The 57,671-nt window shown below is 35.9% G+C and carries 55 protein-coding genes (1 of these 55 cut by a window edge); 35 read left to right on the top strand and 20 right to left on the bottom strand.

Translation table 11 applies throughout. The features are described from left to right. The 8 genes from J7604_RS18050 to J7604_RS18015 all read left to right on the top strand — a co-directional run. On the top strand, positions 1–897 hold the 3' portion of the coding sequence (locus J7604_RS18050; RefSeq protein WP_293898633.1) for a hypothetical protein. 27 nt of this gene lie to the left of the window's left edge; the window shows 897 of its 924 coding nt (coding positions 28–924); its start codon lies off the left edge, out of view; it ends in the stop codon at positions 895–897. Next, positions 897–1,400, top strand: a complete 504-nt coding sequence (locus J7604_RS18045; protein WP_293898631.1) for a hypothetical protein — start codon at positions 897–899, stop codon at positions 1,398–1,400. The genes J7604_RS18050 and J7604_RS18045 overlap by 1 nt, the downstream gene beginning before the upstream one ends. 6 nt (positions 1,401–1,406) lie before the next feature. Next, the gene (locus tag J7604_RS18040) at positions 1,407–2,231 is read left to right on the top strand and encodes a hypothetical protein (RefSeq protein WP_293898629.1); all 825 of its coding nucleotides are present in this window, start codon (positions 1,407–1,409) and stop codon (positions 2,229–2,231) included. A gap of 1 nt (position 2,232) precedes the next feature. Beyond that, positions 2,233–3,480, top strand: coding sequence for a hypothetical protein (locus tag J7604_RS18035; RefSeq protein WP_293898626.1), 1,248 nt, complete (start codon positions 2,233–2,235; stop codon positions 3,478–3,480). Then, the gene (locus J7604_RS18030; RefSeq protein ID WP_293898623.1) at positions 3,468–3,824 is read left to right on the top strand and encodes a hypothetical protein; all 357 of its coding nucleotides are present in this window, start codon (positions 3,468–3,470) and stop codon (positions 3,822–3,824) included. The genes J7604_RS18035 and J7604_RS18030 overlap by 13 nt, the downstream gene beginning before the upstream one ends. Beyond that, the gene (locus J7604_RS18025) at positions 3,817–4,302 is read left to right on the top strand and encodes a Tfp pilus assembly protein FimT/FimU (RefSeq protein ID WP_293898620.1); all 486 of its coding nucleotides are present in this window, start codon (positions 3,817–3,819) and stop codon (positions 4,300–4,302) included. The genes J7604_RS18030 and J7604_RS18025 overlap by 8 nt, the downstream gene beginning before the upstream one ends. Next, positions 4,299–5,441, top strand: a complete 1,143-nt coding sequence (locus tag J7604_RS18020; RefSeq protein ID WP_293898617.1) for a type II secretion system F family protein — start codon at positions 4,299–4,301, stop codon at positions 5,439–5,441. Before J7604_RS18025 ends, J7604_RS18020 begins: the two co-directional genes overlap by 4 nt. Positions 5,442–5,566: 125 nt before the next feature. Beyond that, a complete protein-coding gene (locus tag J7604_RS18015) occupies positions 5,567–6,259 on the top strand; it encodes a 3D domain-containing protein (RefSeq protein ID WP_293898614.1) in 693 nt (230 codons plus the stop codon). A gap of 57 nt (positions 6,260–6,316) precedes the next feature. Here J7604_RS18015 and J7604_RS18010 read toward each other — a convergent pair whose 3' ends face one another. The 5 genes from J7604_RS18010 to J7604_RS17990 all read right to left on the bottom strand — a co-directional run bounded on the left by J7604_RS18010 (position 6,317) and on the right by J7604_RS17990 (position 9,826). Continuing rightward, the gene (locus J7604_RS18010; protein WP_293898611.1) at positions 6,317–6,772 is read right to left on the bottom strand and encodes a DUF2147 domain-containing protein; all 456 of its coding nucleotides are present in this window, start codon (positions 6,770–6,772) and stop codon (positions 6,317–6,319) included. Positions 6,773–7,267: 495 nt separating this feature from the next. After that, positions 7,268–7,834 (bottom strand): YceI family protein, encoded by a 567-nt coding sequence (locus tag J7604_RS18005; RefSeq protein ID WP_293898608.1) that lies wholly within the window; start codon positions 7,832–7,834, stop codon positions 7,268–7,270. Next, positions 7,828–8,772, bottom strand: a complete 945-nt coding sequence (locus tag J7604_RS18000) for a DUF5777 family beta-barrel protein (RefSeq protein ID WP_293898605.1) — start codon at positions 8,770–8,772, stop codon at positions 7,828–7,830. Before J7604_RS18000 ends, J7604_RS18005 begins: the two co-directional genes overlap by 7 nt. A gap of 18 nt (positions 8,773–8,790) precedes the next feature. Further along, on the bottom strand, positions 8,791–9,168 hold the full coding sequence (locus J7604_RS17995; protein ID WP_293898602.1) for a c-type cytochrome domain-containing protein: 378 nt from the start codon (positions 9,166–9,168) through the stop codon (positions 8,791–8,793). A gap of 307 nt (positions 9,169–9,475) precedes the next feature. After that, positions 9,476–9,826: a cytochrome c gene (locus J7604_RS17990; RefSeq protein ID WP_293898599.1), complete on the bottom strand. Its 351-nt coding sequence runs from the start codon at positions 9,824–9,826 to the stop codon at positions 9,476–9,478. A gap of 298 nt (positions 9,827–10,124) precedes the next feature. On the opposite strand from J7604_RS17990, the gene J7604_RS17985 reads away from it, so the two are divergent. The 10 genes from J7604_RS17985 to J7604_RS17940 all read left to right on the top strand — a co-directional run bounded on the left by J7604_RS17985 (position 10,125) and on the right by J7604_RS17940 (position 18,586). After that, entirely contained in the window at positions 10,125–10,703 is a 579-nt protein-coding gene (locus J7604_RS17985; RefSeq protein ID WP_293898596.1) for a Crp/Fnr family transcriptional regulator, read from the top strand. 74 nt (positions 10,704–10,777) lie between these two features. Beyond that, complete coding sequence (locus tag J7604_RS17980; RefSeq protein ID WP_293898593.1) at positions 10,778–11,302, top strand: DinB family protein; 525 nt, start codon at positions 10,778–10,780, stop codon at positions 11,300–11,302. 88 nt (positions 11,303–11,390) lie between these two features. After that, complete coding sequence (locus J7604_RS17975; protein ID WP_293898589.1) at positions 11,391–12,077, top strand: DUF4288 domain-containing protein; 687 nt, start codon at positions 11,391–11,393, stop codon at positions 12,075–12,077. A gap of 186 nt (positions 12,078–12,263) precedes the next feature. Further along, the gene (locus tag J7604_RS17970; RefSeq protein ID WP_293898586.1) at positions 12,264–13,115 is read left to right on the top strand and encodes a hypothetical protein; all 852 of its coding nucleotides are present in this window, start codon (positions 12,264–12,266) and stop codon (positions 13,113–13,115) included. Positions 13,116–13,205: 90 nt separating this feature from the next. Next, positions 13,206–13,937, top strand: coding sequence for an SIMPL domain-containing protein (locus J7604_RS17965; protein WP_293898583.1), 732 nt, complete (start codon positions 13,206–13,208; stop codon positions 13,935–13,937). An 83-nt stretch (positions 13,938–14,020) separates the two neighbouring features. Further along, on the top strand, positions 14,021–14,899 hold the full coding sequence (locus J7604_RS17960; RefSeq protein ID WP_293898580.1) for an MBL fold metallo-hydrolase: 879 nt from the start codon (positions 14,021–14,023) through the stop codon (positions 14,897–14,899). A 263-nt stretch (positions 14,900–15,162) separates the two neighbouring features. Beyond that, entirely contained in the window at positions 15,163–15,594 is a 432-nt protein-coding gene (locus J7604_RS17955) for an SRPBCC family protein (protein ID WP_293898577.1), read from the top strand. Between the two features lie 160 nt (positions 15,595–15,754). Then, the gene (locus J7604_RS17950; protein ID WP_293898574.1) at positions 15,755–16,648 is read left to right on the top strand and encodes an energy transducer TonB; all 894 of its coding nucleotides are present in this window, start codon (positions 15,755–15,757) and stop codon (positions 16,646–16,648) included. Positions 16,649–16,805: 157 nt separating this feature from the next. Further along, positions 16,806–17,789 carry a GlxA family transcriptional regulator gene (locus tag J7604_RS17945; protein ID WP_293898571.1) on the top strand — a complete coding sequence of 328 codons (984 nt, stop codon included), beginning with the start codon at positions 16,806–16,808 and terminating at the stop codon, positions 17,787–17,789. A gap of 479 nt (positions 17,790–18,268) precedes the next feature. Beyond that, positions 18,269–18,586: a hypothetical protein gene (locus tag J7604_RS17940; protein WP_293898568.1), complete on the top strand. Its 318-nt coding sequence runs from the start codon at positions 18,269–18,271 to the stop codon at positions 18,584–18,586. 100 nt (positions 18,587–18,686) lie between these two features. On the opposite strand, the gene polX is transcribed toward J7604_RS17940, so the two are convergent. The 5 genes from polX to J7604_RS17915 form a co-directional block, all read right to left on the bottom strand. Then, complete coding sequence (polX, locus tag J7604_RS17935) at positions 18,687–20,441, bottom strand: DNA polymerase/3'-5' exonuclease PolX (RefSeq protein ID WP_293898565.1); 1,755 nt, start codon at positions 20,439–20,441, stop codon at positions 18,687–18,689. 131 nt (positions 20,442–20,572) lie between these two features. Further along, positions 20,573–20,908: a thioredoxin gene (trxA, locus tag J7604_RS17930; RefSeq protein ID WP_293898562.1), complete on the bottom strand. Its 336-nt coding sequence runs from the start codon at positions 20,906–20,908 to the stop codon at positions 20,573–20,575. A gap of 66 nt (positions 20,909–20,974) precedes the next feature. Continuing rightward, positions 20,975–21,268, bottom strand: a complete 294-nt coding sequence (locus J7604_RS17925; RefSeq protein ID WP_293898559.1) for a helix-turn-helix transcriptional regulator — start codon at positions 21,266–21,268, stop codon at positions 20,975–20,977. A 57-nt stretch (positions 21,269–21,325) separates the two neighbouring features. Next, positions 21,326–22,030 carry a hypothetical protein gene (locus J7604_RS17920; protein ID WP_293898556.1) on the bottom strand — a complete coding sequence of 235 codons (705 nt, stop codon included), beginning with the start codon at positions 22,028–22,030 and terminating at the stop codon, positions 21,326–21,328. 135 nt (positions 22,031–22,165) lie between these two features. Then, positions 22,166–33,526, bottom strand: coding sequence for a gliding motility-associated C-terminal domain-containing protein (locus J7604_RS17915; RefSeq protein ID WP_293898553.1), 11,361 nt, complete (start codon positions 33,524–33,526; stop codon positions 22,166–22,168). Between the two features lie 262 nt (positions 33,527–33,788). On the opposite strand from J7604_RS17915, the gene J7604_RS17910 reads away from it, so the two are divergent. Further along, positions 33,789–34,817, top strand: a complete 1,029-nt coding sequence (locus J7604_RS17910; RefSeq protein ID WP_293898550.1) for a type IX secretion system membrane protein PorP/SprF — start codon at positions 33,789–33,791, stop codon at positions 34,815–34,817. Here J7604_RS17910 and J7604_RS17905 read toward each other — a convergent pair whose 3' ends face one another. After that, entirely contained in the window at positions 34,818–35,126 is a 309-nt protein-coding gene (locus J7604_RS17905; protein ID WP_293898547.1) for a hypothetical protein, read from the bottom strand. 340 nt (positions 35,127–35,466) lie between these two features. Here J7604_RS17905 and J7604_RS17900 point away from each other — a divergent pair, with 340 nt between their 5' ends. Further along, complete coding sequence (locus J7604_RS17900; RefSeq protein WP_293898543.1) at positions 35,467–37,347, top strand: OmpA family protein; 1,881 nt, start codon at positions 35,467–35,469, stop codon at positions 37,345–37,347. A 35-nt stretch (positions 37,348–37,382) separates the two neighbouring features. On the opposite strand, the gene J7604_RS17895 is transcribed toward J7604_RS17900, so the two are convergent. From J7604_RS17895 to yedA, 6 genes are all read right to left on the bottom strand, one after another. Continuing rightward, a complete protein-coding gene (locus tag J7604_RS17895) occupies positions 37,383–37,940 on the bottom strand; it encodes a YceI family protein (RefSeq protein WP_293898540.1) in 558 nt (185 codons plus the stop codon). Positions 37,941–37,958: 18 nt separating this feature from the next. Continuing rightward, complete coding sequence (locus tag J7604_RS17890) at positions 37,959–38,876, bottom strand: DUF5777 family beta-barrel protein (protein ID WP_293898538.1); 918 nt, start codon at positions 38,874–38,876, stop codon at positions 37,959–37,961. A 145-nt stretch (positions 38,877–39,021) separates the two neighbouring features. After that, positions 39,022–39,222, bottom strand: coding sequence for a hypothetical protein (locus J7604_RS17885; protein WP_293898535.1), 201 nt, complete (start codon positions 39,220–39,222; stop codon positions 39,022–39,024). Positions 39,223–39,488: 266 nt separating this feature from the next. Beyond that, entirely contained in the window at positions 39,489–39,890 is a 402-nt protein-coding gene (locus tag J7604_RS17880) for a hypothetical protein (protein ID WP_293898532.1), read from the bottom strand. 176 nt (positions 39,891–40,066) lie between these two features. Beyond that, entirely contained in the window at positions 40,067–40,366 is a 300-nt protein-coding gene (locus J7604_RS17875; protein WP_293898529.1) for a hypothetical protein, read from the bottom strand. Positions 40,367–40,507: 141 nt separating this feature from the next. Further along, positions 40,508–41,434, bottom strand: coding sequence for a drug/metabolite exporter YedA (gene yedA / locus J7604_RS17870; protein WP_293898526.1), 927 nt, complete (start codon positions 41,432–41,434; stop codon positions 40,508–40,510). A 483-nt stretch (positions 41,435–41,917) separates the two neighbouring features. On the opposite strand from yedA, the gene J7604_RS17865 reads away from it, so the two are divergent. The 7 genes from J7604_RS17865 (at position 41,918) to J7604_RS17835 (ending at position 46,021) form a co-directional block, all read left to right on the top strand. Further along, positions 41,918–42,493, top strand: a complete 576-nt coding sequence (locus J7604_RS17865) for an RNA polymerase sigma factor (RefSeq protein ID WP_293898523.1) — start codon at positions 41,918–41,920, stop codon at positions 42,491–42,493. A 6-nt stretch (positions 42,494–42,499) separates the two neighbouring features. Beyond that, the gene (locus J7604_RS17860; RefSeq protein ID WP_293898520.1) at positions 42,500–42,868 is read left to right on the top strand and encodes a hypothetical protein; all 369 of its coding nucleotides are present in this window, start codon (positions 42,500–42,502) and stop codon (positions 42,866–42,868) included. Then, on the top strand, positions 42,865–43,122 hold the full coding sequence (locus tag J7604_RS17855) for a hypothetical protein (protein WP_293898517.1): 258 nt from the start codon (positions 42,865–42,867) through the stop codon (positions 43,120–43,122). The genes J7604_RS17860 and J7604_RS17855 overlap by 4 nt, the downstream gene beginning before the upstream one ends. 214 nt (positions 43,123–43,336) lie before the next feature. Further along, complete coding sequence (locus J7604_RS17850; RefSeq protein WP_293898514.1) at positions 43,337–43,780, top strand: thioesterase family protein; 444 nt, start codon at positions 43,337–43,339, stop codon at positions 43,778–43,780. Between the two features lie 169 nt (positions 43,781–43,949). After that, positions 43,950–44,423 carry a nucleoside triphosphate pyrophosphohydrolase family protein gene (locus tag J7604_RS17845; protein WP_293898511.1) on the top strand — a complete coding sequence of 158 codons (474 nt, stop codon included), beginning with the start codon at positions 43,950–43,952 and terminating at the stop codon, positions 44,421–44,423. A gap of 213 nt (positions 44,424–44,636) precedes the next feature. Further along, positions 44,637–45,440 carry a metallophosphoesterase gene (locus J7604_RS17840; protein WP_293898508.1) on the top strand — a complete coding sequence of 268 codons (804 nt, stop codon included), beginning with the start codon at positions 44,637–44,639 and terminating at the stop codon, positions 45,438–45,440. Then, positions 45,437–46,021, top strand: a complete 585-nt coding sequence (locus tag J7604_RS17835; protein WP_293898505.1) for a hypothetical protein — start codon at positions 45,437–45,439, stop codon at positions 46,019–46,021. The genes J7604_RS17840 and J7604_RS17835 overlap by 4 nt, the downstream gene beginning before the upstream one ends. A gap of 14 nt (positions 46,022–46,035) precedes the next feature. Here the strand turns inward: J7604_RS17835 and J7604_RS17830 are convergent, their stop codons facing one another. Then, a complete protein-coding gene (locus tag J7604_RS17830) occupies positions 46,036–46,491 on the bottom strand; it encodes an HIT family protein (RefSeq protein ID WP_293898502.1) in 456 nt (151 codons plus the stop codon). A 247-nt stretch (positions 46,492–46,738) separates the two neighbouring features. Between J7604_RS17830 and J7604_RS17825 the strand changes: the two genes are divergently transcribed. From J7604_RS17825 to J7604_RS17815, 3 genes are all read left to right on the top strand, one after another. Further along, on the top strand, positions 46,739–47,137 hold the full coding sequence (locus J7604_RS17825) for a DUF2007 domain-containing protein (protein WP_293898499.1): 399 nt from the start codon (positions 46,739–46,741) through the stop codon (positions 47,135–47,137). A gap of 17 nt (positions 47,138–47,154) precedes the next feature. After that, positions 47,155–48,570, top strand: a complete 1,416-nt coding sequence (locus tag J7604_RS17820) for an L-serine ammonia-lyase (protein WP_293898496.1) — start codon at positions 47,155–47,157, stop codon at positions 48,568–48,570. Between the two features lie 255 nt (positions 48,571–48,825). Continuing rightward, positions 48,826–49,878, top strand: a complete 1,053-nt coding sequence (locus J7604_RS17815) for a nucleoid-associated protein (RefSeq protein ID WP_293898493.1) — start codon at positions 48,826–48,828, stop codon at positions 49,876–49,878. A 22-nt stretch (positions 49,879–49,900) separates the two neighbouring features. Here J7604_RS17815 and J7604_RS17810 read toward each other — a convergent pair whose 3' ends face one another. Then, complete coding sequence (locus tag J7604_RS17810; RefSeq protein WP_293898490.1) at positions 49,901–50,506, bottom strand: DUF1349 domain-containing protein; 606 nt, start codon at positions 50,504–50,506, stop codon at positions 49,901–49,903. A gap of 215 nt (positions 50,507–50,721) precedes the next feature. Here J7604_RS17810 and J7604_RS17805 point away from each other — a divergent pair, with 215 nt between their 5' ends. Then, on the top strand, positions 50,722–51,114 hold the full coding sequence (locus J7604_RS17805; RefSeq protein WP_293898487.1) for a hypothetical protein: 393 nt from the start codon (positions 50,722–50,724) through the stop codon (positions 51,112–51,114). Positions 51,115–51,132: 18 nt separating this feature from the next. Then, positions 51,133–51,666, top strand: coding sequence for a CDP-alcohol phosphatidyltransferase family protein (locus tag J7604_RS17800; protein WP_293898484.1), 534 nt, complete (start codon positions 51,133–51,135; stop codon positions 51,664–51,666). Between the two features lie 78 nt (positions 51,667–51,744). Here J7604_RS17800 and J7604_RS17795 read toward each other — a convergent pair whose 3' ends face one another. Then, a complete protein-coding gene (locus J7604_RS17795) occupies positions 51,745–52,722 on the bottom strand; it encodes a tetratricopeptide repeat protein (RefSeq protein ID WP_293898481.1) in 978 nt (325 codons plus the stop codon). Positions 52,723–53,106: 384 nt separating this feature from the next. Here J7604_RS17795 and J7604_RS17790 point away from each other — a divergent pair, with 384 nt between their 5' ends. The 3 genes from J7604_RS17790 (at position 53,107) to J7604_RS17780 (ending at position 57,656) form a co-directional block, all read left to right on the top strand. Next, positions 53,107–54,555 carry an SDR family oxidoreductase gene (locus J7604_RS17790; protein WP_293898478.1) on the top strand — a complete coding sequence of 483 codons (1,449 nt, stop codon included), beginning with the start codon at positions 53,107–53,109 and terminating at the stop codon, positions 54,553–54,555. A gap of 163 nt (positions 54,556–54,718) precedes the next feature. Further along, entirely contained in the window at positions 54,719–56,374 is a 1,656-nt protein-coding gene (locus J7604_RS17785) for an AMP-binding protein (RefSeq protein WP_293898475.1), read from the top strand. A gap of 184 nt (positions 56,375–56,558) precedes the next feature. Next, positions 56,559–57,656 (top strand): acyl-CoA desaturase, encoded by a 1,098-nt coding sequence (locus J7604_RS17780; protein ID WP_293898472.1) that lies wholly within the window; start codon positions 56,559–56,561, stop codon positions 57,654–57,656. The last annotated feature ends 15 nt before the right edge of the window (positions 57,657–57,671 follow it).

The raw sequence follows: 57,671 nt of genomic DNA, 5'->3' as shown, positions 1-57,671 counted from the left end.
GCCCTGTGTATAATGTCACTTGCGGCTTGTACGGAGATCTTCGAAAAAGATATTGAAGATAAAGAAATAACGATTTATACACCCAGTGGTAAGGACTCATTAAATTATACTCAGACCTTCTGGTGGAGTCAGATTGATTTTGCCACAAGCTATCATTTACAGGTTGTATCTCCAGATTTTTCTGCTCCACAGAAGATGATTCTGGATACAATTGTTAAGACAAATAGATTTCCTTATTATTTGGGTCCAGGTAATTTTGAATGGAAAGTAAGAGCTATGAATGGCGCTTATAAGACAAAATATTTCGGCAATAAATTTAAGATTGATACTACCGAACTGGCTTTACAAATAGTAAATCTAACTTCTCCTGCAAATGGTACTTCCCAAAACTCAAGTTCAATAATCTTCACCTGGAATAAACTTTTAGGTGCAAAAACATATCAAATCCAAATTGATACTAACGGAAGATTTAATAGTCTGGTAAAAAATGAGTTTACCCAAGCTGTAAGCTATCCTATGACTCTTCCTGTTACTAATAAAACATATTATTGGAAAGTAAGAGCCTTAAATGGAAAAGATACAACAGATTGGTCGACAGTTTATAATATTTTTTGGGACAATACTACCCCCCCTAAAATTGTATTATCAGTTCCTTCAAACAATGCTGTAGACAAGGAAACGTCTGGCACATTGCAATGGGCTAGCCTTGGCAGTGGTTATACATATTATGTCACAATAAAAGTAGGTTCTAATGCAAGTGTTGTGTCCTCAACCACCACCAATAGTTATAGCTATTCAGGAGCTTCAGGCCAGAATGTTCAATGGAGTGTATATGCTGTTAACTCAGCTAATACAAAAGGACCAGCTAGCGATACCTGGACATTTAAAATCAAATAATGAAAGGTAAAAAGATGACATATATCCTCCTTGGAGGAGTTGTTCTGGTATGGGGACTTATATTTATGCGGATATACAAGTCATTGTTTTCCGATTCTGGAGTTGCTGAGGTTTCAAGATCAGTAGTTCGTAAAGAACGTAATTATGAGGTGAAAGATACCTTTGAGTTAATAGCTAAATACAGGGATCCATTTCTTGGAAACATTCAAGCCTCTGTGAGACCTGTGGTATTTACAGGCTCTGTGAATACTTTCAGAAATAAACCAAAGACAACTCCCAAACCAAAGGAACCTGAAGTGATGATAGACTGGAGTGTTATCTCCTATATCGGATTGATTAAAAATCCTGGTAGCAATAAAAATGTATCTCTGATGTTGATCAGAGGAAATGAATACCTTATGGAAGAGGGAAATGTCAGAGATGATGTGAAGTTGATTAAGAATCTGAAAGATTCAGTGAAGGTATTATATAGTGGTAAAGAAAAATTTATAAAGAGAAATTGATTTTTAATGAAGAAGCTGATTTTTATAGTCTTTTTGATTAGCCCTCTTTTTGTTGCGGGCCAAAAGAAGTTTAATCTGCATATACCAAACCGAGTAATTGTGAATTTTCTGGATCATGTGGTTTATGCAGAAGTAACAGAAGGAAAACCCCTGATCAGAGTAAGCGATGAGTATTTCTATTACTGGTATAGTGCCAACGATATTAAAAGAACGCGAGGAGGCTTTGAAGGCAAGCTTTTGCATGGACTATTCAGCGATTTTTATATGAATAAAAACCTTCGTGAAAAGGGCATGTTTGAATATGGTCGTAAGACAGGAGTCTGGAAGAGCTGGCATTTGAATGGAGAGTTAAAGGAGATTTATCATTGGAAGAAAGGAAAGCTTCATGGTGAATTTCTTGTTTTTGATGAGAAGGGAAAGTTGACTCAGAAAGGGACTTATAAAGACAATTTATTTAATGGAAAGAGATACATCTATAAGGAATCAGGTGAAGTTGAAATTGAGAAGTATAAAAGAGGTGAATTAAAAGTTAAAAAGGAAAAAGAAAGAAAAGGTTTCAGATTAAAACTTTGGCATAAGTATAAAAAGAAACAAACCACTGTACCAGGATCACCTGCAGCAAGTGAAAATCAGAAGGAAAAACCGCTTCCTCTTCCAGGTGTAGAAAACCCTGATTCCCAAAAGGGGAAAAAAGAAAAAACTAAGAAGGCTCGCGAAAGTGAAACTTCTGAGAACTCCTCAAAGAAAAAAGAAAAGAAGAAAGAGGAGAAGGTAAAGATCCGGAAGATGAAGAAAATAGTGCCTGCTGGCCCAGAAAATAAACAAACCTAAGATGGTTAGGGCAAATGCATTATTTATAGTCCTTGTAATTTCACTGCTGGTAGCCCTTATCAGCAGTTCTCTCATTTTAGTATCCTATCATTATTCAACTGTTCATTATCAGACCCGTTTGTATAAAAAGCTTTTATCAAACGCTCAGTCTGGTATTAATTATCTTCTGGCAGAAGAAGGGGATCTGGCTTTAAATGAAGAAAAAGTTTTAGATCTATATGGTAAAGAAAGTGATTCAGTTGCTCTTAAAAGAATGAACTGGGGAATCTTTGACCTGGCAGTAGTAAAAGCTTTCTCAGGAAATCAGCAAGTGATCAAGGTACTTGAGTATGGTTATAAGCCAGATGCTGAAACAAAGTCTGCAATATATATGGCCGATTTAAACAGGCCGCTTTCTCTTTGCGGTAATGCAGTCATCAAGGGAACATGTTATCTGCCAGAATCAGGAGTGAGGAGAGATTATATAGAAGGCCAGTCATTTATGGGAGATAAGCTTATTCAGGGAGAGATAAAAAAGAGTATGAGTAGTTTACCCGAATTGAAAAAGGATATTAAAGAAAAACTATTAGCACTTCTGGAAAATAAAATAACCCTTGAAGGTTTTGAACAGCTAGCAGAGCTTGATGTTGACACGGTCAGGCGATCTTTTACTGAAAAGACAATCTTGCTAAGGCAAAAGACTCATCTTAGTATCAAAAATCTTTATGGTAATATTCTAATTACAAGTGATACTATTCTCAAGATTGACAGAGATGCGAATCTTGAAGATGTTATAATAGCAGCAAGAGCAGTTGAAATAGAATCTGGCTTTAAAGGGAAACTTCAGATTTTTGCTGTGGATTCAGTTGTGTTGGGCGAAAATGTTGAATTGAATTATCCATCTGTAATAGGGGTATTCAAAAAGGATTTTAAAGTTATGCAGCCATTTATCAAAGTCTCCAAAGGGAGTAAGATCAATGGAATCATTTTTTCCAGTCAGTCTGTATTTGATTTGAAGCAAACACTTGTATCAATAGAGAAAGGTGCTTTTATGCATGGTCAAGTATACTCGGATGGATTTGCAGATATTCAGGGTAAAGTCTATGGAAGCGTATTCTGTAACAAATTCAGGTTAAAAACACCTTCTTCATTATACGAAAATTATCTATTGAATACCACCATAGATGCCACAAAGCTATCACCTCACTTTATTGGATCAGGCCTACTATCTTCTGAAAAGAAAAAACGACTGATAAAATGGCTGAATTGACCAGATTAAAGATTAAGGCCTCTTCACTGATCGAAGTGGTTGTTGCTATGGTTGTCATGGTAATCACCTTTGGAGTGGGAATGATGATCTATCATAACATTCTCAGATCAGGTATAAATCTTCAGAATGTTAAAGCAGAAATGCTTCTTTCACGGATTGCGGAGGAGACTGTCCGTTCAAAGTCTTATTTTGATGAAGATATCAAGGAAGGGGAGTTGATCGTGCGTAAGAAAGTGGGAAAATATCAGAATAGTACTTCTCTATTACAATTGGAAATACAAGTATACTCAAAAGAGGAGAAGCTTTTGGCGGAAGGAAACAATTTGATATTGGTAGATGAATAAATTTAAGGCATATACTATCGTGGAGATGATTGTGACCATGCTTATTACAAGTGTGACCATCAGTATTGCCTATTCTTCATTCAGGATTATCAATGGACAATTCGGGCAATATAAGTCAAGGAGTCATAGAAATTATGAACTTGTATTGCTGGACAAATTTATGATGAAAGACTTTACCAATTCCATAAGAGTTATCAGAAACACTGAAGGGTATAGCTGTCAGTATCTGGATAAGAGCATAGATTACGAATTTGAAGAATCTTATATCCTTAGAAAAAGTAATCTTACCGATACATTTAAACTGAAAATAGTGGAGCCTAAATTTTACTTTATGAATGAAGAAGAATTTGTTCCAGGGGCATTAATTGACAAAGTAGAATTTACTGGAATTATAGAGGAAGAATCGCTTTCTTTTTTATACAAGAAAGAATATGGTGCGGATATACTTGTTGAAAAAGAAATAAGAGAAGACCAATGAATGGTATAGACATAAATAAGGTTAAGAAAACTCAGGTTAAAGCAGAAGGAAAAAGTCCTTTACAGGGAATCATAGATTTACTCAATAAGGATTTTAGTTTGTTTGGAACGAAGTTGAATGATAAAAAAAAGGAAGCTTTTTATCATGAACTTGGGATTCTTCTGTCGGCAGGAGTTGATATCAAAACAACACTTGAACTCATAAGTGTAGAACAGGCAAAAGAGAAGGATAGGATTTTATTTGAAAGAATTAAAGACTCGGTAATCTCTGGAAATACGCTCTCTGGTGCTATCAGAGATACAGGGATGTTTTCTGCTTACGAGTTTTTTAGTTTACAAATAGGAGAAGAAAGCGGCAAACTACCAGTAGTATTAAAAGAACTAGGAACTTACTATAATAAAAAAATAAAGCAAAGACGTCAGATTGTGGGTGCTTTAACATATCCTTCTATTGTTCTTTTTACGTCATTAGCTGCAGTGTTTTTTATGATGAATTTCATAGTTCCAATGTTTGCTGATGTGTTCAAACGCTTTGGAGGAGACCTTCCAGCCATCACCAAAATGATCGTGAATGCATCCGCTTTTTTCAGAAAGTATTTTTACCTGTTTTTCCTTTTCATTATATCCATTGTTGTTTTTGTTTATTCTCAACGTGAACAAATCTGGTTCAGGAAGTATGGCAGTAAAATCCTATTGAAATTACCTCTTGCTGGTGAAATTGTAAGGAAAGTATATCTTGCCAGATTTTGCAATTCCATGACATTATTGATCGGAGCGAAGATTCCTATTCTGAGGTCTATTAATCTTGTAAAACAGATGATCGGCTTTTATCCTCTGGAAGAATCACTCACTCAAATAGAGAAAGATATACTTCATGGAATGTCCCTCAATAAAAGTATGTCAGCATTCTCCATTTATCCTAAAAGAATGACTTCTTTAATAAAAGTTGGAGAAGAGGTTAATCAACTGGATAATTTTTTTGAAAAAATAGCATTTCAATACAATGAAGAAGTCGAACATCAAACCTCTATGATCAGCAGTATGATTGAACCTTTTATGATCATATTCCTTGGCTTGATTGTTGGTTTTATTCTTATCGCTATGTATTTGCCTTTATTCCAATTGAGTACAAGTTTTTAAGAGAAAGGCATTAATTTATTTATAGAAATATCAAGTGGTTGGCTAGATCCAAATCTTGTTTATTCCAAAAATGATTATTCTTTAATTTTGGATAATTTAAATTCTATCATTTACTGAATTTTAATATGAGGATTTACTTATCAATTTGTGTTCTCTTTTCAACCATTTCACTTTTCGGACAATCAGATTCGAAGAAGATTAGTCTTTGGGCAACTTATTACTATATACCAACTTTAATGCATGATGAGGATGGCATTGATCTCTTGGATAAGAAAGAAAAAAAGACAGGATTTAAATTAGATTCATGTGATTGGTGCAATGCGGCTATTGAGGGTACAGTTTTTATCAAGAAGGAAAATAGAACTTATGTATTCAATTATGCTGGCCGCTCTAAAAAAATGCAATATGATTGCAGGCAATGTTTTAAATATAAGAACTATGAGGATTATCTAAATTCTGGTAAAGTGCTTTGGGAATTAAGTAGTGGATTTGGAAAGGGATGTAAGAACTATAATTTAGTGCCCTTTATAACAATTGCTGTCGATACTGCAATAGTCCCTATTGGTTCTGTTATTTACATTCCAAAAGCAAAAGGTGTTAAGTTTATTGATGCGGATGGGAGGTTAGTTGAACATGAAGGGTATTTTTTTGCAGGAGATGTAGGTAGTAAAATCAAGGGAAATCATATTGATGTTTTTCTCGGTTCTTCAACAGAAAATCCTTTTGCTTTTGTTAAATCTAATCAGGACGAGACTTTTGAAGCATATTTAGTAACAGATAAAAATCTAATTGTAAAGTATGTTAACCTGCATAAATAAGAAAAGGAAACGAAAATAAAATATTTAGTGTATGTGAAGCAGATGAATAGTTTACATCTACTTCACTCTATTGAATTCAATTGTTTTTCCAAGAAATTCAAACCCCATAAATCCTCTTAGATTAAGTTTATTTCCAGAGACAGTTATTTTGCAATCATAAAAATTTCCACTGGTAAAATCGTACATTTTTCCATCTACATAAGCGCCTTTATTGAATCTCAGTTTTGTAATATATACAATTCCTTCTAAGCTTCTGCTGCGTAGTTTCGGATCATTATTTTTAATATCTTTTTTAAATGTTTTACCATCAGCTTCAAGTGCTGCTTTGCTGAAGAGTAACTTGGCCTGATATTCATTTCCTGATTTAAAAATTTCCATTTTATTATCATCCTTTGCTTCAATCCATGTACCTATAATATCATCTGTAGGATTAATCATACTTGTAAGCATGAGAAGGAATACGCCCATTGTTGAAGTCGCAACAGCTTTTGATAAGGTAGTTCTTATTGACATTTGGTTTTTAATTTTTGGTTATACTAAACTCATTTTATAGAATTAGCCATTTTTTGATGCGAAATCTAATCAAAGCTTTGTTTGTAATTTTTGCGTTAATTTAAAATAATTTATGGAGTCTCGTTTCTTATAAAGATATTTTTTTAAATATAAGTTGTTATTAATCAGTGTTAAAACATACGGTAGGATTCAAGATAACGGACAGGGGCCAAAAGATAGATTACGGTATTCCTACAAGGAATTAGCGATACAGACATTGATCATTATAGTTGTTGCAAAAACTCCTTCATCCGTATCGATTATGGTAGACGGACATAGTTCCGTATGATACAGTATTTTCAGTTCAAATTATTTTATACAAGTTTCAATAACTCTTTGCAGATTTCACTAATTAAAGAGGCTGTCTTTTAAAAGGCAGCCTCTTTTTTATGCGGTATGCATTTTATTTATTTCAAACTCTTAAATCTCAATAGACGATTAGAGGGGGCAATAGACTTACTTCAGAGAATAATCGGCATCAATTTTCACAGCTATTATTTCTGCAATTTTATGAAAAACTATTTCAGGAATTTCAATTTTATGATCTACAAGCTTAACATTGAAATCAGCTTTCAAATGAAGCTGAAGTGATTCGTTTACTGTAATGGTAGCATTTATAATTCTATTCTGTTCTACTCCATGAATGGTAAGCTTTCCGGTTACAGTGACATTGTAATTTCCTGGTTTCATCAAGTCCACATTTTCATTAATTATTCCTGAAAATGTTGCTTTAGGATATTTATCGCTTTCCATGTATTTCTCATTGAAATGCTCTTGCATAAGAGCATTCTTAAATTTAAAGCTATTGATCATTACAAGTGCTGCGGCATTCCTGTTTACTGGATTTATGGCCGACGACATGGCGGTAGAATGAGCATCAATATTTTCAATCGGAGTTTCCGAATAAAAACTGATATTTCCATTGGAAGTTTTATAAATCTTATTTTGGGTCTGTGCCTGTACTTCTATCCTTACCAGTATGGAACAAGATACCAGAAGAATAAAGATTAAATTTTTTACCATTTTTTCTCAGTTTTAATTTTGTCTTTTTGTCTTTTTGCACTCTTGCTCAATCCAAATACTCTTGAAACATTGAATCCCAATCTTATTTGCCCTTTATCCCATTTGCTGGTGGTGTATGGAATTAATTGTACTTCATTAATTGCAAAAGAATTTGTGACAAATATCTGGAAAACGTGTCCTCCGGTTTCAAGATCCAATCCTACACTTCCACTGTTATGGTAAATATCGGATTGATTTTGGGTATATTTAGTAAGCCTGAAAATGTATTCACCGGTCAGGGAAATACTTCTTGTGAATTTGTATCTTCCTAATACCCCCAATGCTGCCATATCATTCTTATCACTATTGCTTATTACCATATTGTAATGAATGAATGTTGGTGATAATTGTAATGTAAGTTTCTCATTGAATTTCCTTGCGACCATAAGTTGGTACATATAAGCAATCCTTGAGCTGAATTTTTTATACTTATCTACCCCCGTAACTATTTTATTAAGATCTTTATCTGCTGAGATATTCATCGTCACCAATCCAGTTAGGCTAATAGGCATATTATTATCCATGGTTTGTCTAAGTATTCGATATTTTAGAAAACCATCTACTAGTTTTCCATAAGAAGATCTTCCTATACCTATAGTGAACCTATCTGTGATTGAATAATCTAATCCTAGTCGAATAGTTGCAGGTCCATCTAGTCCCCAGAAATTGGAAGCTCCAGTACTGAAATCGGAGAATCTGTGTGATATTCTAAAATCCAGAGACCCTTTTCCTAATGTCTCAATTGTATGCAAATTGATTAATCTTGTCCCTTTGAAAGATGCGAAGATTAATTGTTTGGTTTGGGGCTGTTCGTTTTCAAGACTGTTCAATAAATCTTCCTGGGCCCAAAGCTTCAATGAGATATTCAATATTAATATTACAAATACAAGTTTTTTCATAATCACTTTATTAATTAATTATTGTGGCTCTTTTGCATCAATCCATTTTTGCAATTTTTCGATCTGACATTGAGGGATTGAAGAGCCTGGAGGCATTGGCTGGTATCCTCCTTTATGAAGGACAGCTCCCATCAGAGCTCCTTTTTGAGCCTGTTCAAGAACTGCTTCATAGTTATCGAGAATTACACCTCCGGAAGCAATATCGCTGCTATGACAGGAGATACAATTACTTGATAAAATATATTTGACAGAAAGGTTGTATGTACTTGCTACTGAACTGTCACAAGGATTATTATTAAGAGTCTGTGGATATAACTCTTCAAACTTGTCATAATTACACCCATTCACTATTAATGTGAATAGAAGGACAAATAAGATATGGTAAATATGTTTCATAAAACTAAGTTGATTTTAGTGTCTTGCAAGATTCTAAAATAAATAAGAGTATGCTCACACTATGACTATTGATGAGTCAGAGGTGATCAGAGTTTTTCAACTATCGTAATTTCACTAAATTGATTTAAAATAAAGTTACCAGAATTCATATTTAAAAACATTCCTGTATAAATTATAGGAGTTTTGTGATTGAATCCTGGAACTTTAATCAAACTCTTTTTTTATTTTCTTCCTCTATAAGACTTATTAAAACTAAGAGCGAGGATTTCATTTATTCGCTCTTACAAAACTATTCTAGTTGAAAAAATTAATTGTTCTGAGCACCTGCATCAATCCATACTTTTACCTTTGCTATATCGCAGTCGGATAACTTTGGATTGTTTTTGGGCATTGGAGGTACTCCATCTGCATGGGTTATTACCTTATATAGCTTACCGTTTGCAGCTAATCCCTGCAGTGTGGCAACATCACCGAGGTTCATGGGAGTAGTGGCCCCATGGCAGACTATACAGTTGTTTGAAATGATTGGCTTGATAACATTGCTATATGTTACATTAGCTGTGTCGCAGATGTTATCCGGCGAAGGGGTGTCTTTCTTCTCATCTTTACATGAGTAAAAAGAAATTGATATTAAAAATAATAATGCTAGTTTTTTCATGTGTTTACTGGTTTGGATTAATTTTTTATTTGTACTAAAAGTTGAAATTGGACGCGGAGCAGCTTTAATCGTCACAAAACCCTTTCTAACTTAAAAATACCTCCGATACAGTATGACAAAAGCTAGTTCTATTAATTGCATGTTTAAACAATTAAAGCCTAAATTAAATTCTTAATTCTTTAATATTCAACTTTTAACCAATATTTTTTTTAGTACTTATATTTGGGTAACAAGATGATGTAATTGTTTGAATGAGTATTTTTGGATTATAAAATATATTTCCATTATCCCTTAAAGCATGAATAATATTAAAGATTCTGTTCGCTTACTGTTTAATCTTTCAGAAGAAGAAGTAAATATTTTCCTTTCAGAATTTACTAAAAAGGAAATAAAGAAAAATGAAATTTTTATTGCTGACGGGGAAATTTGCAACAAAGTAGGGCTTATTGAGAAGGGCCTTATGATGTGTGTTTATAATAAAAATGGTAATGAAATTATTGAAGAATTCGCTTTTGAAAATAGCTTTATAACGAATTACTATAGCTATCTAACCTGTAAACCATCTGAGAAGGAGATAAGATGTATTGAAGATACAATTGTGCATGTGATTACAAGGCAAGGGCTGGATAAACTGGGTAATGAGTATCAATTTATCAGAGACATGGCAAGGCAAATGAATGAAAGGTTATTTTTAAGAAACCATGACAGAGTTAAATCTCTTTTGCTGGATTCTCCTCCTGAAAGATATCTTCAACTCGTCTCTCAAAGAAAAGATCTTGCGCAAAGAATACCTCAATATTTAATAGCATCGTACCTTGGTGTGACTCCTGAAACAATCAGCAGAATAAGAAATAAAATAAGTACAGGGCTTTATTGATTTTGATCAAGAAATGAGCAGCCTGCTTCAGTTAGATTTGTTCATTGTTAGTTTAGGACTTAAATCAAAATTAAATGAATCAGGTTGAAATTTTGCTGAAGCAAACGGAAGAAACTTATAGTTGGGTTAACAGACTTATTGGTTCTATACCGTACGAAAAATGGGATATCACTCCGGAAGTAATTGAATCAAACTTTAGCTGGCAGGCTGGACATCTTCTGATGAGCTTTTATTTCCATTCTGTGATGGTTATTGCAGGACATCAGATGGATATTATCCGTCAAATACCCTTAAAAGATTATGACGAGATTTTTACAACAGGAAAACCAGAAAATACAGTGGGCAAATTCAAGCCCGATCAGTTAATGAAACAACTAATGCTTGTTGAGTTAAAGTCATTGGAAATTATAAAGTCTTTATCGGATCATGATTTGAGCGGGGCATTGTATCCATCACCAGTTCTGCATCCAATAGCATCAAATAAATTAGAGGCTTTGGACTGGAACATAAAACATGCCATGTGGCACTGCGGACAATTGGGGATATTGAAACGAATCGTTCATGAACGCTTTGATTTTGGATTAAAAAGAAATGGGTGAAAAGGTCTATCTTCTTTATGATTAAGTGTCAATTAATTTTTAGAGATAAAAACATAAATTTGATCTGAATTTTAATTTCTGATCAATAATGAGTTCAATAAAAGGCCTGGAGGATTGGATTCTCGATAAAAGATTTCCCGATGAAAAGAGGAATGTTCAAGTTTCAATCCATCCGAAGTATATAGATATTAAAAGTATTTATAACTTATCTCCAAAAGAGAGAAAAGCGAAGGTTGCTGAGGATAGAAAACAAAAGATTGAAAAGATTATGAAGTTGAATTTATTTACTTCGTATGAAGTAACAGGCTCTCCCGGAAAACCTAGTGGTTTAAAAGCAATCATACCATTTTTGGTATTGTCCAAATTAAATAAGATTCAATCAATAGCTTATTTTACTATTAATAAAATTGATAAAGCAAAAAGAAAGGTATTAAAAGCTTCTACTAATTTTTATTGTGTTAAGATGACAGTAGTAATCGAAGTTGAAAAACAGAAGAAAGGGATACAAACGATAGAAGACAGAATGGTATTGATTAAAGCAAAATCTTTTGATGATGCTTATAAAAAGATGGAAAAGGTTAAGGATAAAAAAGTAGAGCCGTATTTAAATATTCACGGAGAACTTGTGCGGTGGCGTATTGAAAGTCTTGATGATTGCTTTGTGACGGATATAAATACACCGGAAGAGCTGAATAATCCAGGAGGCGTGGAGGTATATTCAAAACTAAAAGGAAGGCGCTTAACGAAAGATAGAGTCTGGAATGGTGAGGTTTGATTTTTTAGAAAAATAGAATATCTGCAATAAAGTTTTAGGGTTGATAATTAGCCATTTGTCCTTATTGTCATAGTTCTGGAACATTAAGCTTTTTACCAGAATTTCGGAAAAATACATATATTGCTTACTTAGCACGGATATGAGATGTTATTTCCGCAGCTTAAAGACTCTATTTCAGCATAAACAATGATCAAGAATTTTTTAAAGGACAAGTTCTTAATAACTAAAATAAGAAGCAGATTTAATCCATCTGTGCAAATTTCCCAAAGGCAATTATTTCATTACTATCAAGATCGTATTTCCAATAAGGAAAATGTGAAAATCGCTGATACGGGCTTCAGAGTTTTTTCCCAATTTGAAGAGGATGGAAAGTTGTTGTTCTTATTTGCTGCGATAGGAATGGATAATAAAGTATTCGTTGAAATAGGATCTGATGATGGAGTCAATAGTAACTCAGCTAATCTATATTTCAATTTTGGCTGGCATGGATTATTTATAGACGGAAATCCCAAGAGTATCAAGCGTGGTAGAAAGTTCTATGATAAATATCCTCATCCCTGGTTTTATAAGCCAAAGTTTGTTTGTTCAAAAGTAAACAGAGAAAATGTAAACAAACTTATAGAAGATGCAGGGTTTAAAGGGGAAATAGGTTTGCTGTCTATAGATGTTGATGGAAACGATTATTGGATCTGGGATGCAATTTCTGTCGTATCTCCAAAAGTTGTGATCATTGAAACACATGTTGAATTTGGTTTAAATAACATTGTTGTTCCTTATGATCCTGATTATTCATATCCGGGAAAACATCCGGTATATCATGGAGCTTCACCGGTGGCTATGACCAAACTAGCAAAAAGAAAGGGATACCGACTGGTAGGGGCAAATGAATTAGGATTCAATTTTATATTTGTGAAAAATGGAATTGCTGATGAGGCAATCCCTGAGGTTTCAGTAGAGTCAGTGCTTTCACATCCATCTGTGGCAGAGTGCTACAAAGACTTTGAACCAATAAGAGACTGGAAATATTTGGAAGGATAATCAAGGATTGTCCTTTATTTATTTTATTTTTAAAAGAAGATCTGAAGGCTAATTTTCATTTATTTATCATCCGCAATAATTTTTGATAATATGAAATCACATTTAAACTCACTGATTATAGGTGTTTCGATCATTTTTACTGCTCTGATTTTTGCGAATGCTTTTAAGAACAGAAATAGAAGTAGTGAAATTATCAGCGTTACAGGCCTTGGAAAGAAAGACTTTGTGTCTGATCTGATAGTATGGAGTGGTTCATTTTCAAAAATTAATCCAAACCTTAAAGAGGCTTATGCTGCGCTAGATAAGGACAGAGAGAGTATTAAAAACTATTTGATCTCAAAAGGAATAAAAGAATCTAATATTATATTCTCTGCGGTTAACATAGATAAGGAAATCGATGAAGTCTATGATGATGATGGTAATAAGACTAAAACAATATTTATAGGATACAGGCTAAAGCAGGACGTGCAAATAGAGTCTGCGGAGGTGGATAAGGTTGAAGGGATTTCAAGGGAAGTGAGTGAGCTTATAAATTCAGGTGTGGAGTTCTATTCCAAAAATCCACAGTATTATTACACAAAGCTTTCTGAACTTAAAATAGAGATGATAGCAGAGGCAACGAAGGATGCAAATATTCGCGCTATGAAAATAGCAGAGAATGCAGGGAGCAGTATTGGACATCTTAAAAATGCTGACCTAGGAGTATTTCAGATTGTAGCTCAGAATTCATCAGAAGATTTTTCATGGGGAGGTTCTTTTAATACTTCTTCCAAAAGAAAGACAGCTACCATTACAGTGAAGCTGGATTATGAAACAGAATGATCACGGCATTTAAGATACAATTGATAAATGCTTCATATAGATAATATACTTACAACTAAAAACAGAAAGTAAAAGATTGCTTTATGAAGTTTAATATTAGTGGCTATTCTACAGCATTATTCTCCACGTGGTATTTTGTAGAAGAGCTTGGGATATTGTTTGATGCTGGGGATGGAGTGGCATCAGCATTGTTACAGAAAGCAAGAAAAGCAGATCACGTTTTTATATCGCATGCAGACAGAGATCATCTGGGAGGGCTTCTGCAGTTCAATCAATTAAATGCGCGGGAAGGATATCCTATACTTCATTATCCGGCTCATTGTGGCTCTTTCCCCGCCATAGAGGAGTTTACTAAGAAATTTGATCCGCATGTAAAAGGCACAGTCTGGAAAGCGGTTATTGAAGATGAAGAAATTCAGATAGCGGATTATCTGATTGTTAAAGCTATCAGAAATGAGCATGTAAAAGCGGATAAAGGAATACACAAGAGCTTCAGTTATAAAGTCTATCAGACTAAAACAAAATTAAAGACTGAATATGCTTCACTTTCTCAAGATAGGATCAAACAGCTTATATCAGAATCTGGCAGAGAAGCGCTAAGTGAGGTAGTCCGGACAAATATTCTTACCTATTCAGGAGATACGCCGGTTGATGACTATGCAAAGTGGGACAAGTCAAAAATCCTTATTCATGAAGCTACTTTCCTTGGAGGAAAAGATGAAGAAAGAATAAACAAGCATGGAAACAAACATAGCAACTTGGATGAGGTTATAAAGATGGTTTCTGAAATCAATATTGAAACATTGATTCTTGGCCATTTCTCTTCAAGGTATTCAAATGAACAGATTGATGAAGAAATAAAAAAGCTGTGTAAAGAATATTCTATAAAAGTCCCTGTATACAGAGTACTTCCCGGACAAATACACAGAGATATACTTAGAAGTCAACCTATCAATCAATAGCTTAAAAAATGTAAAAAAATGAAAAGGAAGAATTTAGTTAGAAATAAATTGCTTTTTCATTTCATAAAGAAAATCTACCAGGTCAATGTTTTTCGTCCAAATGTTGTTAATGTTGTATTGATTATAATCGGACTTCTGTATTAGTTTAACCATCTTTAAATAAAGATTGTCGGAATTACCCCTTACGATTGTCGTTTACAATATATTCGAATTTAAGGTTTTAAAGTAATTTTGTGTCAATATATTAATCTAACCAAAAGACTATGAGCAAAGAAACAACAACCCCGATATCTGTAACCGTAGAGGCTTTGGTAAAAGCACCTGTAGAGAAAGTTTGGAAAACCTGGAATTCACCTGAGGATATCACCAAATGGTGTCAGGCATCTGACGATTGGCATGCACCTTATGCTGAAAATGATTTGCGAAAAGGTGGAAAGTTTAAGACCAGAATGGCAGCAAAAGATGGCAGTTTTAGCTTTGACTTTGGTGGAGAATATACCAACGTTGAAACCAACAAAGTGATAGAATACACCATGGGAGATGGTAGAAAGACAAAAGTAGTGTTCTCTGCACAGGGAAATGAGACTAAGGTAGTGGAAACATTTGATGCTGAATCTCAAAATCCTGTAGAAATGCAGAAGCAAGGCTGGCAGGCGATTCTGAATAATTTTAAGAAATATACTGAATCAGTTTAATAAAGAGCCTAATCGCTTATCTACTGAAGGTTGGTATAGGTACTGTTCCATAAAGGTTTCATAATTAATTTATGAGACCTTTCTTTTTTTGATCATCCTTGGTATTTTTAATAAATCAATAAGTAAAGACTTTTATCGTTTAGCTTTAAAGCCATTTTTTATGAAGCCTAAGATAGGTATCCCCAATCCTTGTCATGAAGACTGGGAGAAGATGAAGATCGGTGTCCGGTCCAGATATTGCATTAGTTGTAAAAAGGATGTTACAGACTTTAGAGGAAAGTCCAGACAAGAAATACTCGAGTATCTTATTTTAAATTACAATAAACAGGTTTGTGGTAGATTTTATTCTTCTCAGCTTGATTTTTCTTATGAGGATTTTGTAGTCACAATTAAGGCGCTTTCTAATCAGCATCAGAATTCTAATCTTGCCTTTTACCTTTTAACATTTGGGGCATTAGTCTTATCTGGTTGTGAAAATAATTTTAAAGTTGAGAATAAAAGAGAGATCATTGCTGAGAGCTCTTCAATAGCACAAACATCTAAAGTGCTTAGTGATTCTTCAGAATTAAAGAAGGTTAATTCAGATCCTGATAATGGTGCAATAAAAAAGGAAGTTTCGCAACAAATATTAAAAACAACTCCGAAATGTATTGAAAGGGACGAGGTGATTGAGGTACCAATTGAGATTACGGGAATTGTAGCGCTTCCTCCGGATACAATTACTCCAAATGAAGGCCCATACACACATGTCGAGCAAATGCCGGAGTTTAAAGGTGGGTTTGAACTGATGATAGCATATATTCAACAAAATCTTAAGTATCCAAAGTGGGAGAGACAAAATAAAATAGAGGGTATTGTTTATGCGACTTTTGTAGTTGATAAAAATGGTAAAATCAAAGATCCGAGAATTCTTAAATCAGTAGAAGGTTCGCGGAATTTTGACGGTGAAGTATTACGTCTGATCCATGAAATGCCAGATTGGGAAGCCGGCAGTCACAATGGAGAGAAAGTAGACGTGGTATTTAATCTGCCTGTCAATTTTAAACTTGAATAGCATAATTGGGTAAAAAGTAGCTATTTTCGGGTTGTTTACGACACTTTTTTTTCATATGTTTACTAAATAAGACATCTAGTCCTTTCCTGATTTCGTATTTTCTCAGAATTAAAATTAGGAAATAATTGTTTCAAGAGGTTTCCAGGTATATTTTCTAATGAAGCACATATCAATTCTTGTTCCGAGAGGAGCAGCTTCCCTAGGCTGCATTGAAGGCGCATTTAAGGCATTCACAATGGCAAATGAATTTCTTATCAATAAAGGAAAACAACCATTGTTTAAAGTACAGTTAGTTGGGATTGACAAAGAAGCTCAGGTTTATGATTCTTTTTTCAGAGTTCATCCTGATCTGACTATTGAAGATTCCTTTAAAACCGATTTGATTATCATTCCTGCTGTTAATGGCGATTGGACACAAGTAATTGATATCAATAAGGATTTTTTCCCTTGGATCAATAAGCAATATAATAATGGGGGAGAAGTGGCAAGTTTATGTGTCGGAACTTTTCTGCTGGCCTCTACAGGACTACTGGATGGTAGGAAGTGCGCCACACATTGGCTTGCAGAGCATTCTTTCAGGCAGATGTTTCCTGAAGCTATATTAGTATCAGAAAAAATTATTACTGATGAAAAGGGTATTTATTGTAGTGGAGGAGCCAACTCATTCTGGAATTTACTTATATACTTACTTGAAAAATATACAGACAGAGAACTTTCTATACTTGCTGCCAAGTATTTTGAAATAGAAATAGACCGTTATAGTCAGTCTTCATTTGTCATGTTCAGAGGACAGAAAGAACATGAAGATGAACCGGTAAAAAAGGCACAGGAGTTTATAGAATCCAATTTTCAGGAGAAGATCTCTGTAGATCAGTTGTCGGATCTGTTTGCAGTAGGAAGGAGAAGCTTTGAGCGAAGGTTTAAGAAGGCCACCAGCAATACAATTACAGAATATATTCAAAGGGTGAAGATAGAAGCTGCCAAAAAGAATCTGGAATCAACAAGGAAGAATATCAGTGAAATCATGTTTGATGTAGGATATACCGATTCTAAAGCTTTCAGAGATGTTTTTAGGAAGATTACTGGTATGACTCCTATAGATTACAGGAATAAGTATAATAAGCAAATGGTGACGTATTAAAGTAATCATTTCGAGCAATTAAAGAGAAATGAAATTTATAAGCCTTGAATTTAATCATATCAATAGGCCAAGAAAGGAAATAATACTTTTTAAAAAAGTATCATTCTGGATATCTTTAATTCCTTGGTCATTCTTATTGACGTTTTATGGATTAGTAATAAGATTTAGGTTAAAGTATAAGGCATGGCCTGATGAGAACCCTATTGATCCCAAAGAAATTTCAATGGATGGGCATATTGGAATAATTTATCTTTTATTGCTTTATAGCTTGTTAAGTAGTATTTTTTTTGTTTTTCTAGTTTTTAGATTGTTTAGAAACAAACCAGAGAAGGAAGATCTTCTAGTCATTGTTATATTCTTTATGGGTTTAGTTTTTTTTGTGCATTGGCTATTCTATTGTAGGTTGACTGATTGGTTTATAGAATAGTTAAAATGAAAATTTACAAAGTGTTTCGATCGTTACCCATCAATATAAAGAAATGCAAGTAATCAGGAGGATTAGGATAGTAGCAAAAATAATTTCAATAGGACTTCTATTTTATCTATTGGGTGCTACCTTTTTAGAAGTTGACTTTGCAGAAATAAAAAATAATCATTTGATCTCTTTTCAAAAAGCAGAGATCGATGCAATGCAAAATATTGATACAGCAAAGAAAAGAGCTAAAGAGCATCTTGACGCTATACATACTATCCATAAAAACTCTTCAGTAAAATCGAGTAATAACTTACGTGTTTTATTTGTTCTTTTAATAATCCAGACGTTTTTACTTCTAACCAGAAATAATCCTGACAGATAACTTCTCTGTCCTATGAGGCTTTGGAGGAGAGTATTCATAAGTTAGAGTTTTGAAAGCCGCGTGCCAGCCAATTATGTCGTCCTAAATAGATTTATAATTTTTAATGCAGCATATAAATCCTCTCCAGTTTCCTCTTCTTAAATGCTTCAATCGTTGCCCAGTCTAATGTATTTAAGATATTGTCTTTCGTACACCAGGCTCTCCTCGCTATTGCAACTCCTAATCTCATAAAGCTATAATTTCCTGTATTATGACTATCGGTGCCTATTACAAGCTTTACGCCTTTCTCAATAGCTCTTTTAGCCCAACGATCATTGATGTCCATGCGATGGCTATGTGCATTTATTTCAATTGCCGTTCCCGTCTCCGCTGCAACATCGAGAATTCTTTCCATATCAACAGTATAGCCTTCTCTTGTTCCAAGTACTCTTCCTGTCGGGTGGCCTATTGCACATACATATGGGTTGTGACAAGCTTTAATGATTCTTTCTGTATTGTCCTGGTTAAAATGGGAATGAATTGAAGCTACAACCCAATCAAGCGTCTGTAATAGGGAATCAGATAAATCCAAAGAACCATCAGGCATTATATCCACTTCAGTTCCTGACTTTATAAGGTCTTTCCCGATCTTCTTGTTTACCTTTTTGATTTCTTTTAACTGATCAATAAATTGACCTTCCTGCATTCCTCCTGCAACTATCTGGGATTTGGAATGATCCGTAATGACTATGTAGTCATATTTTTGATTAGCGGAAATATAGTCTGCAATTTCTTCAATGGAGCTGCGTCCATCAGACCATCTGGAGTGCGTATGCATATCACCTTTTATATCCTCCAATGTGATGAGCTGAGGTATCAAACCTTCAGAAGCAAGTTCAATTTCACCAGTATCCTCGCGCATTTCAGGAGGCATCCATTCAAGACCCAGAGCATGATAAATATCTTCTTCATTTTCTCCTGCAACTTTTTTATTGTCATCTACAGTAAAAAGACCATATTCATTTATCTTAAAACCTTTTTCAATGGCAAGTTTTCGAAGGTGAATGTTATGTGCCTTTGAACCTGTGAAATATTGAAGTGCAGCACCCCATTGATCTTCGGTTACTATTCTAATGTCTACCTGTCTTTTAAAGGATTTGAAGTATACACTGGCTTTGGTGTCGCCTTCTGCATAAAGGTTTTCAACTTCATCAAGAGATACAAAATGCCTGATAATGGCTTTCCGATCTTTGGCTTTGGCAGCGATCAAGAGGTCAATGTCACCAACAGTTTCTTTTTGCCTGCGAAGGCTTCCTGCAATATCAATCAGTTGGATCTGCGGTATTGTATTAAGCATCTTAATAATGCTGGAGCTGATTTCTTGTGCATCCCATAATGGTAGTCGTTCATCTGTCTCAGTTTTCTTAAGCAAAGCTGATAAAATATTATTTACCTTCTTTTTTTGAAAACCTTTAAGCTGTAAGATTCTGCCATCCTGAAGGGCTTCTATAATCTGCTCTTTGGTACTTAAGTTAAGGTCAAAATAAAATCTTTTTAATGTTTCAGGCCCTAATCCCTGAACCTTCATAAGTGTAAGGAAGTCTTTGGGAACTTCCTTTTGCAGATCATTAAATAAGCTTACCTGGTTAGTTTTAAGGAACTCAAAGATTTTCTCTTCAATGCTTTTACCAATACCATAGGTTTTAATGAACTTTCCATCTTCTATATGCTCTCTGATATCTTCTGGAAGGTCATTGATGATTCTGGCTGCATTGTGATAAGCAATTGACCTGAATCGTTCTTTAGGTCCTTTAAATTCATATATGCTGCCTATTGCCTCAAAGATTTCGGCAAGCTCTTTATTTACCCTGTACATAATCCTTCCTTTGGCTTTATAAGCATTTCCCTAAAAGGATAACATAAGGGGAGTGAGGTTGGTTTAATCAGCAAGAGTTTTGAGCAAGAGCAACAAAGGATAAACTCTTGCTCAAAACTGTTGCTGTTTTCTTAATTTAGGTATGCGCTTAATTTTTCGGTAATAACTCTTTTAGGAACCGCCCCGATAATTTTATCTACTACATTACCATCTTTAAAAATTAAAAGGGTAGGAAGACTACGAACTCCGTATTTTGATGTAGTTTGAGGATTCACATCTACATCAATTTTAGTAATTTTTGCTTTTCCAGCATATTCGTTTGCTAAGTCTTCAATAACCGGCCCCATCATTTTACAAGGTCCACACCATTCTGCACTAAAATCAACAAGCACTGGAGTAGATGTTTGTATTACTTCGGTATCGAAATTTCCATCTGTCAATTCGAGGTATTTAGTTCCGTTTTCCATAAGTTTAATTGTTTAAATTGAATGTTCTAAATATTTAAATATATCAATATGACAAATCAAAAAAAGTCAGAATTTGTTAATATCGTTTAAAAAAGCATTGAATTCTTCGATGTTTTCTCTGTTGATACATAATTTAACAAATCGACCTTCTTTGTCAGAGTTTATCAGACCGGAATCCACTAGAATTTTGATGTGATGAGAGACTGATGGCTGAGCCAGGTTTATGACTTCAGTAAATTCGGTACAATTCACACATCCTTTTTCTGCAATTGTCTGTAGGATAACAAGTCTGTTTTTGTCACCCAGGGCTTTGGCCATTTTTTCAATCTGTTTTATGCGATCTTCCGGTTTAATTGCCATTCTGACTAATTGTTATATAAATATATTTAAATGTTTCGATATATGCAAACTTCTATTTTAATATTTCCCCTTCTTATTTCCTGATTTGGTTTTTTTATACCAGTCATAATTTTTTCTGATCATCACAATCAGTTCATAATCAGAGGCGGTTTCGATAAACTCTCTTCCGAAATTACATTTACTTATAAAATCGTCAACATCTTCTTCTTTAACTCCGGTAACATCCATGATAAATAACCGGTTAAGACGATATTCTTTGAGTTGTTCGTAGTATTTGGCTTTTTGAAGCTCTGCTACCTTTTCATATTGCTGATACCTTTTGCTATACCGTTCATATAAAAAGGTAATAGGGTTCATAATGGTGGCGGGCTCCTGGTTATTCGGATATCTATATTTCTGCCGAGGCTCGCTTTTCCCTATTACTTCCACACTCTTTAATAGTTCAATATCGGGTGCAAGTCTAATGGCATTCATTTGCCTGGTGGTCATTTCCTTATTCAATGGAAATATTTTGGTACGATACCCAAGAATGTAAATAACGATGGTATCGTTGAGAGAGGCATTAAAATAGAAGTACCCACTTTTATCAGAAATTTCGACCTTGTTTGTACTTTTATTAATTATAAGGGCATCTGAAATACCCTTTGAATCAACGCTGTCTACCAAGCGGCCATTGATGAGGTAATCTCCCTGGTTTTGACAAAAACCTTCCCGAAGTCCTGAAAAGAAAAGGATAAAAATTAATAAACGAACTAATTTCAAAGCCTGAGACTGTTTTATCTCTTTATAACTGTTAAACCTATTAAAAATTTTTAAGAAGTTAAAATGTTTTTTTACGCACAAAAAAAGACTGCACGGAGAATGCAGTCTTTTTTATTATTGGTCAGTATGTTCCGGTTATCTAACCACTGTAACTGCGCCTTTTACTTTGTATGGGCCTTTGTATTTTTCATTCAGACCTTCATATGTTACAATGTAGTTATAAACTCCTATTGGCATCACTTCACCTCTGTAGGTTCCGTCCCACACCGCTTTCGGATCATTTGACATAAAGATTACTTCTCCCCAGCGGTTAAATATTGTAATCTGGAAGTTGGTGTAATACTTACCAAAGATATCTAAAGTTGATTTTCCTTCAGTAGTTGGATCAAGTCCGGTTGGAACATATAATCTTGGAGGACAAATATCTTTGATAGTTGTAGAATCCTCTTTTTCACACTGGTACTGATTAATCACACGTACTTTATAAAATCCTGAATCTGTAGCAAACAGTATTCTTGTTGTATCATTATTAACCTGAGCATCGCCGCTCCATTTATAAATCAATCCAGGTCCAGCATCCAGTTTGATTACTTCTTTATTTTCCATACACAAATCAAGTTCTTTTGGTAACCTTGGATTTGGTACTTCATTTAACTTGATCTTTGTTGTCAACAATGTATCACACTCTCCAATTGTAACTTTTACAGCATATGCACCTTCAGAACTAATTAGAAGTGAATCATTACTGTTATTCATGGATACTCCGTTTTTCATCCACTCGTAAGTTACAGGCAGAGATTCAATATTACTGATATTGGTAGGTCTCGCAATAAACATTGCTGTTTTATTTGCGCAGAAAGCAGAGTCTTTTATGCTGAATATTGGTGATGGTACTCCAATAACTCTTATGTCATGACTTGCTTTGCATCCATCATTTGTCGTGACACTTACTTGATAGAAATTGGTATCTAAAGGTACAATTATTCCAAGATTGCCTCCGGTGGTTGTTGCATTAACCCCTGGTCCTGACCATTGATAATTAGATGAAGGCAGGGTAGAAGTAATGCTTAGAACTGTACTTCGATTTTCACAGGCTATCTTATCTGAACCCATTAACACTGGTAATGGATTAATTTTGATTTTCTTAGAAACAGAGCAATTACCAAAAGCATATGTTACTGTGTATTCTCCAGGTCTTGGTACGCTAAGGATTGGTAATACCTGATTTGGCATAAGTTTGCCATCTTGCGACCAGATATATTGACCGGTAACGAGAGGAATATCTCTTAATTTAGCAGCAACATACAGGGGTTGATCAAAACATGTATCAGCCGGCATTCCAATAGTAGGAGGATTAAATACTCTTACTGTAACTGTATCAAACTGATCACATGGCCTGCTGTCGAATACTCTTAATACTAGTGTTGTATCGCGATCAAGGTTTGGAAGCATTATGTTTGCTCCTGATCCCATTAATACTCCATTCAGATTGTACCACTCATAAGATACATCACCTGTTAGGTTTGCTGTAATCGTTGGAGTGCTTGACATACAAACATCAAGGTCCTTTCCTGCATCTGCTGTTGGTCTTGGCTCTATAATGAGTGTCGTTATACCAACTGTTTCATTACAAACTCCATTACCTGTAGTTGTCAGATTCAGATGTATTGATCCTTTTTGTTTATCCTGTAATGAAGGATAATATGTTGCCCCTGGGTCTTTAGGATCCGGAGAGAATGTTCCAGTTCCTTCTGATGTCCAGAAAACTCCGGTTGCATTCTGGAATTTTCCGTTTAGTTTTGCTCCATTTGAAATATCACAGATAATAGCTGGTCCTGGGTCAGCAACCGGTTTTGGTATAAATGTGATTTCGAGGGTGTCTTCATCCGCCTTACATAACGGAACATCAGTATTTCTAATAGAAAGTTTAACAGAACCTGAGATACGGTCTTCCAGAGACGGAATATACTTCGTGTTCAGACTTGTTCTTCCAGGTAAGAAAATTCCGGAACCTGAACTTACCCATTCTGTATTGGCTGCATTTACTACCTTTCCTGTTAGTACAATTTCAGGAGCATCAAAACAGAAGTTTTGTGAAGGACCTGCAATAACTTCCGGTTTAGGAACAAACTGGATGGTTAATTGATCTTGAACGGGCTTACAACCCGGTTTGCCCTGTACTTCTAGTATCAAGTTTATGGCTTGTGCATCAAAATCTGTAGGATCGGTCTTGTAAATGGTAGAAAGCACGTTTCCGTTTCCAAAATTTCCTATACCTGAACTTGTCCAGTTAACGGAAGTATAATTGGTAGCAGAACCTGCAACTTTGATTTCTTCTGTTTCTTCACAGACTTTTAAGTCCGGGCCTGCATATACTGTAGGTTTAGGATTAATAGTTACTTGTTTAAGCTTGGTTACACCTCCACACTGAGACATTCCGTTAACTTTCAATCTTAAGGTTACTCCTCCGGCTTTGATATCACTTAGGCCAGGGATATAAGTTGTTATCAGTGAAGAAGCAGATGGACTGAATTTTCCGGATCCGTCTGAAGTCCAGATAACACCGGAGGAATTGGTAACTGTTCCGTTAAGAGTCACAACTGCAGCATCCTCGCAAACTGTCGTATCGTTACCTGCATTTCCATCAGGCAATGGGATAAATGAGATGTTAAGCGGATCAGTAGATGGGGCGCATTTCCCATTGTCCTTTGTAGCTAAAGATAAGATGATTCCAGTTTTCGTTCTGTCAATAGCTCCAGGTATATAAGAGGCATTCAGAGTGAACTTGTCAGGAGAAAATGTTCCATCTCCGTTTGTTGTCCATTCTCCAGTTAGTGCTCTTGTCAATGATCCATTAAGTTTAATACCAGGAATATCTGCACAGACATTTTGATCAAGCCCTGCATTTGCTTCTGGTAAATATTGAATGGTTACAGATTTATAATCAGTGACTTCCGGGCATACAGAGTTACCGGTGGTTTTAAGAGCTAATATAAAATTTCCAGCTTGTTTTTCTCCATTTGATGGAGAATAGGTATTTATTAGAGTTGTCGCCGGAGCACTAAATGTACCGGTTCCCATTGCTGACCAAACACCTGAACCTGTTATTGATTTTACAATACCGTTTAATGCAATGCCGCTGGTAGCATTAACGCAAATGGTGTCGTCAGGTCCTGCATCAGCTTCTGGCATTTTAACAAAATCTATCTTTTTATCTTTGGTAACTTGCCCACAAGTTCCATTGTCCGTTGTTTTCAATGTTAAAGTAACTGTGGTTGATTTATCATTGTCAGAAGGAATATAAGATGCATTCAGACTTTGTGCTCCAGGTGCAAATGTTCCTGTACCGGAAGTAGACCATACAGCTCCTCCTGCAATGGTAATTGTTGCTTTCAATGGGATAGCTTGCGAGTTGGAACAAACTATAGTGTCAGTTCCAGGATTAGCTGTAGGAGCTGGAGTTAAAGATAGCAACACATCTTTGGTTACAGGAGGGCAATTGCCTAATCCGTTCACCTTCATGGTAACTTTAACTGTACTATGATTATTTCTTTCCGCTACTGATGGTGTATAATCAGGTGTCAAGGTAGTTGCATTATTTAAGCCTCCAGAACCTGTTGTTGACCATTGAATAGAAGAATAATTTTTAGCCGTACCTGATAATTGGAATGCAGCAACGTCTGCACAAAGCGATTGATTAAATCCTGCATCTGCTATTGCTTCCGGATCAAATGTCAAATTCAGAGTGTCTCCGATTGGATTACAAACTCCGTTGCCATCTGAGCTTAGAATCAGGGTTACAACTCCGGCAAGTTTATCATCTGCATCGATGTTGTATGTAGTAGTGGCTGCGCTTGCGTTTTGGAAAGTACCTTTACCAGTAGTTGACCATATTACATTACCATTTGCTACATTTCCGGCCAGCGCTATTGAGGTCATTGTATTACAGATACTTTTTATTGAACCTGCATCAACAACCGGACCTGGTGTTATAGTGAATGTTACCTGATCAGAGGTAGCAGGGCACATACCTGATGCCGGACTTGAGATTGTCAGAGTAACTGTTTTAGCTGCAATTTCTGAGGCAGTTGGCATATAAGAACCATTAGGTACGTGGGCATCCGGAAGAAATATTCCCCCGCCCACTGGTGAGGTCCATGTTACATTATTACCAGATCCTTTCAGCTGTATAGGCAGGTCCGTTTCGCAAACAGTGCGATCCGGACCTGCATCTACTTTTGGATTCGTATCAAATCTAAGAGCTAATGTATCTGAATAGAAGTTACAAGAACCATGTCCTAATGAAATTAATATAAGGTAGGTTGTTGTAAGCTTATCTGCTGCAGATGGAATGTATTCCACAACAGGGCTTTCCGGACTAGGAGAGAAGGTTCCGCTACCTGTTGAGATCCAATATCCGCCTGATGCTACTTTAACTTTTCCGTTAAGTTGTATTGAAGTGACATCAGAACATGCAACAATATCTGGTCCTGCATCAACAGAAGGAATCGGGCTGATCGTAAGAATCATCTGATCTGAAACAGCAGCACAATTTCCATTTCCGGTACTTGTAGCAGTGATGATTACTTTTTTGTTAATGCTGTCATTGTAACCGATCAAATACCTTGGGTTATTGGTAATATTATCAGGTGAAAAATTACCATCACCAGAGGTGTTCCATTTCACCCCGGTAGCATTGGTTAGTGTAGCGGATAACTGAATCTCTCCCATATCTGCACAAACATTTATGTCTGGTCCTGCATTTACAACCGGTGTTTTTTCAAACTTAACTTCCATGACATCGGATAATGGATTACAAACTCCTGTACCGGTTGCTGTCAAGGTTAATTGAACTTTCCCGGAAGCTCTTTCCGCAGCTGAAGGAATATAAGTAGCATTTAATGTAGATGCATTTGGAGAGAATGTTCCCATTCCTGTGCTTTTCCATATTCCACCTGCTGCATTAAGCACTGTTCCGGAAAGGTTTATTCCAGCTACATCTTCACAGGCAATCTGATCATCACCTGCATTAACAATCGATAGAGGCTTTACTGTTAAGTTAAGAGTATCTCTGGCTGGCTGGCAAAGTCCATTACCTGTTGTTGTCAGAATAAGTTTAATCACAGAGCCTGGGGTTTTGTCAGCATTACCAATCAGGTAAGAGTTATTTAGCTGATTGGCAGTTGGGCTAAATCCACCATCTCCTGTAGTACTCCAGGTTCCCCCGGTTGCAATAGTCACAACTCCGGCCAGATTGACTGAGGTTGCATCTTCGCATATTTCAAGATCTGGCCCGGCTTTAACTGTTGGGGCAGGAGTGAAGGATACATCTGCGAAATCTGTAACAGCATTACATGTTCCATTCCCTGTGGAAATGATTTTAAATGTTACTTTACCTGCTTCTTTATCTGTTTTTGAAGGAATATAAATTGGATTTAATGCGTTGGCATCAGGACTGAATGTTCCTGTACCAGTTGTACTCCATTGCTGTCCTGCCGCTATTGTTACATTTCCTGCAAGTTGAACTCCTGTCACATCAGAACATACTTTTTGATCAGGTCCGGCATTGGCAGTAACTAATGGGGTAATGTTAATCAGCATTTCATCAGTAATTGTTGCGCAAGGAGCATTACCTACACCTTTTAATGTGATTTTGATTTGCTTAGCAGCAATGTCTTCCGCTGATGGTTTATATTTCGCATTCAGATCAGAACTGTTAGGCAGGAAAACCCCTGTTCCCTGTGAAATCCAGAGCGCAGAAGAATAATTAGTAATCGTTCCGGATAAACTAACCTCTGAAACGTCGGCACAGACTGTCTGGTCCGGTCCGGCATTTACTTTAGGAAGTGATAAAATATTAACTTTTATTGAACTTACCGCTTCTGGGCAAGCTCCGTTTCCTACACTTTTTAAAGTTAATGAAACATTACCTTTAGAAATATCCCCACCTCCTAAATTGTAAGTAGTATTGACAGTATTGCGATCCCCAAAGGTTCCATCACCTGATGTGGACCAGGTTCCACCTGTAGCAGATTCAATAGTTCCGTTAAGTGTAATTGAGGAACTGCTTTCACAAATTGTAAAATCGCTGCCTGCATTTGCCTTTGGCATTGGGGTAAATTTGACAGTCATCGCATCTTTTCCAGGGACACATGCTCCGTTTCCTGTTGATGTTAAAGTAAATGTCAATATACCCTTTTTTAGATCTGCTGCACTTGGTTTATATACAGCATTGATTCCATTAGAACTAAATGTGCCAGTTCCTGTGCTTGTCCATGATCCGCCTGTAGCCACATTTATTTTGCCTGAAAGTGTTACAGATGTAACATTTTCACAAAGTTCCTGATCAGGACCAGCATCTACTGAAGGAATAGGAGTAATGATCAATGTCATCTTATCTTCAGCAGGATTACACACTCCATTGCCGGTTGTGGTAATGGTCAGGGTGATTTTCTTTATAACGGTGTCTTGTGAGGATACATAATAATTACCGTCTTTTTGTGATGCATCAGGAGCAAAGGTTCCTGAACCTGAACTTTTCCATATAATTCCGCCTGCATTCGAGAAGGTACCTGCTAATTTGATGGAACTTGTATTCGCACATATCGTCTGATCCGGTCCGGCATCTACCTGAGGAGCATCTTGAAGAATAAAGGTTACTTTATCTGAAAGAGGAGGGCAAATTCCATCACTCACAGATGTCAGTGTTAATACTATCTTTTTGGCGTTAACTTCTGCGACGGATGGTACATATGTAGCATTTAAACTTGTAGCATTTGGAGTATATGATCCTGAACCTCCAGACCATGTAGCTCCGGAAGCATTAAGCACAACACCGTGTAATTGAATTCCGCTGACATTTGCGCACAAGGTTTGTTCAGGACCAGCATCTATCACTACCGCATCTTTAAATGTGACTGTCAAACGATCAGAAACAAGTGAACAAGTATCATTACCTAAACTGGTAAGAGTCAGTATTACACTTCCGGCTGATGTATCTGCAGATGAAGGGACGTAAGTCGCTGTTAGATTGCTTCTGTCAGGAAGGAAAGAACCTGTCCCGTTCGTTGACCAGAGAGCACCTTTGGCATTCCCAACTTTTCCGTTTAATGAGACATTCGGAGAATTACCACAAACTGTCTGATCTGGTCCAGCTTCTATTTCCGGACCTTTTGGAATTCTGAAAGTGACTGCATCAGAAACGGGAGGACATGATCCTACTGCATCTGTTGTTACTGTAAGATTTACAATTCCGCTTGACAATTCAGAAGCAGAAGGAGTATATATAGCATTCAGTGTTTTATTATCCGGGCTAAATGTACCTGCACCACCTGTCCAGGTTGACCTGGAACCTATTGCATTAAGTCTGATAGGTAAGTCATTGGTACAAATAAACTGATCTGGACCTGCGTCTATAACAGGAACAGTTGTAAATGTAACAACCATGTCATCTGATACTGGAGGACATACACCCGTACCTGTAGTGGTCAGGGTAAATGTAACGCTACCTCTTGATTTATCATTTGCTGTTATATTATAAGTTGCATTTATGATTGAATTGCTTGGCAGGAAAGAGCCATTACCGTTAGTTGACCAGGTTGTTCCTGTTGCATTTTTATATGTTCCAAAGTTGAATACAATAGCAGTTTCGGTGCCGCAAACAAACTGATCCGGACCGGCATTTACTTCAGGAGCCGGAAGTAAATTAAAGGTAACATTATCGGAAACAGGGTTACAGTTTCCATTATTGGTTGTTACAATAGTTAAGGTAACAGTGCCTGCGAGAACCTCTGCCACTGAAGGTGAGTAAACTGCATTGATGGCTGTTGCATCTGGTGTGAATTTACCATTTCCACCTGACCATACAATTCCTCCAGCAACTGTCTTGTTCCCGTTAAGCTGAATCCCAGCCGTATTAGAGCATATGTCTTGTCCTGGCCCAGCATCTACTGTTGGAGACGGAATGAATGTAATATCAAGATATGCAAATGAGGAATTACATAATCCGTTATCTGTAGAACTTAAAGTCAGTTTCAGAGAACCAGAATTAATCTCATCTGCGGTTGGTGTATAAATTGATTTTATTGTATTGGCATTTGGAGAAAAAACTCCTTTACCACCAGACCATACGCCTCCCTTGGCAGGAAGGGTAACTTTTCCGTCCAGATCTATGGTTGGATTATTTTGACAGATGTCTATTGAATTGCTTGTTGTTACTACTGGAGCTTTAATAATTGTTATCTCCAGGCTATCGGTTTCACTTTTACAATTTCCGTTGTTTGAAGAAGTAAGGTAAAGTTTGGCAAAACCAGCTGCAATCTCCGTAGCAGAAGGAGTATAGGTTGTTACAAGGGACGTATTATTCGGTGAAAATGTTCCGCTTCCTCCTGTCCATATACCAGCACCAAAACTAACATTACCGTTTAGAGTTACTTTCGCATTGTTTTCACATACACTTTGTGCAGGACCTGCCTTTACAACGGGGCCAGGTGTGAACGTAATTTCTACATCATCACTTACAGGAAGACATGAAGTTTTCAAAGCTGTTAGAGTTAGCTTCAGTTTTCCTGAGGCAATTTCAGCTGGAGTAGGAGTATAAACTGTATTAAGACTGTCTTTACTTGGTACGAATATTCCATTTCCGCCTGACCATGTCACAGAGGTACCAAGGGTTGCAGTTCCTTTTAATGTGATGTTCGCATTGTTTGCACAAACTGTTTGAGCTGGTCCTGCATCAACAGTTTGAACAGGATCTATCAATACCAGAATTTTTTCTGTAGAGGAACTACAGTTGAAATCATTCCCAACACTTGTTACATTGATAATTGCCAGGTGATCCGCTAAATCTTTGGCGGAAGGTATGTAAGTTACATTCAAATGGCTTGCAGACGGGGTAAAAGTGCCATAATTTACAGAGCTCCAGAGAATTCCGGATGCTCCGGAAATAGTAGCACTTAAAGCCACATTAGGGTTATTTTCACAGGCAATCAGATTGTTATTGACTTGAATTTTTGGAGATGGTCTAAACTTAACTGTTAGAGAATCTTTCACAGGATTACATATTCCATTACCAGTTGAAGAGAGGTATAGTTTTATAGAAGCCTTAGCTGTATCAGTTGAAGAAGGTTCATAGGTCGCATTTAATGAGGTGGCAGAAGGTTTGAAACTTCCTGTACCTTCAGATGACCACATTACGCCGGTAGCTCCTTCAACAAAACCATTCAGCTGAATAATATCTTTTTTGCACAATTCTTTGTCTGGACCAGCTTCTACTCTGGGAGGTTTAGTGAGGTAGATAATCATTTGGTCAGAAACAATACCGCAAGGATTATAATCCGGAGTAAGGTTTAAAACAATATTGGCAGAACCTAATTCCCCTTTACCAGGTATATAAGTTGCATTTAAAGTATTGGCATCCGGAAGATATGTTCCACTTCCTCCGGTCCACTTTCCTGCTGTGCCACCTTTAATGCTCCCTTTCAAAAGAATGACAGCATTGTTAGAGCAGACAGTAGTATCTTTTCCTGCATCTGCCACTGAAGTTGGGGCTATCACAATTTTTGTTTTGCTGCTCACAGGTGCACATGAGCCTGTGCCGGTTGCTGTTAATGTAAGCTCTATGGAACCGCTCTCCAGTTCTGCCTTTGTTGGAGTGTAAATTGGATTTACTTTATTTCTGTTAGGAATAAAATTACCATTTCCTCCTGTCCATGTAACCTTTGACGCGTTAGTCACCACTCCGTTCAGTTGTACAGTCGTTGTATTTGAACATATGTTGGAAGTAGGTCCTGCATTGGCTGTAGGTAGAGGAGTGAAGAATATTCTCATTGTATCTGTTACAGATGGACAACCAGATGTAGGATTGGAAGTAAGGAAAAGTTTTACCATTCCTCCTGTTTTTTCTGCAGCAGTAGGGGTATAACCAGCATTAAGGTCGTTTACATCAGAGAAAGATCCATTTCCTCCTGACCATTTACCTCCGGTAGCCCCTGTGATTTTACCGCTTAGAATAAATGTCGTAATATCTGCGCACACTGTTGTGTCATTAGGGGCGAGAGGGGCGTTTCGACTTTCTGCATCAACAGTGACATTCTGCACCGTATAGTTAAGTTTTTTCTCGATTACGTTGGCATACCACCAAGTATTAATAGATTCAGGACAAGTTGGAACGCATTCATTGTATCCTCTATCTTTCCACTTGTGACAGCCTCCAGTACATCCTGTTAGGTTTACAGTTCCATCAAGGGTTGATCCTGCTATGATTTTGGAGTCATCCCAGTAAAGCTTGGGTTTTCCTGCACTAGGTTTTTTAGGTGCATATAGTTCTACAATATATCCATTAGGGTGATTTTCAACGTCATATAATGGAAGGTGTGTCAAGCCATTAAAGTAATTTACCGTTATGTCAAAAGTTTTATTCGCGGGTACAACTTTACCTAAACCATCTTTTGTATTCCATGGAAGGCAGTTGTATCCTGCTTTTACAGTTGTATTGAATAAAATATCTGATGAGTTTTTCTGATATCCTGCCTGACCATTAAATTCAAAGAGTATTTCAACTGTTCCGGTTTTATCAGTATAGATCTCTATGCACCTGTTGTTGGGGTCACAACCTGTAATTTTAGGATCTTGAGTGAGACTACCGAATTTTCCTACAGGGAAGCAGTTGGTATCAGGCTCGGTAAGAAATAGTTTATATTCGGGGTAGGTGTAGTTCCCTATTTTTGATTGTCTATCATATTCTGCATTTCCTGTTTTAGTAGTTCCCGTGGAGTTTGCAGAGATTGAAAATCCGAAAGGCTGAATGCCATTGAAGTTAAGCGAGGTAATAATACTGTCTTTTGCATAGACATACATGGTCGTTACAAATGGATTGTTACCTGCATTCGTTGTAAAATCCCAGGCCTTGGACCAAAGTCTTCCCGTTTGAATTTTATTTGTAGTGGGGTTAGCTACAGTAATATCAAAATAGGTAAAGATCCTTTTTTCCGGTGTTGGGGTAGTTGAAGATATGGGGTTAAATTCTATATGATAGTTTCCTGGCCCTGGAGGGGTAAATTCTAATGCATTATACCCACCAGAACCTACTATTTGGCTGGGACCATTGTATGCTTTGCTATAAGAATCGATATAGCCGGCTCCAGATTTAGGGAGTTTGTAAGTGTTGGTAGTACCAGCAACAGGAGTCAGGCCGGGAATGGGCACCGCCTTATTGGATTCATCCATTAGTCGAAAATAGACATCATCATTGGTTTGCTTAAAACCCATGTAAATCTTCTCGCCCGGATTACATACCTGAATATTCAGCCTATAATCTTCCGGAGCATTAAAAGTTGCAAATGGTCTGGATAAAGTGTTCAAGTCAAAGATCTGAACATAGCCATTTGATGATGACGTCGGCATCAATTGTCTTGTTCCCTCAGAATATGTCTTAAAACATATTGAAAGGCACATTGACAAGATAAAAATTTTAGTCTTGGTATAAGTTAACCCCATAACTTAAATATTTAAACTAGCGTTAGAAATCAAAATGATTTTAAAAAAATTGATTTATTTTTATATTAATTTTAAATATTTGTAAAATGAACGTATTCAGAATTAAATGGTTACCATTGTAATTTTTCAATGCGAGCTCAGTTTTACAAGGAGATAAAATTAACTCTAAATATTAGAATTTCAATATCTTGTTAGTTGATTTGTGTTGAATGTTTAAAAATTTATTAAATTCGTCGAATATTCTTTAAAAACTTGTATTGAAGTGATAATCAGGTTAAAAATTGTATTTTTTATCTTATTTGCGATTTCATGGAATGGAGCAGCAGGTCAGGATATTCAGTTCTCCCAATTTTATGGAGCTCCACTGTATGTTAACCCTGCTTTTGCCGGAAGTACTCATAAAACAAGGCTTGTCCTCCATCAAAGAATTCAATGGCCTAAACTGGATGGAAAATATATAACCTCATTATTTTCTGCAGATACCTATTTCTCCAAATACAGAAGTGGTCTGGGATTTCAGGTTTATAAAGACTGGCAAGGAAGCAACACCATCAATTCTACTGATGTTTCTTTGTCTTATTCATATGAGATTTTCTTAACCTCTAAGATTGTAGTCAGACCGGGATTGCAATTGGGTTATATTTCCAGGACGCTTGACTATTCCGATCTTGCTTTTAGTTATCAATATGATAATAATGGAAATATAGCTCCAGGTTTTGATAATGGAAAGGTTAAAAAACAATTCATGGATCTTTCTACAGGAGCGGTTATATACACTGAAAATCTTTGGGTAGGCTTTGCTGCAAACCACCTCAATACCCCCAACCAATCTTTTATAAATGGAGAGGCACCTCTTCCCGCAAAGTATTCATTTACTGCAGGCTATCAAATAAACTTCAGCAGAAGGCTAGATCAATCAACATTGCAGGAGGAAAAGCAGATAAGTCTGATTCCTACTGCACATTATAAGTTTCAGGGAAAATCAGATCAGACTGACCTTGGTGTATATGGTGTTTATGATCAGTTGATAGCAGGCTTCTGGTATAGAGGTATTCCGGGTTTGAAGCGTTATAAAAAGGGAGTTCAAAACAACGAGTCAATTGTAGGATTGGTTGGATGGAAGTATAATAATCTAGCTATAACCTACAGTTATGATTTTATCGTTTCGAGATTGGCGCCTGCCAGAAGTGGAGGAGCTCATGAGATCAATCTGACTTATATTTTTAACAAGAGGAAAAAAATCAAACCTATGAGGAGAATGCCTTGTCCTCATTTCTATAAAAGTTTTTAATTAATAAACATAAAATTTAAACTGACCAGAAGGTTTGTGCTTCTTTTTTACTTTACTGGTATTGGCATTTAGGTCAGCTAGTTGTTCGTTTTGTTTCTGGCGATTTTTCTCCGCCGTTCTTTGATTGGACTTCCTGTTCTTTTTGTTTTTCTCAATTACTTCTTGAGCTGTTCTCTGATGATAACCTTTGAGTTGTTCTTTTTCAGCATCATTCATATTATACATCTTTCCTGTAAGGCACGAACTTAATGTAATGCAAATGAATACAGGTAAGAACTTCTTAGGGAATATGTGATTTAGAGCTGTCACTATGTAATAGTTTTAGGTAATTTAATTTATCGCTAATTATTTTTTACCAAAATTTCAACGTTCAAACATTCAAAGTCTTGTCCGGAAATTTATTTTTCGGAAAATGAATTCTCCAAAAATAATCTATTTTTTGAAATTGGCATCTATTTTTATTTCAATACAATAAAAACGTCACTTTTTCAGATGCCAGCCGTAAAACGTCATATTTTGAATTACAGTAAAGGTTAAAAAGTAACCAGAATATCCAGTAAAATATTGAAATTCTATTAATTCGTCGCTAAAAGTTAACTTTATATATAATATGTTTTTTTTCTTGAGAGGAGTCCTTATTCTGATTATAATGACGTTTGCACTGAGTGCATATTCACAGAATAATTCAAAAGCTGCCAGAAAATATACTGACAAAGCCTTGGAATATTTCAAAGCAGAGGATTATGAAACAGCCTTGACTTATTTCCTAAAATCCGATAGTCTGGATGGAAATGACCAGGATGTTTCCTACTTAATTAGTCTTTCTTTTTTCAGATCTGATCAAAAGTTAAAAGCTTTACCTTTTTTATTAAAGGCTAAAGCTGGAGGTATTAAAGAACCTGAATTGGATCTTTATCTTGGTGAAGCTTATCACTTGTCACATAAATTTGATAAAGCAATTGAAAATCTTAATGCATATAGATCAACACTCCGCTCTTCTGAAAAGGAAAGAATTAAAGAAGTTGAAGACTTGATACAAAATTGCAAAAATGGTATTGAACTGGTAAAAGCTCCAGTGGAGGTTAAGATTAAAAATCTCGGCAATACTATCAATAGCCAATTTCCTGACTATGTGCCAGCTTTGTCCGCAGATGAGTCCTTGTTAATTTTTACTTCAAGAAGAGATAACAGCACGGGTGGAGTTAAAATCGATAACCAATATTTTGAAGATATATATATATCCACTAAAAAAGATAATAAATGGTCTACTCCTGAAAAGCTGGGCAATGAAATTAATACCCCGTCCCATGATGCATGCGTAGGAATTTCACCGGATGGACAGCAAATTTTTATTTATAAAGTCGAAGAAGGTAAATATTATGGGGATTTATATGTAAGTAATTTAACGGGTAAAACCTGGTCTAAACCGAAGAGTCTTGGACCTAATATCAATACACCTTCATGGGAGCCATGTGCTACAATTACTGCAGATCAAAAGGTACTTTTTTTTATCAGTAATAAAAAGGGTGGAATTGGCGGAACGGATATATATATGAGCAAGCGTCAGACAAACGGAGAGTTTGGGCCTGCTACAATTTTAAGTACAGAAATTAATACTTCCAAAGATGAGTTTTCTCCTTTTATTCACCCTGATGGAAAGACTCTTTATTTCAGCTCCAAAGGTCATAACAGCATGGGAGGGTATGATATTTTCTCTTGTACTATCAATACAGAAACCGGGCAAGTCGTCTCAAAGCCTGTAAACCTTGGATATCCTATAAATACAGCTGATGATGAGGTTTACTTTGCATGGTCTGCTGATAATAGGAGAGCATACTTTGCTTCAGAAAGGACTGGAGGAGTAGGTGAAAAAGATTTATATGTGCTTGAAAGACCTAAGGCAGAGGCTTCACTTGTAATGTTAAAAGGTACTATTATTGGTTGTGATAGTAAAAAGCCTGTTGCTGCAAATATTATTGTGACTGATATTTCTACAGGAAAGGAAATTGGAAAATATTCTTCCAACAGCAGTACAGGTAAATACATCGTCATTTTACCTGCGGGTAAAAACTATGGTATTACAGTAGAAGCGCCAGGATATGTTTTTTATTCTAAGAATATAGATATTCCTTTCCTCGATCATTACAAAGAAATTGATGACGAAATCTGTATGGAAGGACTGAAGAAAGGTACTGTGTTCGTACTTCGTAACGTGTTTTTTGATGTAGATAAAGCAACATTGAGAAAGGAGTCTGAGACAGAGCTAGAGAGGGTTCACGAGATTCTGACTTCTAATCCTTCTATTAAGATGCTTATCTCTGGTCATACAGACAGTGATGGTAATGACGACTATAATCTAAAGTTATCAGATAACAGAGCTCATGCTGTAAAAGACTATTTGATTAACAAAGGTATATCATCAGAAAGACTTTCGTACAAAGGTTATGGTGAATCAAAACCGGTTGCACCTAACGATTCTCCTGATAATAAACAGTTGAATAGAAGAACAGAAATTGAAATTGTTGAATAGAATGATTCAACAATGAAAAATGACAAGAGGTAATTTTATTTCGGTATAAAATTACCTCTTACTTTTACAAGCACTTCCTCTGCTATTTTCTCCCATACAATGCTTGGAACTTTAATGTTATGATCTTTCAACTTTACCATGAAGTCTGAAGAGAGAAGAATTGTGCCGTCTTCATTAATATTGAGAATGCCCTTGATTTCCCTGTATAGTTTAACCCCGTGAATATTTAAAAAACCAGTGACTAATACATCAGTTTTACCCGGAGTTGTATTATTGATGGGAGTATTTAATTTGCCTTTAAACCATGCATCCGGATAGGTTTCAGTTTCCATGTAGTTCTCATTAAAATGATCTTGCATTAATGAATTCTTAAAATGAAAACTATTAACAGGTATCTTAAAAACAAGTGAATCAGTAGCTAGATTGATTAATCCTTTTCCAGCATTACTTGCTGCATCAATATTTTCAAGAGGTGTTTCTGAGAAAAATGAAACGTTTAAACTCTTTTCCTTGCTTTTGTATATCTGAGAAAATCCTTTTACTGAAAAAGCAATTATAAATGATGAAATAAGAACTATTTGGTGAAACCTCATTTGAGTATAATTAAAATCTTACTTGGTCCATTCTGTTTTGTGTTTCCTGTTTAAAGAGAAGACTCTTGAAACATTGAAGCCGAGCCTTATCTGTCCTTTCTTCCAGGAAGCTTCTGTATAAGGAATATATTGAACTTCATTAATACCCATAGAATTTGTTACAAACAACTGGAACACGTGTCCACCAGTTTCAATATCTATGCCAATACCAGCGCTGTTATGGTATGTATCCGGTGTAGCATAATTATTTAATCTGAAGATATATTCCCCTGTTATGGCAATTCTTTTACTTATCTTGAATCTTCCAGATCCAGCGATGGCGAATATATCATTGCGGTTACCTTCTTTTTTAAGGTTATAGTGAATTAAGGTAGGAGTAATTTGTAGTGTTAATCTTTCATTAAACTTTCTGGCGATCAGAGCTTGAAATAGATAAGAGAATCTGTTTGGGAAATTGTTAAACTGGTTGACTCCATTGACAGTGCTTTCGCCATTTTTTATTGTTGTGATATTGAGACTGGTCAAAATTGTAACCGTAATAGGAGTGCCACCATCAAGTCTTTGACTTAATAATTTATATTTAAGAAATCCATCTGCAAGTTTTCCAAAAGAGCTTCTTCCAATGCCGATTGTAAAATGATCAGTAATACTATAATCCAATCCGAGTCGTATATTGGCAGGACCGTCAAGCCCCCAGAAGTTAGAGCTTCCCGAACTGAAATTTCCGAATCTGTGAGAGATGCGAAAATCCAGAGAACCTTTACGAAGAGTCTCCACAGTTTGAAGATTGATTAGCCTTGTTCCTTTAAACGAATAATGTACCAATGGCTTTTCAGTCTTTGGTGAATCGTCATCAAGCATTTTGCTGAGATCATCCTGCGCAAAGGAAAGGCAAGGTAAGGTCAGACAGATAAAAATTAAATTAAAGACTTTCATATCATTACATTTCAGTAGGGCTACTATTACTGAATTTGCAATTTCAGTCTTTTTTATGATTTATTCTCTATAATTTTTAAATATACATTAATAGAAAAGGCACAGAATTTTTTCTGTGCCTTGAATTTTTTATTAGCTCTTTAAATTAGTTATAAGAGATATAGTACAGGTTCTTAAAATTCTTTATTATCTCAGGAAATTTTTCTCCATAATTGAATTCCACCCATTTCTCAAGTTGCAGTGTTTCCTGTGGACTTAAAAGATTGATAGACTTATTTAGTTCCTTTTCAAATAGGCTTTTGTCAAAACTGACTTTTTCTAATATATGAATACTGTATTCTAACATGGTTATTAATTTTTTATAACTGATTTAAAGCTGAAAACGGAAATGGAAATTTTAGGTTTGGTATAACTTGTTAATTTTTAATTAATACCACAAAAAAAGATAGTCTTACAGGACTATCTTTTGTTTATCAATCCACGAACGAGGTCTATTACCTTCTCTTCACTTTCCTTTTCTCACCGCTTCAACCCCGTTATATAATTAACCTATTAAAATTTCATATTGTTTGAAAGGGACTGAAAGAATTTGGAAATGGTGTGTAATGCCTTTTATTTTAATATTTTATGAGCTCTTGATTTAAAAGCAGGACTTGAAAAAGGCAATTGGTCTTGCAAAATTATTTTTAATTCTTTCAACAAGTCTTCCTCTTTAGCCGATAAGTTATAAGCGACTGTCATTGCAAAAGCTTTAATAGCTACAGGAACTTTTGGAGTGATTAAGTAATCAAAACATATATCCAACAATTCACCTTGAACAGAAGGGGGTATTTCCATAAATTGAAAAATGCGCAAGGTATTTCGTTTAACGGCATCATGCGCATTTTTCTTTAAATTTTTGACCATCTTTTTTAAGTATGGCTTTATCAAATAAGGATGTTCTTCAGCAATTGTGCTTACTGCCCATGAAGCCCTTTGAACTAATCTTGTTTCTTCGGTAAGGAAAATATTCATTAGTGCCTCGAAACGTTCCTGATCATTGCTTATATATTTGCAAATTTTATTGATCTGAGCTTTGGAATATTCTTTTAATAATTCTTTCCTGATATCCATAATAGAAAAAACAAAGCTTATTACTTTGTTTCTGCAATTTATACGAATGAAATCAGAGTATTATTAAGTCTTCCAGACTATTTTATGACATAGTTTAATAGATAATCAATTTCTTTTTTTCTGTCAATGAAATCCCTTACATCAAAGCAGGATCCACTCTCAAAAAGTTTTATATTGTTGTTTTTCATGTAGTCAAGCGCATGTTCAATGATAGATTCGCGCACATTGATTTCTTTAAGGTTTGTAATGATCCTGGATATGTAATTACACGTGAATTCCCATAGATCATCATTCACCACATTGTATTCAAGGAAATATTCTTTATCATCTATAAAAGTATAGAATTTCCTCTCTATGCTATCGTGCAGGATATTCATAAGCTTAGGGGTTTTATTTTATAACAGTTGCAGATTTAAAATCGTGCGATATAAACCAATGATTAATCTTATAAATCAATACATAGAGGATGGAATTCTAAGGAACAAAAAAGGTCCCTTATCGGGACCTTGAAAAAGATGTCACTGTTTTAAAACTTTTTTGGGCCTTCCGCTGAGCCAGATAACCATTACTGCAACAATGATCAAGCCACCGGCAAGCATTGTTTGTGTCGTAAGTTTTTCATTTCCTACAAAAACACCTAAGATTACTGCTATAACAGGATTAACATAGGCATAAGTTGAAACCTGAGATGGATGTGCCTCTTTGAGTAAATAGGCATAAGCTGTAAAGCCTATCAATGATCCGAATATGATCAGATAAACAAATGCCCATAAAGATTTAGAGCTTACAGATTCAAGATTGATATTAGTAAACTCTCCGCTTAAATAGGAAATGATTAGCAGTATTACGCCCCCTGAAAGCATCTGCAATCCTGTTGCTACTAAAGGAGAAGATGGGAATTTAGCCCTGGTGCCATAAATAGATCCGAATGCCCACGCAAGGGTAGAAATCAGAATGGCGAAAATACTTAATGAATCAGCCTTAACAAGATCTTTACCTGCTCCTGTACCAGTCAGAAATACCATACCAGCCAGCCCTATAAGGATTCCAATCCATGTCAGGAGGTTTGGTTTATTATCTGTTTTAAACATCCATAATAAAAGGACAATCCAGACAGGTTCTATGGTGATCAGTAAAGCAGCTACAGAAGAAGGTATTCTTTGCTCTGCCCATACCAAACCTCCATTGCCCAGAACCAGTAGAAGAAACCCGGCAATGGTAGATGTTTTGATTTCTTTAATTTCAGGAACGGGAGCTCCCTTTAATCTTCCTGTGAGATATAATATTAATCCTGCGGCAAGAAAGCGGGTTCCAGCCATGAAAAAAGGAGGAAAACTTTCAATTGCATAACGAATTCCCAAATATGTTGATCCCCATATAACATATACAGCGGCAAAAGCTCCTATCAGAAGCCAGTCAGTTGCTTTTCTCTCTTCTTTTAACATATTGTTATTTATTTAGAAGGCTTAATAACTACCAAATTTTCAGTTCAATTAGTTCCCGTTCAGTTTTGTGTATATACAAAAAAAAATCCCGGACGATTGTCCGGGATTTTCTATATCTGTATGGAATAAAACCTTTTCTTTTAGCCAATACATATCCCGGACCGGTCTCTGCAAGGGACCGCAATAATTGCCGTAATATGTGACTTAAGTATTAGCACTTTTTATTTTTTTATATAATAGCAAACATATGAAGAATTCATAGATAAGACAACAGAGATGTTTAAATTTTTGCGCACTATTCTTATTTGCCAGATGTCAATATATTTTTTTAAAAGATTTTTAATTAGCAGAAGAAAATTATTGTTCAGATAATTAAGTGGTTAAAACTTTTGTATGGATGAATTTGATCAGAAATTTTAGGGAAAATGAAAAAAAACAAATTTCCTTAAAATATTTTCTGAACTTATCCGTCAACACCATTAAATGGAATCTTTACCAATATACATGACCCAGACTCAGAAGGATAAAATAGAGCAGACTGTCCGCAAGGAGAGGAATAAGCTGTTTAATTTTATCAGGAAGAGGGTTAAAGCAAAAGAAGATGCTGAGGATATTCTGCAGGATGTCTTTTTTCAGCTTACTCAAGCTTCAGGAAGTATAGATACCATTGATCAGATCACCTCCTGGTTATTCAGGGTGGCGAGAAACAAAATTACTGACCTCTACAGAAAGAAGAAACCGGAAACATTTACAGATTACAATGATACTGTGAAAGATAACGAAGGTTTGTTTCTTGAAGACATCTTACCCGATCTGGGAAATACTCCCGACGACGAATATTTCAAAAACCTGTTATGGGAAGCCGTGCAAGAGGCTTTAGACGAGCTGCCTGCAGAGCAGAAAGAAGTCTTTATGATGCACGAGTTTGAAGACCAGAGTTTTAAAGATATGTCAGAGATCACTGGAGAGCCGGTAAATACATTGATCAGTAGAAAAAGATATGCAGTGCTTCATTTAAGAAAGCGTTTGCAGGAGTTTTATAAAGAAATCAAAAAGTAAGGAGTTATGGGTTTTTGTTTTAAAAAAGCGATCAAGTTTGTCATTCTAGGGTTCCTGGCAGTAGTGCTGTTCGGATTCATTACAATGCAACTTTGGAACTGGCTGGTTCCGGATTTGTTCCACGGCCCTTCCATTAATATATATCAGGCTTTAGGTTTATTTGTACTTTCTAAAATTCTCTTTTCCGGATTTGGAAGAAGAGGCTGCGGAGGCCCTCAGCACAATCTATTCTGGAGAAAAAGGTTTGAGCGAAAGATGGCTAAATTAAGCCCTGAAGAGAGGGAAAAATACATGAAAAAATTCTCTCATTGCTGGGGTGGAAATCCTTTTGAAAATCAGTGTCAAGGAGAAAGTGAAAAGGGTGAAAATGTATGAGAATAAGCAACTTTTTGATCGAATACAACCTGACCAGAACGGTTGATGGACATGATGAATTTTCAGATGATAGGACAAAAGAAAAGCGGATGGTTGTTTCTGTTACCAATAATCTCAGCGAAATATTCACTGATCTTTTAGACACTCATAGAAACGAAAGTATTACAGGAATAGAAATAGTGTCAGTTGTCAATCTTATCGACAACCCCGGAATAAAAGGAATGAGCAATTATATTAACATTCCGGGTAATTAATGATTATTAATCAATGACCATTGGGAGGTGCTGATTGATTATTTTATGATTGAACTTTGTATCGGCAGATGGGATAATGGTCATTGATATTTTAAATAAAATTTTAGTAAGGTTAATGCTCTGTTTTCAATAGCCTCCCTTTTATCAAGTGAGGCTATTTGAAAGTCAGAATGAGGTAAAACCAGGATAAATTTTTAAAATCGATAAAGATTTTATGGGGTATTCTAAGACTTATGAGATAATCTGGGCAAACATAGACGCAAACAGACATCTAAGACATTCTGCCTACAATGATTATGCAGCCCAGGTGAGGGTAAGTTTTTTTAAAGACTTTGGTTTTTCTGTTGAAAAGCTCGCTCGCCTGATGATAGGCCCAATCCTCTTTAGTGAGTATACTAAGTTTCTAAGAGAAGTTGGAATGAATGACTCAATCACTGTTGACATAAGAGTAGCATCTATGCGCAGAGATGCTTCCCGATGGAAGATTGTTCACCAAATATTCAGGTCTGATGGGGTATTGTCTGCTGTTATTACTGTGGAAGGTGCTTGGATGGATTTGAATTCGAGAAAGCTTACCATACCTCCGCCCGAAATTCTTGGCATGATTGAGAGTATGCCCAAAACGGAGGATTTTGAATTCGGACCAGAAAAAAGCTGATAGGTGTCTATTGAAATGTTAAAAATGGTTCAGAATCAATAGGAATAATAAAGAAATCAATTTCTTTATTACTAATGAAGGGATCTGTGAAAATAAAGGGTTAAATTTAGATTTGCCTCTATTTAATCAGGGCTATAATTCTAAATTTTCAAACCCTTAGATAAAAATCATGGAACCAATAAATTCACTGAGCCACGTAGCAGAATTTCATAAGACTTTTAAACATCCTATAGAACCTGAACCTCTGATTCCTAGTGAGAAAAGATGCAAGTTGAGAGTTTCGTTGCTTGCTGAAGAGCTGAAAGAACTGGAAGAGGCCATTGAAAATAAAGATATAGTTGCAGTGGCAGATGCCTTGTGCGATTTACAATATGTGTTATCCGGAGCTGTGCTGGAATTTGGTCTGGGAAAGATATTCCCAGAGTTGTTTAATGAGGTACAACGTTCAAATATGAGCAAAGTGTGTCACACTGTTGAAGAAGCAGAAAAAACCATTGCTCATTATAAAAACTTAGATAATACTGACGCCTATTATATTGAGAGTGCGGGGAAATATCTTGTATACCGCAAAACAGATAATAAGACATTAAAATCGGTATTTTATTCCCCGGCAGATCTTGAAAAAATTGTCAAAGGCAAGTAATTACCTTTGCTTGCAAGCAGTGATCTGTAGTTGCGGAATACTTTAAATATAGTTCATAGTTGATTACTAGAGGGTTTTCAACTATGATTTCTTCTCTTACTTGAATTATTAAAGCTTATTGAGATTTCTGAAAAGGAAAAAACTTCTTTATAAAGCTTTAAAAATATTTTGGTTCATAAAGTTCTGAACTAAACGAATTTTGAATGTTGATTTATGAAAATCTATTTGAAAAATACAGGTATTGCAATACTGCTTTTGCTTGTACTGTTTTCTTGTAATGGTGTATTTGAGTATAGTCCATATGTTACTCAGGTTAAAGGTGGCCTTAAGCATATTATCACAAGGAATTCGGATTGGCTTCATAAGATTCTCTCTAATGCAGAAGGTGATATAAAATTTGCAATGATCTCAGATACGCACTATGATTATATTGAGCTTAAAAAATTCATAGATCATGTAAACAGCAGAAAAGACATAACTTTTGTAGTAGTAGGTGGGGATATTGCTGATAAGGGCTTACTAAAAGAATATGAGATTTTTGAAGATGTAATGAAGGGGCTCAATAAACCTTATCTAACTGTGATAGGCAATCATGATTATCTGGCAGGAGGAGGAGAGGTATACAGGCAAATGTTTGGGGCTTATAACTATTCCATTGAAGCAGCTGGTAAAAAGATTATCTTCTTTGATGACGTATTTTGGGAGAGTAATAAAAGACCTGACTTTTCATGGCTAGAGAATGAACTTAAATCTACAGGCTCTAAAAAGCCCATAATTATTACACATATCCCACCTTGGGGAGATCAATTCTCCAAAGAGGATGAATTGATCTATGCAAACTTAATGAAGAAATATAAGGTACAGCTTTCTGTTCACGGACATGTGCATACATCTTATCATGGTCATTATTATAATGATGAGACAAGCTATGTGATAGTACCAAGTATGTTGAAGGGAACTTTTTACGAGTTCACTCTTACTGATAATTTAAATATTAAAGAATCGAAATTGCAATGAGTGAATTTTTAAAGAAGGCATTTTCACTGGTTTTTGTATATGCTATCAGCAGATCCGCCTTTGGCGCTGATTCTACAATGGTAAGAAAGTATAGATTACTACCACGCGTATATACTTTGCAGTATGCAGGCAATCTTGGATTTCTTTCAGGGGGATTGGGATATAGCCTTGTTAAAGATAAAGTTCGGGTGGGACTTTTTTATGGATATGTGCCAAAGGTATTTTCTACCAAAGCGATACACACTGTAGCATTGAAAGGTACATTGAACCTTTTTAAATCAAGGGCTGGTCAGGATAAGTTGTATATAGGAACAACCTTAAATATGGAGACAGGAAATAATTCATTCCTTAAGCTTCCTGATAAATATCCTAAAGGATATTATAAGACCAATGCCTTTCATCTTACGGTTTTTACCGGAGTGAAATCATTTTTTGCAGTACAAGAAAGAAAGCTTAAGGGAATTGAACCATATATAGAATGTGGAACAGTTGATTCCTACCTGTACTATTGCATATCTGAAAGACTAAGTTTCTTCGATATTCTTAGCTTATCGGTTGGGCTTAACTTAAAATTCAAGTAGCGTTCTGAGTATCATTACAAGTTTAACTCAGCTGCTTTTTTCCTGAGCATTGCTACAATGTTGCTCATCTCTTCAGGGGTGAGTCTTTTACGATTAGCGCTGTCAATATGTACTTCACTTTTTTCCAGTTCCTGGTACCAATCTCCGGGATTGGGCAAGTCTCCGACTTTTCTGGGGACCACGTGCATATGCACATGAGGAACCGATTGTCCTGCCGCTTCTTTTTCCTGTACCGCCCAATCAAAGGCATCTGTATTAAGCGCTTTGGTAAGTAAAATGGCTACTTTTCTGCCTAATACCATAAATTCTGCTACTTCATCATCCGTGAAATCAAACAGACTTTCAACATGTTTTTTAGGAATTATAAGTGAATGTCCGGGAAGGACAGGCGCTATATTGTATATTGCTACGAAGTTTTCAGAGCTTAGAAAACCTTCCTGAACTCTTTTATCACAAAAGGGGCAACCCATAAATTAATTTGATTTAGATCGCAATTTAATATTAAACCATAATTAATCATTAACCATTGAAAAAAACTGTTAATCACAATAAGCATTCACTGGATTGTTAATAATAATATATTGATTATCAAGGGTGTTTTTTTAATGATTAATCCCTTTTAAATTAACTTGTTTTAAATCTGATTCTTAGTTCATGATTAATAATTTTAGCAGAAATTGAATCTAATTGCTCTTAGTTTTTCGTTAATAAGGTAGCATGAAATTTATCACCATCAAGTCTTTTGATAATCCTGTAGAAGCCAATATTGTTAAGGCGAAATTGGAAGATTCCGGTATACCTTGTTTTTTAAAAGATGAGAATATCGTGGCGATCAATCCTTTATATGCCAATGCTACTGGGGGAATCAAATTACAGATAAATGAAAAATTTAAATTTCTTGCACTTGAAATTCTGGGTCTTACAGAACAATCTTACGAACAAAGTCTCGTATGTCCCGCATGTGGCTCAGATCGAGTTCATTTCGTAAGTTCCAGTAAAAGTCTGAAAAACCTTTTCTCATTCATTCTTTCTTTGGCAACTACCACTTATCCTATATTCCTCAAAAAGGTATATAAATGTGATTCTTGTGGTAAGGAATTTCCAATTGAGGATTAAATCATTGATTGATTCACATGGGATATTTAAGTGTATTCGACATGCTTAAAATTGGCATTGGTCCTTCAAGTTCCCATACATTCGGGCCGTGGACTGCTGCCAGGAAATGGATCAATGAATTGGTTTTATCAACTACTCCTTTTAATGAAATTAAAGTAGAATTATACGGATCTCTGGCACTCACAGGCAAAGGACACTGTACGGATAAAGCTATATTATTCGGGTTGATGAGTCTTGATCCTGAAGAGGTAGATGAAAATTTGTTGGATTTTTATTTTGATAGTGCCCGTGAAAATAAAATGATCGTTCTTGGTCCGGTCAGAATTAAGTTTGACCTGAATAGTGATATTAAATTTCTCAAGAATACAGTGCTTCCTTATCATTCCAATGGAATGAAGTTCAAAGCATATTTAAATGAAGCACTTGTCTCAGAAGATATATTCTATTCGATAGGTGGAGGTTTCATAGTGAAAGAAGGAGAGGCAGAGTCAACTTTAACAGAAAATAAAACGCTTCCATATCCTTGTCCTAATCCTAAAGATCTTGTTACAACAGCTCTAAAACATGGCTTGTCTATATCTGAACTTGTACTTGAAAATGAAAAGATACTCAGGCCTGAAGTTGAAATAAAAGCCAGACTGATAAAGTTATGGTCTGTTATGAAAAATGCAGCTTATGCAGGATGTCACCAGGATGGTGTGTTGCCGGGAGGGTTGGAAGTGAAAAGGCGTGCAGCTGCATTGAATAAACAATTGCTCAGAGTTCATGACTACAACAATGCGGATGAATGGATGGAAGCAATGAAAGTAGGACGTGATTTTAAAAAAGTAATTACACGGATCAGTTGTCTGGCTCTTGCTATCAATGAAGTCAATGCATCTATGGGCCGAATTGTGACTGCGCCCACTAATGGTTCTGCTGGTGTTATACCAGCTGTTTTGTTTTACTATATCTGTTTTTCTGGTCAGCAAGTGAAGGATGATGACATTTGCAGATTTCTTCTGACAGCGGGGGAAATAGGGAAATATTTTAAACTAGGAGCTACCATCAGTGCTGCAGCTGGCGGTTGCCAGGCAGAAATCGGAGTTTCATCCTCAATGGCTGCAGCTGCATTAACCGAGTGTCTGGGAGGGGCTCCTGCACAGGTTCTGATGGCGGCTGAAATAGCAGCAGAGCATCATCTCGGCTTGACTTGTGATCCTGTTGGAGGTCTTGTTCAGATCCCTTGTATTGAAAGGAATTCTATGGGAGCGATTAAAGCCATAACAGCCAGTATGATGTCACTTGCTGGAAATCCTGATTATGCTAAAGTTAGTTTGGAAAATGTAATCAGCACGATGAAGCAGACAGCTGAAAATATGAGTGAAAAGTTTAAAGAGACTTCACTCGGGGGGCTGGCGGTTAATGTTTCGGTTAATATTCCTGAATGTTAATTTCCGGTAGAGACGCCATGCATGGCGTCTCAAAGCCTGTGATAGAGGAGGATATCATATATTTATCAGCGCACGATAAACATGATTGCCCATAATCAGGTAAAATAATTTCTTTACTAATATAGAAGGTGCCTGATTTTCACCCTGCCTGAGACGCCATGCATGGCGTCTCTACGAAAAAACGCTTTCACCTTTCATCATAAATCGTTAAATTCGTTATTGGCTTAATTTTAAATCGAAGCCAAAAGTGATCAAATGATTGATTTTACAGAAGTTAAGTTACATAATATCGTTGTCCATAATATCGGAAACAGTCTTCAGGAAGAAGGAATGAAATTGTCGAAAGGTCCTCTGGTTTTCAGAGAATCAATAGTGAAAGAACTCCTGATGAAGTATTTTTTATCTCCTTTTAAAGGCGAACTCTTCTACAACTTTTTCCATGATACAGAACTTGCCCTTAACGAAATTTATAACTACGTCTCTAAAATTTTTGATGATCCTGATTGCTTCTACCTTCAGACTATCAATATATCCAAACATCTTTATGATAAATCGAATCATCACAACATAAAGGGTGGCGAATTTTATCTTGTTTACTTTGCAGACTGCGTGATTAACGGAGATTCAATGGATGCAATAGGTTTGTTTAAATCTGAAAATAAAGATACCTATCTGCGCATATTTCAGGAAACTGATAATTTTGAAATAGAGCATGAGCAAGGGGTAAACATCAACAAGCTTGATAAGGGCTGTCTAATCTTTAATACTAATAGGGAACAAGGATATAAAATATGCGTGGTAGATAATACCAATAAAGGCCAAGAAGCACAGTACTGGAAAAATGATTTTCTGAAAATCAAACAACATGAAGATAATTACTTTCATACACAGAATCTTATGAAGCTTACCAAAGAGTTTTGTAATGAAGTTTTGGATAAAGAGTATGAAGTAAGCAAAGCAGATCAGATTGAGCTGATGAACAGATCTGTACAGTATTTTGCCAAAAAGGAAGTATTTAACCTTAATGAGTTTCAGGAAGAGGTGATGGGAAATGAAGAGTCTATGGTATCTGCTTTTAATACGTACAAAGAACAGTTTCAGGAAAAGAATCAGGTAAATACCTATGATGAATTTAACATCTCCAATGGGGCTTTTAAAAGCAATAAGAAGATCTTTAAAAGCATCTTAAAGCTGGATAAGAACTTTCATGTCTACATTCACGGCAATAAGGAATTCATAGAAAGGGGATATGACGAGGGACGTCAAATGCACTACTATCAGCTGTTTTTCAAGAATGAGACTTCCTAGAAGTTAGTTTTACAACTAATGCTTATTTTTTCTGTTTGATCTCAAATGTTTCAAACAAAGCTGAGAAGCCTTTATCCGTAGGACTACAGGCATATAGACCTACATTAATTTTGGGAGCTTCCTTATGCAAATGAGCAATTCGTATCTGCTGAAAGTCCTTTTGACCATATTTTGCATAAATCTCAAAGTCTTGTCCTTTTCTGATAATTTTGTATTCCACTCTTCTTATATCAGTAGGAATTTCTTGCGTTGACCAGTCAGAGTAGCCGAGATTTGTCACTACTGCTCCAAGATGTGAAAACTCGCTGGTCTCATATTCTGTTGAGGTTTTTAGCCAGTTATCTTCATCGAGACGTACACACAGGCCAGCCTGATCAAATCTGTGTTTAGGAGAAAAAGATACAGTTGTTGTCATCTCGAAATCGCCTTCAACTTCTTTATATAAAAAATGAGCATTATCGTTTCTGAATCCGTAATGTGTTCTTTGCCAGAAATCTGATCCGGAATCAGGCTCAATTAATAATCCTTCTGAAGTTACCTCCCACGATTTTGGCTCGTGAAACCATTTAAAATTCTTGATACTATCTGAATTGATCATGTTTAAAGTCGTAATGTTTTTAGTTTTCACAGGAGCCTGATTCTTTTGTTTATTGCACGATATTAAAACCATTAAACACCAAACGAGGCAGAAGCTATTGATTTTGGAATAGTAATTGATCATAGCCCCAAAGATATTTTTTTTTATTAAATAATGAATAAAACCATTTTTATAGAAAGCTTGTCCTTCCTTTTTTGTCCTGAATTTCAAATTGATTAATATTGAATAAATAAATCTTTTTTAGAATGAGAATATTTTTATCTATCACATTAATGTTTGCTATTGCATTTTCAGGTTGTACGGTTGAAGATATTGATGTTAATTATGGAGAGAAGGTCTCGGGTACTTATGCATTAGGGAGTTATGAAAACCAGCTAGGGGTGTATGATTTAAATGTAAACGATAATGTGATCATCACGAGAATCAATGACAATCGTGTTATAATATATGTGGACTTTTATAACTCCACTGACGATATAATTGCAGATGACGTAATGCTGGCACAGAACGGGGCGAGTTATAACTTAAGTCAGACTTATCGTTATTCAGCACTTAGCGGTAAGATAAATCCTAAATATTTAACTTTCGGATTAGATTATAATAATGGTAATTTTGATTTAATCACAGCAGTAAAATAGAACATAAAAGTCTTACTAATGCAGAATAACAATATTTTCAATTTTATCCGAATACCGGATTGGATCTCTTTAGGAAATGGGATTTGTGGAGGAATTTCAATTTTATTAAGTATAAAAAATTATAATGCATTATTTCCTGCCGGGTTAATATTGGCCGGAGGCATATTGGATTTCTTTGATGGAAGGATAGCAAGAAAGCATGGCCTGGCTTCTGATTTTGGTAAAAACTTGGATTCATTATGTGACATTGTTACTTTTATTGTAGCCCCTGTTGTTTTTGCTTTAATTTATATTGACGGGCTTGCAATTTGGGAAATGGCTATTCTTATTTTTTATATTGCTGCAGGACTTCTGAGATTAGCCAGATTTAATGTAACAGGTACCTTAAGTGGAGGAAAGTATTTTGAGGGAATGCCTGTGCCGTTCAGCATTGTACTTATTTTTTTGTATTTTCCGATACTCATGTTTTCACTGCCTATGACATTGTGGATTGTTCTGTTTCTTTTACATGGATGTCTTATGATATCAACAGTCAGGATAAGGAAATTATAGACAGGCAGTAAAGTAAAATACAAAAGGCTTGCAATGTTTGATTGCAAGCCTTTTGTATTTTTTGATTCAAAATAATGATTAAGGTTTAGTCACCACTTTCCCTGTCTTAAAAAAGTTTATCCATTTTTGTCTCTTGTCTTTGGGAAAAGTAGCTTCTTTAACAGCAATAAAATTCGCATACAATGATTGATTGCCCAGCACGACGTACCACAACTGTGATTCCGGATTATGATCGTTAATAAATTCAGGCGTTTCAATAATAAAAATAATCCATGGATATTGCGCTGTAGAATCACTTTGTTCTAATAGAGTAAGTTTAGCTTTAGGTGCCTCGGTCTTGGCCTGATCGTAAAAGATGCTCATGGCTTTTTCTACTGACAATACTCTTGCACTTTTTATCGAACTCATATAACCTAGCTCTGTCCACTTATCCATAGATTCATTAGCGTGTATGAGTTCAGTTATTTTTACCTGATCGTCTTCTTGACTATTCCCTGTGATCCAGCGTTCATCTTCAGGCCAGTTTAATAAAAAAGATTCCTTAGGTCTGGGAGTTGTATTGCAATACTTATCTAGGTAAATACCCGCCTTTAGATCTCCCTGTTTATCAGCCTTGATAAAATCTTCACAAGCTCCTTTTTTATTGCCGGTCTGGGCACGCAACTGTCCGCGAAGGATTAAGGCATTAGGGAATTTTGGATCAAGCTCAATCACTTTATCAAGCGGACTCAGTGCTTCTTTGTATCTTTCCAGAGTAACAAACACAGTTGCTCTGCCATAATGAGGATCAGGGTAATTCGGATCAACTTCAATAGCCTTGTTGAAGTCTTCCATGGCAGCTTCTAGGTTCTTTAATGCCAGTTCACAAGCACCACGATTGAAATAGGCAGTTTTAGAATTTTTGTCTGCCTTGATAGCTAATGTATAATCCTTGACAGCTCCGGAGTAATCCTCCTTGTTGTGTTTTTCGCGTCCGCTTTGAAGATATTGTTCTGCTGTTTGAGCGAAAAGGGTAAAATAAAAGAAAGTAAATAATATTGATAATGCTTTTTTCATTAGTAATCTGTACTGGCGATTTAAATCTAACCGATATAATTATTTTTTCACTGATTTAGTTTATTCAAAATTTGGAAATTCGAGTTCAAAACTCCAAGTTTTGGTCCAGACCTGCAAATTTCGACCTTCGAAGCTCTAAATTTCGAGTTTTGGGCTGCAATTTTAGAGTTCAGAGCTCAAATTTTCGAGCTACTAACTCAAATTTTCGGGTTCAGAGCTGTAAAATTCGAGGTCAGAGCTGTAAAATTGGAGCTTCGAGTTCTAAATTTCGAGTTCAAAGTTGCAATTTTCGAGCTCAAAGCTCCAATTTCAAAATTCACTAAGAATTCAAATTTTAACTTAATCAAATTCAACCTTGTTCTTCATATAAGAACTTCCGGGATTATGAAAATATTATTGACAGGAGCTAATGGGTATATCGGAAAACGTCTCTTACCTGTATTGCTGGAACAGGGACACGAGGTGATCTGCTGTGTCCGTGATCGAAGAAGGCTTGATACATTTGATAAATACAAGGACAAAGTGTCCGTATTTGAAGTGGATTTTTTAAAACCTGTAGATAATGATAATGCTCCTCTGGATTTTGATGTAGCCTTTTACTTGATTCATTCTCTTGCGGGATCTATAGGGAAGTTTGAGGACAAAGAACGTTCCTCTGCTCAGAATTTTGTCAACTATATGGACGCCAGCAAAGCACGACAGATTGTTTTTCTCACAGGTATTGTAAATGAAGAAGTACTTTCTCTTCATTTGAAATCAAGGAAGATGGTAGAAGGAGTACTTGGAAAATCCAATGTACCATTGACTGTCTTGCGGGCAGGCATAATAGTGGGCTCTGGAAGTGCTTCCTTTGAAATTATAAGAGACCTGGTGGAGAAGCTTCCGATAATGGTCACTCCCAAATGGGTAAATAATAAAATCCAGCCAATTGGGGTGGGAGACGTTATTAAGTTTCTTACTGGTGTGATGCTGAATGAAGATTGTCTCAATAAAGCATTTGATATCAGCGGACCTGAGGTGCTGACTTATAAACAATTGCTGCAGCAATATGCTGAGGTAAGAAATCTTAAAAGGTATATGATTGATGTTCCGTTTCTGACTCCACGACTGTCATCCTACTGGCTTTATTTCATTACCTCAACATCCTATAATCTTGCTGTTAATCTAGTGGAAAGTATGAAGGTTGGTATAGTGGCAAAGGACAAGGAGCTTGAAAAGATATTGAACATTCAGCCCATTACCTACAAAGAATCAGTGAAGACAGCCTTTAGAAAGATTGAAGAAAATATGGTTGTCTCAAGCTGGAAAGATTCTTTTATCAGCAGTGCTGCTCAATATTCCATGATGGATTTGATTCAGGTCCCTATATTCGGATGTTCTAAAGACAAACAAGAGGAGGAATTGAAAACTGACATTGAAGATGCCAAAGATAAACTCTGGTCCATAGGTGGAAGGAACGGATGGTATGCTTCTGATCGTTTATGGAAAATCAGAGGCCTAATGGATAAACTCGTTGGAGGTGTTGGTTTAAGAAGAGGAAGAAGAGATCCTAATCATCTGAATAATGGCGATGCCCTTGATTTTTGGAGAGTTATTCTTTCCGATAGAAAAGCAGGCCGATTGCTTTTGTTTGCAGAAATGAAAGTGCCCGGAGAAGCTTGGCTTGAATGGAGGTTTATCCATCATGATGAAAAGGATTTTCTCCAACAGACAGCGACCTTCAGACCGAAAGGTCTTCCGGGAAGGTTGTATTGGTATTTAATGCTGCCTTTCCATCATTTTATTTTCAATAAGATGGCTAGGTCCATTGCAGCAGGCTATACTGAAAAGTGAATTTAAAAAGAGGGAATTAGTTCTCTTTAATTTTCAGTACTTTTATTGTTTTTATTGTTGAAAACTTTATAATTTATCATTGTTAGGGAATATTTTTTCAAACCGGATAAACCTGTTATATTCCGATTTCGTTTTTACAAATAACTACTAAACAGATATTGTCATGGCAAGTAAACCCTGGTTAAACCAATACCCGAAAGAAGTGAATCCGGAAATAAATCCTGATACTTATTCTTCGGTACTACATTTTTTTGAAGATTGTGTTAAAAAATACGGGGATCTTGTTGGTTTTGTGAACATGGGTAAGACCATGACTTTTAAGCAACTCGATGAATATTCAACTCAGTTTGCATCTTACCTACAGAACCATTCTAAACTGCAGAAGGGAGATAGAATTGCGATTCAGATGCCTAATCTTCTGCAGAATCCTGTGGTAATCTTCGGAGCTATCAAAGCTGGCCTTACAATCGTGAATACCAATCCTCTTTATACTGAACGTGAAATGGAGCATCAATTCAAGGATTCAGGAGCCAAAGCGATTGTGATCGTTGCCAATTTTGCCGATAAACTGGAGGCTATCAGGAAAAATACGGATATTAAGAACATAATCATTACGGAAATAGGAGATATGCAGGGTGCTTTAAAAGGCGCTATCGTGAATTTCGTGATTAAGTATGTTAAAAAGATGGTTCCCGCCTATAATATTCCTGAAGCGGTTAAGTTCAATGATGCTTTGAAACTGGGTAAAAGTTCTTCATGGGTCAAACCAGAACTTAAAGGATCCGATGTCTGCTTTTTACAATATACAGGAGGAACAACAGGAGTTTCTAAAGGTGCTATGCTTACTCATAGAAACATTGTAGCAAATATGCTTCAAAGTTATGAATGGTTTAAGCCGGTATTGAAAGACGGAAAGGAGATAGTGATTACGCCGCTTCCACTATATCACATATTTGCTTTAACTGCCAACCTTTTGGTGATGATGAAGTATGGTGCTAAAAACATCCTGATCACCAATCCTAAAGACATGAAAGCCTTCATTAAGGAACTTAAAACGTATCCATTCACATTGATGACAGGAGTAAATACCTTGTTTAACGGACTTCTGAACCAGGAAGCATTTAAGACGGTAGACTTCTCAAATCTCAAGATGACAGTTGGTGGGGGAATGGCAGTTCAGAAGCCAGTTGCTCAAAAGTGGGAAGAAGTTACTAAGACAAAACTTGCTGAAGGTTATGGGCTCACTGAAACATCTCCTGTAGCTTGTGTAAATCCTGTTGATGGAAGAATGAGGCTCGGCTCGATCGGTTTACCTGTTCCAAGTACGGAGCTGAAGGTTATGAATGATGAGGGCCAGGAAGTCGGCGTAGATGAACCGGGAGAGCTTTGGATCAAAGGTCCTCAGGTAATGGCTGGTTACTGGCAAAGACCGGATGAGACAGCCAACGTAATGGTGGGTGAATGGTTTAAGTCGGGAGATATGGCTGCAATTGATAAAGATGGTTTCTTCCGAATAGTAGACAGAAAGAAAGAAATGGTACTGGTAAGCGGATTCAACGTATATCCGAATGAAGTAGAAGAAGTTTTATGTATGCATCCGAAAATATTGGAAGCAGGTGTGAAAGGTATTCCGGATGATAAAACCAATGAAGCAGTTAAAGCTTTTATCGTGAAGAAAGATCCATCACTTACAGAGGAAGAGGTGAAAGAACACTGCAGAAAATATCTGACATCCTATAAGGTTCCAAAGCATATAGTGTTCAGAAATGAATTACCCAAAAGCAATGTTGGTAAGATATTGAGAAGGCTTATGGAATAGAATAAATTTTGAAATAAAACTTAAAAGGACCGTTTGATTTATTTAGATAGTCCTTTTTTATTTGTATCTGCTTATTTATTAGGGGGATTAAAGAAAGAACCTCAACGGATGTGGCCCGATGTTTGCCTGCGTTTTTCTGATATTTTCAATTTAAAGTATTTTTATTAAAGCTTTTTTGTATAGTATGAAAAAACTGAAATTTTCCAGAGATAAGGGAACTGAGTTTTACAAGGAGTTAAATCAAAGTCTAGATAGATATTTTGAAGATAATAAGATCGATAAGACTGGAAATAAAACCATGATGGTGAAAATGATCTTTTATTTTAGCCTTGACATCATGTTTTATTGGCTGATGATTACAAGTGATAATCTGACTCAGTTTTATATTTATTATCTGTTAATGGGTCTTGCGGTACTATTAACTGCATTTAATATATCTCATGATGCGGCGCATGGAGTAGCTGTTAAAAGTAAGTTCTGGAATAAATTTCTTTTTCAGTTAAGTTTTAACCTTCAGGGAAATAATGCTTATGTCTGGGGAAAAAATCACAATGAATCTCATCACTTATATACTAATGTCGAAGGCAGTGATATTGATGTACTGAATAATCCTTTGGTAAGAACCTCGGAAAATCAACCTTTGAGACGGTTTCACAGATACCAGCATATATATACTCCTGTTCTGTATTTGTTCTATTCACTCAATTGGTTTCTATTCAGGGAATGTCTGATGATTTTTAACATATCCAGCAGAACTATTAGTATTGAGATCCCCAAATGGGAAATAGTAAAGTTGGTGTTGTATAAATTTTTGTATATCGGCTACATGATTATTATTCCAATTTATATTCTGCCTTTTGAATGGAACCATATTCTTATTGTTTTCTTATTGAATCACTTTATAATTTCCTTAATATTTGTTGGGGTTCTAGGAGTATCTCATCTATCTGATTATGTAGAACATCCACAACCTGATAGTAACGACAGGCTTCCGATCAGTTGGCCTACTTTGCAGATGTACACTTCTGTTGATTATAATTCTGACAGCAAATTTTTCAACTGGACATTAGGAGGTTTTAATGCTCATGCATTACATCACCTATTGCCCAATATTTGTCATATCCATTATTTGGATATACTACCTATATTTCGGGCTCTATGTAAGAAACATAACATCACTTATATGGAAATGTCATATGCAGAATCTCTAAGATCGCATTTCAGATTTATAAAAGGAATGGGAAGACACGTTAGTTTAAACAAAGTACGTTTTGAGAAATAAGCATAAACAAATACC

The sequence above is a fragment of the Sporocytophaga sp. genome (assembly GCF_017745095.1).
GTDB lineage: Bacteria > Bacteroidota > Bacteroidia > Cytophagales > Cytophagaceae > Sporocytophaga.
The sequence above is the reverse complement of the archived record's forward strand: the minus strand, read 5'-3'. Positions and strand labels throughout refer to the sequence as shown.

Excerpts from the sequence above, each read along its gene's own strand:
- J7604_RS18045 (WP_293898631.1), top strand. The coding sequence starts at position 897 with ATGAAAGGTAAAAAGATGACATATATCCTCCTTGGAGGAGTTGTTCTG.
- J7604_RS18040 (WP_293898629.1), top strand. The coding sequence starts at position 1,407 with ATGAAGAAGCTGATTTTTATAGTCTTTTTGATTAGCCCTCTTTTTGTT.
- J7604_RS18035 (WP_293898626.1), top strand. The coding sequence starts at position 2,233 with ATGGTTAGGGCAAATGCATTATTTATAGTCCTTGTAATTTCACTGCTG.
- J7604_RS18030 (WP_293898623.1), top strand. The coding sequence starts at position 3,468 with ATGGCTGAATTGACCAGATTAAAGATTAAGGCCTCTTCACTGATCGAA.
- J7604_RS18025 (WP_293898620.1), top strand. The coding sequence starts at position 3,817 with ATGAATAAATTTAAGGCATATACTATCGTGGAGATGATTGTGACCATG.
- J7604_RS18020 (WP_293898617.1), top strand. The coding sequence starts at position 4,299 with ATGAATGGTATAGACATAAATAAGGTTAAGAAAACTCAGGTTAAAGCA.
- J7604_RS18015 (WP_293898614.1), top strand. The coding sequence starts at position 5,567 with ATGAGGATTTACTTATCAATTTGTGTTCTCTTTTCAACCATTTCACTT.
- J7604_RS18010 (WP_293898611.1), bottom strand. The coding sequence starts at position 6,772 with ATGTCAATAAGAACTACCTTATCAAAAGCTGTTGCGACTTCAACAATG.
- J7604_RS18005 (WP_293898608.1), bottom strand. The coding sequence starts at position 7,834 with ATGGTAAAAAATTTAATCTTTATTCTTCTGGTATCTTGTTCCATACTG.
- J7604_RS18000 (WP_293898605.1), bottom strand. The coding sequence starts at position 8,772 with ATGAAAAAACTTGTATTTGTAATATTAATATTGAATATCTCATTGAAG.
- J7604_RS17995 (WP_293898602.1), bottom strand. The coding sequence starts at position 9,168 with ATGAAACATATTTACCATATCTTATTTGTCCTTCTATTCACATTAATA.
- J7604_RS17990 (WP_293898599.1), bottom strand. The coding sequence starts at position 9,826 with ATGAAAAAACTAGCATTATTATTTTTAATATCAATTTCTTTTTACTCA.
- J7604_RS17985 (WP_293898596.1), top strand. The coding sequence starts at position 10,125 with ATGAATAATATTAAAGATTCTGTTCGCTTACTGTTTAATCTTTCAGAA.
- J7604_RS17980 (WP_293898593.1), top strand. The coding sequence starts at position 10,778 with ATGAATCAGGTTGAAATTTTGCTGAAGCAAACGGAAGAAACTTATAGT.
- J7604_RS17975 (WP_293898589.1), top strand. The coding sequence starts at position 11,391 with ATGAGTTCAATAAAAGGCCTGGAGGATTGGATTCTCGATAAAAGATTT.
- J7604_RS17970 (WP_293898586.1), top strand. The coding sequence starts at position 12,264 with ATGATCAAGAATTTTTTAAAGGACAAGTTCTTAATAACTAAAATAAGA.
- J7604_RS17965 (WP_293898583.1), top strand. The coding sequence starts at position 13,206 with ATGAAATCACATTTAAACTCACTGATTATAGGTGTTTCGATCATTTTT.
- J7604_RS17960 (WP_293898580.1), top strand. The coding sequence starts at position 14,021 with ATGAAGTTTAATATTAGTGGCTATTCTACAGCATTATTCTCCACGTGG.
- J7604_RS17955 (WP_293898577.1), top strand. The coding sequence starts at position 15,163 with ATGAGCAAAGAAACAACAACCCCGATATCTGTAACCGTAGAGGCTTTG.
- J7604_RS17950 (WP_293898574.1), top strand. The coding sequence starts at position 15,755 with ATGAAGCCTAAGATAGGTATCCCCAATCCTTGTCATGAAGACTGGGAG.
- J7604_RS17945 (WP_293898571.1), top strand. The coding sequence starts at position 16,806 with ATGAAGCACATATCAATTCTTGTTCCGAGAGGAGCAGCTTCCCTAGGC.
- J7604_RS17940 (WP_293898568.1), top strand. The coding sequence starts at position 18,269 with ATGCAAGTAATCAGGAGGATTAGGATAGTAGCAAAAATAATTTCAATA.
- polX (WP_293898565.1), bottom strand. The coding sequence starts at position 20,441 with ATGTACAGGGTAAATAAAGAGCTTGCCGAAATCTTTGAGGCAATAGGC.
- trxA (WP_293898562.1), bottom strand. The coding sequence starts at position 20,908 with ATGGAAAACGGAACTAAATACCTCGAATTGACAGATGGAAATTTCGAT.
- J7604_RS17925 (WP_293898559.1), bottom strand. The coding sequence starts at position 21,268 with ATGGCAATTAAACCGGAAGATCGCATAAAACAGATTGAAAAAATGGCC.
- J7604_RS17915 (WP_293898553.1), bottom strand. The coding sequence starts at position 33,526 with ATGGGGTTAACTTATACCAAGACTAAAATTTTTATCTTGTCAATGTGC.
- J7604_RS17900 (WP_293898543.1), top strand. The coding sequence starts at position 35,467 with ATGACGTTTGCACTGAGTGCATATTCACAGAATAATTCAAAAGCTGCC.
- J7604_RS17895 (WP_293898540.1), bottom strand. The coding sequence starts at position 37,940 with ATGAGGTTTCACCAAATAGTTCTTATTTCATCATTTATAATTGCTTTT.
- J7604_RS17890 (WP_293898538.1), bottom strand. The coding sequence starts at position 38,876 with ATGAAAGTCTTTAATTTAATTTTTATCTGTCTGACCTTACCTTGCCTT.
- J7604_RS17885 (WP_293898535.1), bottom strand. The coding sequence starts at position 39,222 with ATGTTAGAATACAGTATTCATATATTAGAAAAAGTCAGTTTTGACAAA.
- J7604_RS17880 (WP_293898532.1), bottom strand. The coding sequence starts at position 39,890 with ATGAATATTTTCCTTACCGAAGAAACAAGATTAGTTCAAAGGGCTTCA.
- J7604_RS17875 (WP_293898529.1), bottom strand. The coding sequence starts at position 40,366 with ATGAATATCCTGCACGATAGCATAGAGAGGAAATTCTATACTTTTATA.
- yedA (WP_293898526.1), bottom strand. The coding sequence starts at position 41,434 with ATGTTAAAAGAAGAGAGAAAAGCAACTGACTGGCTTCTGATAGGAGCT.
- J7604_RS17865 (WP_293898523.1), top strand. The coding sequence starts at position 41,918 with ATGGAATCTTTACCAATATACATGACCCAGACTCAGAAGGATAAAATA.
- J7604_RS17860 (WP_293898520.1), top strand. The coding sequence starts at position 42,500 with ATGGGTTTTTGTTTTAAAAAAGCGATCAAGTTTGTCATTCTAGGGTTC.
- J7604_RS17855 (WP_293898517.1), top strand. The coding sequence starts at position 42,865 with ATGAGAATAAGCAACTTTTTGATCGAATACAACCTGACCAGAACGGTT.
- J7604_RS17850 (WP_293898514.1), top strand. The coding sequence starts at position 43,337 with ATGGGGTATTCTAAGACTTATGAGATAATCTGGGCAAACATAGACGCA.
- J7604_RS17845 (WP_293898511.1), top strand. The coding sequence starts at position 43,950 with ATGGAACCAATAAATTCACTGAGCCACGTAGCAGAATTTCATAAGACT.
- J7604_RS17840 (WP_293898508.1), top strand. The coding sequence starts at position 44,637 with ATGAAAATCTATTTGAAAAATACAGGTATTGCAATACTGCTTTTGCTT.
- J7604_RS17835 (WP_293898505.1), top strand. The coding sequence starts at position 45,437 with ATGAGTGAATTTTTAAAGAAGGCATTTTCACTGGTTTTTGTATATGCT.
- J7604_RS17830 (WP_293898502.1), bottom strand. The coding sequence starts at position 46,491 with ATGGGTTGCCCCTTTTGTGATAAAAGAGTTCAGGAAGGTTTTCTAAGC.
- J7604_RS17825 (WP_293898499.1), top strand. The coding sequence starts at position 46,739 with ATGAAATTTATCACCATCAAGTCTTTTGATAATCCTGTAGAAGCCAAT.
- J7604_RS17820 (WP_293898496.1), top strand. The coding sequence starts at position 47,155 with ATGGGATATTTAAGTGTATTCGACATGCTTAAAATTGGCATTGGTCCT.
- J7604_RS17815 (WP_293898493.1), top strand. The coding sequence starts at position 48,826 with ATGATTGATTTTACAGAAGTTAAGTTACATAATATCGTTGTCCATAAT.
- J7604_RS17805 (WP_293898487.1), top strand. The coding sequence starts at position 50,722 with ATGAGAATATTTTTATCTATCACATTAATGTTTGCTATTGCATTTTCA.
- J7604_RS17800 (WP_293898484.1), top strand. The coding sequence starts at position 51,133 with ATGCAGAATAACAATATTTTCAATTTTATCCGAATACCGGATTGGATC.
- J7604_RS17795 (WP_293898481.1), bottom strand. The coding sequence starts at position 52,722 with ATGAAAAAAGCATTATCAATATTATTTACTTTCTTTTATTTTACCCTT.
- J7604_RS17790 (WP_293898478.1), top strand. The coding sequence starts at position 53,107 with ATGAAAATATTATTGACAGGAGCTAATGGGTATATCGGAAAACGTCTC.
- J7604_RS17785 (WP_293898475.1), top strand. The coding sequence starts at position 54,719 with ATGGCAAGTAAACCCTGGTTAAACCAATACCCGAAAGAAGTGAATCCG.
- J7604_RS17780 (WP_293898472.1), top strand. The coding sequence starts at position 56,559 with ATGAAAAAACTGAAATTTTCCAGAGATAAGGGAACTGAGTTTTACAAG.